Below are 40734 nucleotides of genomic sequence, written 5' to 3'. Positions count from 1 at the left end.
ATGCCTTGTTTGTACTGAGTGCATTGACCAATCTGTACCTGGCGCGGCGACGATTGCGATGCCCGACATAGGATTGGTGCGCCTGATAAACCGCAACGGCGCACAAAACGGCTAGAAAACGGCCCATGTTGAGCCGAATACTGCCTGCAAACGCTCCTTATGATGAAAAACACAAACATATTGAATCGGCCGTGCTGGTTTGCATAACTTATTCAGACGTTCCTTAAGCATTCCGCGCATCACCCATTGTCTATCTGACCTGAGATTTCGAGCCCGAGCCGCAACGGGGGCACCGGACAGGCTTCTCCGCTCGTTTGCTCGATGAACTCCAATCGGATTGGAGGGCGATCATGCTGCAGATGTGCGTAACAACGATGGGTTAGTACTAAGCGGAAGGAGAAACGAACTAATTGGGATTTCGATGTCTGCCACCAGGGGCTGGGAACAAAAAACCCAGGTGTTACCCTGGGTTTCATTGAATTTCTGGCTCCCCGGGACGGGCTCGAACCGCCGACCTAGTGATTAACAGTCACCCGCTCTACCGACTGAGCTACCGGGGAATTAGGAAACCGCGTATGTTACTGGATCGGGCGGAAGCCGGTCAATAACACGCCCTATGGGCATGCCAGGGCACCACCTCCGGATCTGGTGAGACTGACCCGCGCACGGCCGGGATTTGAAAGGATCAACGCTTTAGGGGGAGCTGCGTCGCTGGAATGACAGAAAGTATAGGTCCCGGTCAAACCACCCACGGCAATGCCATCGGGCCTGAAGATGATCCGGGTTCGTGAGCCTGATCGTATGGTCAGTTGATTTCCAAAGCCTGCGTGCAGCTGCAGTACCACCTCATCCGAGTCCAACTCCCTGTCAGAGTCGCTGTCCACAAATGCTATCCAACCGTGCTCCCATACGGCTGTGTTGGCGCAGGATATACCGTTATCGCTGGGGCACAACGTTGCGCGTGCATGCCTTTTGATCGCTTCGCTGCGCGTCAGATGAATGACTGAGAGCAGCTCGTTGACTGCGGTGGTGATTCGGGTGCCTGCCAGGAGTTGGGCAAATGCCGGGACGACGATTGTTAGCAGTATCGCCGCAACCGACAGTGTGATGATGAGTTCCAGCAAGGTGAATCCGGATGTGTGTCCGATTCGACGCGCGCGCGAGTAGCGGCAGATCTCCATTTCCGTTCCCTCCAGTCCTTGGATAAGTCAATCTTGCGGGCGCTCCTGCGCCGTGCTGGATACACTACATGTTATAGGGGTATTTGCCAATTCCCATGGGTTGGCATTCTGTCAGATCTGCGTGACTCGTCTACAATGGCAGATTCGATTTTCACCGTAAGTGATCGTCTGACAGGGGACCCCGCGTTGTGCCTGAAGAATTATTCCATCTCTCCTCGACGTTTCAGCCAGCCGGTGACCAGCCGGCCGCCATTGCGGCATTGGTGGATGGTCTGGAGCAGGGGTTGGCACACCAGACCCTGCTCGGAGTAACAGGATCCGGAAAAACCTTCACCATCGCCAATGTCATCCAGACCCTGCAGCGTCCGGCGATGGTGCTGGCACCCAACAAGACACTGGCGGCCCAACTCTATGGTGAGATGCGCGACTTCTTCCCCCGCAGCGCTGTGGAGTATTTCGTCTCCTACTACGACTATTACCAGCCGGAGGCCTATGTCCCCTCCAGCGACACCTATATCGAGAAGGACGCCTCGATCAACGAGCACATCGAGCAGATGCGGCTCTCCGCCACCAAGGCGCTGCTGGAGCGGCCCGATACCATCATCGTCGCCACTGTCTCTGCCATTTATGGGCTGGGCGATCCGAAGTCCTATCTCAGCATGGTGATGCACCTGGTCCGTGGTGATCGGGTGGATCAGCGTTTCATCCTGCGGCGCTTGGCCGAGCTGCAGTACACGCGCAACGATGTCGAACTGCGCCGCGCCACCTACCGGGTGCGGGGTGATGTGATCGACATCTTTCCGGCGGAGTCCGAGCGTGAGGCGCTGCGGATCGAACTCTTCGACGACGAGATCGAATCGCTGTCGCTCTTTGATCCCTTGACGGGAGAGGTCCAGCGCAAACTGCCGCGCTACACCATCTATCCCAAGAGTCACTACGTCACGCCGCGGCAAACCGTGCTCGATGCGGTGGAGCAGATCAAGGTCGAACTCAAGGAACGGCTCGCCCAGCTGCGCACCTTGGACAAACTCGTCGAGGCACAGCGCCTGGAACAACGCACCCGTTTCGATATCGAGATGATGCTGGAACTGGGTTATTGCACCGGCATCGAGAACTACTCGCGCTACCTTTCCGGCCGCCAGGCGGGCGAGCCACCGCCGACACTGTTCGACTACATGCCCGCCGATGCGCTGCTGATCGTCGATGAGAGTCACGTGACCATTCCGCAATTGGGGGGAATGTATCGCGGTGATCGCTCGCGTAAGGAGACCCTGGTGGAATACGGCTTCCGTCTCCCTTCGGCGCTGGACAATCGCCCGCTGCGCTTCGACGAATTCCAGGCGCGATCGCCGCAAACCATCTATGTCTCCGCCACCCCCGGCCGTTACGAATCCGAACGCTCCGACGCCGTCATCGAGCAGGTGGTGCGTCCCACGGGGCTTTTGGATCCCGCGGTGGAGATTCGTCCGGCCACGACGCAGGTGGACGATCTGCTCTCCGAGATCCACGAACGGGTGGCGCTCGGAGACCGGGTGCTGGTGACCACGCTTACCAAGCGCATGGCCGAGGATCTGACGGAGTATCTCGGCGAGCACGGTGTTCGCGTGCGCTACCTGCACTCTGATATCGAGACGGTCGAGCGGGTCGAGATCATCCGCGATCTGCGCCTCGGCGAGTTCGACGTCCTGGTGGGTATCAATCTGCTGCGCGAGGGATTGGATATGCCCGAGGTATCGCTGGTTGCGATTCTCGATGCGGACAAAGAGGGGTTTCTGCGCTCCGAGGGATCGCTCATCCAGACCATCGGCCGGGCGGCGCGCAACCTGCGCGGCAAGGCGATTCTCTACGCCGAGAAAATTACCGGTTCCATGGAGCGGGCCATCGCCGAGACCGACCGGCGCCGTCACAAGCAGGTCGCCTACAACGAGACCCACGACATCACACCGCAGACCATTCGCAAGGCCGTCGCCGATGTCATGGAAGGCGCGCGCTCGGGTGGCGGCCCGTTGTCGGCGCGTGAGTTCGCCAAGGTGGCGGAGGAAGAGGCCGGGTACGCGGCCATGGCGCCGGAGATGCTGGCGCGCAAGCTCAAGCAGTTGGAGGAGAAGATGTTTCAGCATGCCAGGGATCTGGAGTTTGAAGAGGCCGCCCGTCTGCGCGACGAGATCCACCGCATTCGCGAGCATGGCTTGATTGCAGCGCGGCTGGCGGGGTGAGTGCAGCTGAACTCGCCTCGTCTGTAAGTCAGGCGTATTCCGGCGACCTGATCTGCTTGGGGCGCTTGACGTGGGTGTCAGGTAGCCTCCGGTAACCCGGCCTGCACCTGGCTGCCCCTGTAGGAGCGACTTCAGTCGCGATGGACTGCAGCGAAAGAACCCCCGATCGTTCACGGCTAAAGCCGCCCCTACACTTGTATCTTGAAACGCACTTCCTGTATCTTTAGCGCCCTCGCAGGCGCGTAGCTCAGCTGGTTAGAGCACCACCTTGACATGGTGGGGGTCGTTGGTTCGAGTCCAATCGCGCCTACCAATTCGTGGGCACTGCCCAGGGTGGGTTGCCATCGACCCGAAGCAGTGCCCACTCAGTTTTCATGACAGAGTCTGGCTGGCCCCTCGTACAGGTCAGCGTTAAGGAGACGAACCGATGCCGCAGATCACGCTCCCCGACGGTAAACAACTCTCCTTTGACCAGCCCGTGACCGTACACGATGTGGCGGCCGCGATTGGTCCCGGATTGGCAAAAGCCGCCCTGGCCGGCAGGGTCGACGACAAGCTGGTCGATACCAGCTTCCTGATCGATCACGATGCCGCGCTCGCCATTGTCACCGAGCGCGACGAGGCGGGTGTCGAGGTGCTGCGCCACTCCTGCGCGCACCTGCTCGCCCAGGCCGTCAAGTCGCTCTTCCCCGAGGCCCAGGTCACCATCGGTCCGGTGATCGACAATGGCTTCTATTACGACTTCGCCTATTCCCGCCCCTTCACACCCGAGGATCTGGAGGCCATCGAGGCCAGGATGGAGGCTTTGGCGCAGGCCGATTTCGCCGTGCAGCGTGAGGTGATGGTGCGTGAAGAGGCCATCGATCTCTTCAAGGACATGGGGGAGGCCTACAAGGCGGAGATCATTGCCGACATACCGCCGGGGGAGCAGATCTCGCTCTATCGCCAGGATGATTTCATCGACCTGTGCCGCGGCCCGCACGTACCCAGCACCGGCAAACTCAAGGCCTTCAAGCTGATGAAGGTGGCGGGTGCCTACTGGCGGGGCAACTCCGACAACGAGATGCTGCAGCGTATTTACGGCACTTGCTGGCCCGACAAGAAACAGCTCAAGGCCTACCTCCATCGCCTGGAAGAGGCGGAGAAGCGCGATCACCGCAAGCTGGGACGCAAACTCGATCTCTTCCATATCCAGGAAGAGGCGCCGGGCATGGTCTTCTGGCACCCCAAGGGCTGGATCGTCTACCGTGCGGTCGAGCAGTATGTGCGCGACAAGATCCGTGCGCGCGGCTATCAGGAGATCCGCACCCCGCAGATCGTCGACCGCAGCCTGTGGGAGAAATCGGGTCACTGGGACAAATACCGGGCCGATATGTTCACCACCAGCTCGGAGAACCGTGATTACGCCATCAAACCCATGAATTGCCCCTGCCACGTGCAGGTCTACAACCAGGGGCTCAAAAGCTATCGCGACCTGCCGCTGCGCCTGGCGGAGTTTGGATCCTGCCATCGCAATGAGGCCAGCGGTACGCTCCACGGCCTGATGCGGGTGCGCAACTTTGTCCAGGATGATGCCCATATCTTCTGTACCGAGGACCAGATTCAGGACGAGGTCTCGAACTTCGTCGATCTGCTCTTCGAGGTCTACGCGGATTTTGGTTTCACCGATATCCAGATCCAGCTCTCGACCCGACCGGAGCAGCGGGTGGGCGCCGACGAAGTGTGGGACAAGGCCGAGAAAGCGCTGGAAGACGCCCTCCACGCCAAAGGGCTTGAATTTGAACTGCAGCCCGGCGAAGGGGCCTTCTACGGGCCCAAGATCGACTTCGCGCTGCGTGACTGCCTCGACCGGATCTGGCAATGCGGCACCATGCAGGTCGATTTCTCCATGCCCGGGCGTCTGAGCGCCAGCTATATCGACGAGCACGGGGAAAAGCGGGTGCCGGTCATGCTGCACCGGGCGATCCTCGGCTCCTTGGAGCGTTTCATCGGTATCCTGATCGAGCACCACGGCGGATTGCTGCCGGCGTGGCTTGCGCCTACCCAGGCAGCGGTGCTGAATATCACCGATCGGCAGGCCGAGACTGTGCAGGATGTGGTGCAAACCCTTGAAAATAAGGGCTTCAGAGCGGTATCCGACTTGAGAAATGAGAAAATCGGCTTTAAAATCCGCGAGCACACTCTCCAGCGTGTCCCCTACCTGCTGGTAGTCGGAGACCGGGAGGTGGAAGAATCCACCGTGGCCGTGCGCACGCGTGGCGGTGAGGATCTGGGCAGTATGTCAGTCGATGACTTCTGCAGTCGCCTCGCCGCGGATATCGCGAGCCGCGGCCTTGCTGTTTAATTATTTGGAGGACTGAGGTATCGCTGCGGAAAAAGAGGTTCGCCTGAACGAGGCAATCATCGCTCCCGAAGTGCGTCTTATCGGGGCGGAAGGGGAACAGATCGGTGTGGTGCCGATCACGCGGGCGCAGGAACTGGCCGACGAAGCCGGGTTGGACCTGGTGGAGATCGTTCCCAACGCCGAACCCCCGGTGTGCCGCGTCATGGACTACGGCAAGTACCGTTTCGAGGAGAGCAAGAAACGGCACGCCGCCAAGAAGAAGCAGAAGCAGATACAGGTCAAGGAGATCAAGTTTCGACCCGGTACGGACGAAGGTGACTATCAGATCAAGTTACGCAACCTGATTCGTTTTCTGACCGCCGGCGACAAGGCCAAGATTACGCTGCGCTTCCGCGGTCGCGAGATGGCCCACCAGGAGCTGGGTAAAAAACTTCTGGACCGTGTTGAAGCGGATCTCGGCGAGTACGGAGCGGTTGAGCAGTATCCGAAGATGGAAGGCCGTCAGATGGTGATGGTCATCGCCCCGAAGAAGAAGTAGGGCGCAGACGGCAGAGGATGCCGTGAAGTTACACCGGCCTATGCCGGTAAGATCAGCGGTCGGGCGCAAGGCATTGCCTGGATCGCTGCAACACTCGAAGTCAGGAGACCGAAAATGCCAAAGCTAAAAACCAATCGCGGTGCCGCGAAGCGCTTCAAGAAGACCGCGTCCGGCGGCTTCAAGCGTGCCCAGTCGCACCTCAACCATATCCTTACCAAGAAAAGCACCAAGCGTAAGCGCCATCTGCGTCGCACCCTACAGGTTGCTCCGCAGGATGTGGCTGCCGTTCGCAAGATGCTGCCTTACAGTTAACCGGGAGGAGTGGAGAGATGCCGAGAGCCAAACGTGGTGTAACCGCCCGTGCCAAGCACAAGAAGGTACTGGACGAAGCCAAAGGTTATTACGGTGCGCGCAGCAAGGTTTATCGCGTCGCCAAACAAGCGGTCATCAAGGCGGGGCAGTATGCCTATCGTGACCGCCGCCAGAAAAAGCGCCAGTTCCGCGCACTGTGGATTGCGCGCATCAACGCGGGTGCCCGCGAGTGCGGTATTTCGTACAGTCGTCTGATCAACGGGCTGATGAAGGCCAACGTGGAAGTGGACCGCAAGATGCTGGCCGATCTGGCGATGAACGACAAAGCGGCGTTTGCGGCGGTGGCGGAACAGGCCAAGGCCGCCCTCGCCAACTAGTGGCATGACGCGCCGGTCGCTGCATCCGGCCCGATAGGCAATAAAGCTCGTCACAGGGGGAAGGTCTTGCAGGCCTTCCCCCTGTTAGTTTGGAAAGGGGTAGCAGGTGCTGAACATTGCTGAACTGCTGGAACGTGGACGGCAGGCCGTTGCTGAGGCAGTTGATTTGGCGGGTTTGGATCAAGTCCGGGTAAGCTATCTCGGGAAGAAGGGTAGCCTCACAGAGGTGCTCAAATCACTCGGGAAGTTGAGCGCGGAAGAGCGGCCGAAACTCGGTCAGCAGGTCAACGAGGCCAAGCGAACCCTGCAGGAAGTCATCGAGGCGCGCAAGCTCGAACTGGAGCACGCTTCGTTGGGTACGCGTCTCGCGCAGGAGAGCGTGGATGTCACGCTACCCGGTCGTGGTCAGGTAAGCGGCGGATTTCACCCCGTAACCCGCACCCTGCGGCGCATAGAACAGCTCTTTGCCGAAATCGGCTTCGAGGTGTGCGAGGGACCGGAAATCGAGGATGACTACCATAACTTCGAAGCCCTTAATATTCCGGCGCATCACCCCGCGCGGGCGATGCACGACACTTTTTATTTCGATGCGACCACGCTGTTGCGCACGCATACTTCCAATGTGCAGATTCGCGTCATGGAGCAGCGCAAGCCGCCGCTGAAGATCATCGCCCCGGGGCGGGTCTATCGTTGCGATTCGGATGTGACCCACACACCCATGTTTCATCAAGTCGAGGGATTGATGGTGGACGAGGGCGTGAGCTTCGCCCATCTCAAGGGGATTCTGGCGGATTTTCTGCGTAACTTTTTTGAGAAGGATCTCGCCGTTCGTTTCCGCCCCTCCTATTTCCCCTTCACCGAGCCGTCGGCCGAAGTGGACGTGCAGTGCGTGATGTGCGGCGGAAGTGGTTGCCGCGTATGCGGACAGAGCGGCTGGCTGGAAATTCTCGGATGCGGCATGGTTCACCCCGAGGTGTTTCGCCATGTGGAGATCGACAGTGAGCGTTACACCGGATTCGCCTTCGGCATGGGTGCCGAACGCCTCGCGATGCTGCGTTACGGTGTGAACGATCTGCGCCTTTTCTTTGAGAACGATCTGCGATTCCTGGGGCAATTCCGATAACTCCGCAATGCCTTGGTGACGAATGCACGGTGGATGGTCGCGACCGCCATTGGGGATAAGTGTCTTTGAACGATGTACGGATGACAGACAGTCGACGTTATGAAATTCAGTGAACAGTGGTTACGTGAATGGGTTGATCCCGGGATTTCGACGCAGGAACTGATCAGCCGGCTGACCATGGCGGGACTGGAGGTCGACAGCGCCGAGCCTGCCGCCCCTCCGTTCAGCGGTGTAGTGGTCGGACAGGTCACGTCGGTCAATCCCCATCCGGACGCTGACAAGCTGCGCGTATGCCGGGTTAATGCCGGCAACGGGGAGACACTGGGGATAGTCTGTGGCGCTCCCAATGTTCGTGAAGGGCTGAAAGTGCCGCTGGCGACGCTGGGGGCGGTGCTGCCCAACGGCTTCAAGATCAAACGCGCCAAACTCCGCGGGGTCGAGTCCCAGGGGATGCTCTGTTCGAGCTCGGAGCTTGGTCTGGCTGAGCAGTCCGCCGGACTGATGGAGTTGCCGGCGGATGCACCGGTCGGCGAAGACTTTCGCGCCTGGCTGGATCTGGACGATACCTGCATCGAGGTCGATCTGACGCCGAATCGGGGTGATGCATTGGGGTTGGCCGGTATTGCACGGGAGGTTGGAGTGCTCACTCGGACGCCCGTAAAACCCCTGGTGATAGAGCCGGTGCCTGCGACGATCGAAGAGAGTCTTCCTGTCGAGCTGGCTGATCCTGTCGGTTGCCCGCGTTATCTGGGGCGGGTGGTCAAAGGGGTCGATCCCGCGGCTGCCACACCCTTGTGGATGAGAGAGCGGCTTCGGCGCAGCGGCGTTCGCAGTCTCGGTCCCCTGGTCGATGTCACCAACTACGTCATGTTGGAACTTGGACAACCCATGCACGCTTTCGATCTCAGCGAATTGGCAGGCGGCATCCGGGTACGTCGTGCGGAATCGGGAGAACAACTGGTTCTACTCGACGGCTCGGTACTGACGCTCGATCCGCAGGTGCTGCTGATAGCCGATCACAAAAAGGCCGTTGCGATGGCGGGCATCATGGGTGGCGAGCACAGCGGTTGCGGCGAGGCGACGACCACGGTATTGCTCGAAAGCGCGTTCTTTGCACCCGAAGCCGTGGCGGGACGTGGCAGGCGATTTGGGCTGCACACCGACGCGTCCCACCGCTTCGAGCGCGGTGTCGATCCCACGCTGCAGCGCAACGCGATGGAGCGTGCCACGCGCCTGCTGATGGAGATTGCCGGCGGCCAGGCAGGGCCGATCGTCGAGGCGGTGGAGGAATACCATCTCCCGATTCGCGCGCCGGTGACTCTGCGCCGTCAGCGTCTGGCCATGATTCTCGGCCTCGAGATACCCGATCAAGAGGTCCAGGACATACTCGAACGTCTTGGCTTTGAGCCCGCGCCCAGCGCGGAGGGTTGGGTGGTCACCACGCCGGGGTATCGGTTCGATATCGCCATCGAAGAGGATCTGATCGAGGAGGTGGGTCGCATTTACGGCTATAACGCAGTGCCGGAAATCACGCCAAAGGGACCGCTGGCGATGCGTCCGCTTCCCGAAGGTAGCGTGGATCTGACGGATCTGAAACGGGTGTTGATCGATCGCGGCTATCAGGAGGCGATCACCTACAGCTTTGTCGACCCGGTGCTGCAACGCCTGCTGGATCCCGAGATCGACCCGATCGCGCTGGCCAATCCGATATCCGCCGACATGGCGGTGATGCGTACCAGCCTGTGGCCAGGCTTGCTGCAGGCCACACTGCGCAACCTGAATCGCCAGCAGAGTCGAGTGCGCCTGTTCGAGAGTGGACTGCGTTTTCGCAACGAAAATGGCGAAGTACGGCAGCGCGAGACGTTGGCGGGGGTCATAACAGGGTCTCTGGACCCGGAACAGTGGGGCACATCGCAACGCGAAGTCGATTTCTTTGATATCAAGGGTGACGTCGAGGCACTTTTGGCATTGACGGGCGCTCAGAAGGGTTTTACTTTTAGTCCCGCGACCCGGCACCCTGCGTTGCACCCCGGGCAAAGTGCCCGAATTGAGAAGAATAATCAGGCAGTGGGTTGGGTCGGGGCCCTGCATCCTGCGGTCGAGCGCGAACTTGGCTTGGGGGGAAGGGGGTTCGTCTTCGAGTTGGACATCAGTTCCATAAGTGAAGGCACAGTACCGCAATTTACCCCGATTTCCCGCTACCCCGCTATACGGCGGGACCTGGCTGTGGTTGTGGCCGATACGGTTTCGGCCCTTGAAGTCGATCGGGTTGTGCGAGCGGTGGTAGGCGATTTGCTGACAAACCTACAGTTGTTTGACGTATATAGTGGGAAAGGTGTTGATTCGGGTAGAAAAAGTCTTGCTTTAGGCTTGACCTTACAGGACCAATCGCGCACTCTTACTGATACGGAAATCGAACAGGTTGTAGAAAACGTCCTGATCGCTCTTAACAAGGAATTTGGTGCAACACTGAGAGATTAGCCATGGCACTGACGAAAGCGGACATGGTAGAGCAACTTTTCGAGGAACTGGGCCTTAACAAGCGAGAGGCCAAGGATCTCGTCGAGATGTTTTTTGAAGAGATACGTGGTGCGCTGGAACAGGGGCGTCAAGTCAAACTTTCCGGGTTTGGCAACTTCGATTTGCGCTACAAAAATCAACGGCCGGGCAGAAACCCGAAGACTGGCGAGGAAATACCTATCTGCGCCCGTCGTGTGGTGACGTTCCGACCAGGTCAAAAACTCAAATCGCGCGTGGAAGCTTATGCTGGAGGCGAGCAACAATAGCGAACTGCCGCCGATTCCGGCCAAGCGCTATTTTACAATCGGGGAAGTCAGCGAACTGTGTGCTGTCAAGCCGCACGTGTTGCGGTATTGGGAGCAGGAGTTTCCACAGCTGAAACCCGTCAAGCGCCGTGGCAACCGGCGCTACTACCAGCATCATGATGTGATCATGATTCGCCAGATTCGCAGCTTGCTCTATGATCAGGGCTTTACCATAGGTGGTGCCCGTCAGTATCTGGATGGCAGCGAAGCGCGGGACGATAGCCACCAGGCGCAGCAGGTCATCCGCCAGGTGCGCATGGAGCTGGAAGAGATTCTCCATATCCTGAAGCGTTAATTCGGGTAACCCCGACTGATCGCGTTCTCATCGGTCTTTCATTGCGGTATCATTCCCGCCTCTCGACGGTGGTCGAGACAAGCTTCCAGTTCTCGGGGCGTAGCGCAGCCTGGTAGCGCACCTGAATGGGGTTCAGGTGGTCGGAGGTTCAAATCCTCTCGCCCCGACCAACAAAACTAAAGGCACCCTTCGTGGGTGCCTTTTTATTTGGTGAGTGCGCTCGGATTCCCGGCCCTCTGGCCTGCAGGCCAGAGGGCGTTCGGCGGGGGAAAGCGATGCTTTCCCTGTGTCCGCCTCACCCTCTCGCCCCGACCAACAAAACCAAAGGCTTACTTCCATGGGTAAGCCTTTTTTGTGCATCCCGCTATGTCCGGGTAAATTGCCGGGGTGACACGTTGCCGACGGTTGCCTTGGATTTCCGGGGGAACGCCAGCCCAGGAGGGAGCAGGGTGCCACGCGCGCCACGCTCCAGGATGCGGCATTCAGGACCGGGCAGGCGGCCGGTTGATGCGACCGCCCGGCGGCATGCCGTGAGATTTCTCCACGGTGGCGAAGCGGTGACCTCGTGCGGTTTCAATCCAGGCGAACTGCAAAGGAAGGCGAGAACCGGAGCTTCGACTAACGCTTATCGTTTTTTCTGACGCCTGGCTCTCGCCCTGGAGGATGCCTGCAACATCAGCGTCGTACCACCTCCGGCAGCAGACCACGCGGACTGAAGCGCATCACCACGAGTAGCAGGAGACCCATGAAGATCATGCGCATGTGCGAGGCGCTCTCCAGCAGATGCAGGCGTAGCGCGTTGTCCTCGGCCATGCCGCTGGTGAGTGCGCCCATCAGCCACTGACCGGCCGGTTCGGCCTCCACCCAGACGAACCAGATCAGAAAACCGCCGAGTACTGAACCCCAGTTATTGCCCGAACCACCGACGATCACCATCACCCAGATGAGGAAGGTGAAGCGCAGCGGGTTGTAGGTCCCGGGGGTGAACTGACCGTCCAGCGTCGTCAGCATGGCGCCGGCGATACCGATTACCGCGGAGCCGAGAATGAAAACCTGCAGGTGGCGGCCGGTGACGTTCTTGCCCATGGCGTTGGCGGCGTGCTCGTTGTCGCGTACGGCGCGCATCATGCGCCCCCAGGGCGAGCGCAGGGCTCTTTCGCAGAGCCATAACAGCACCAGCAAAACGATGACAAAGAGCACCGCGTAGCTGCCCTTGACGAACAACCCGGAGGCTTCGATGATGGCGGCCTGCAGGACGTCGGGCGATGCGCCCGAATTGAACCATTCGACCAGCTCGATGAACCAGGGGCTGGTCTGCAGGTCCACCTCGTAGGGCACCGGGCGGTCAAGGCCGGTGACATTCTTCACCCCACGCGTCAGCCAGTCTTCATTTTTGAGGATGGCGATGATGATTTCGGAGATGCCCAGGGTGGCAATAGCGAGATAGTCCGAACGCAGTCCCAGAGAAATGCGCCCCACCAGCCACGCGGCGCCCCCTGCGAACAGGCCACCGACCGCCCAGGCAAAGAGGATGGGGAGGCCGAGCCCGCCGAGGTAGCCGGTCTTCGATGGATCGACCGCTTCGATAGCGTCAACCGCCGGATCAAAGAAGGCCCGGATCACCAGATAGCCCACCAGCACGACACCGCCTACCGTCAGTGCGCGCAACGGACCCTTGTGCATACGCCGATGCACGAACAGCGCCGCGATAACCGTACCCGCCAGCGCCAGCAAGGTATACACCATCCCGGTACCGCCCGCCGCCCAGGCTTCCGGCACCGGCGCCTGCGACACCAGGACTCCAGCCAGTCCGCCAAGTGCGGCAAAGCCCATCACACCAGCATTGAACAGGCCCGCGTAACCCCATTGGATGTTGAGGCCGAGCGCCATGATGGCGGAGATCAGACCCAGATTAAGCAGTGTCAGGCTGACCGACCAGGACTGAAATACTCCGACACCGAGAATGAGCAGCGCCATGATGCCGAAATAGAGCACACCCCGCAGTGTCTCGCTCACAATACCCTCCCGCGGAATATCCCGGTCGGTCGCACCAGCAGCACCACGACCAGAATGATGAAGGAGACCGCGAATTTGTAATCCGTGGAGAGCAGTTGCACCAGGCCGACGGGTTGCCAGTCTGGCGGCAGGAGGTAGATCAGGAACTTCTTGTAGGCGTAGGTGATGGTGACTTCGGAAAAGGCGATGACGTACCCGCCGACGATGGCGCCGATGGGTTGACCGATCCCGCCCACGATCGCGGCCGCGAAGATCGGCAGCAACAGTTGGAAGTAGGTAAAAGGCTTGAAACTCTTGTCTAGCCCGTAGAGCACCCCCGCGATGGTGGCCAGCGCGGCGGCGATGATCCACGTCACCCGTACCACGCGCTGCGGATCGATGCCCGATAGCAGCGCGAGATCTTCATTGTCCGAGAATGCGCGCATTGCCTTGCCGGTGCGTGTGCGCTGCAGAAACCAGAACAGCGCAATGACCACGGCCACCGCCAGCACCACGGTCAGCCCCTGAGTCACTTTGATCGCCAGACCCTCATCGAGTCCTGTGAGGTTCTTGAAGCCGCGTGCGGTGATGATGAAGCGTTCGCCATCGGCGAAGCGCTGATCGTTGGGACCGATGATCAGCCGCACCAGGCCATTGAGGACAAACATGACGCCCACCGAGGCGATGACCAGGACCACGGGCGGGCTGCGGCGCTGGCGGTAGAAGCCGAACACCGAGCGGTCGATGGCGAGGCAGAGCAGCACCATGGCGAGAATACCGGCCGGCAGCGCGAGCAGCGCGGTCGGCAGCGGGCCGAGGCTGATCCCCATCGCCTGCAGCCCCCATGTCGCGAGCACCGTCACCATGGTGCCGAAGGCCATCATGTCGCCGTGGGCGAAGTTGGCGAAGCGCAGGATGCCGAAAATCAGGGTCACCCCCAGCGCGCCCAGCGCCAGTTGCGAGCCGTAGGCCACGCCCGGCACCAGCACGAAGTTCGAGAACAGCACCAGGGCGTTGAGGATGTCGGTCAGATCGGGCAAGGCTCAGCCTCCGAGGAACGAACGGCGCACTTCCGGATTGGCGAGCAGTGCCTCGCCCGTATCGGTGTAGCGGTTTTCTCCGGTCACCAGCACGAAGCCGCGGTGGGCGATGTTGAGCGCCTGACGGGCATTCTGCTCAACCATCAGAATGGCCAGACCGGTACGGGCGATATCGAGGATCTTGTCGAAAAGCTCATCCATCACGATCGGCGAGACGCCGGCGGTGGGCTCGTCGAGCATCAGCACGCTGGGCTTGGTCATCATGGCCCGCCCCACGGCGACCTGCTGGCGTTGCCCGCCGGAGAGTTCGCCGGCCGGTTGGTGGCGTTTTTCCTTGAGTATCGGGAATAGCTCGTAGACCTGCTCCAGGGTGTCGCTGAAGTCATCACGGCGCAGAAAGGCGCCCATCTCCAGGTTTTCCTCCACGGTCAGGCTGGTGAAAACGTTGTTGTTCTGCGGTACGCAGGCCATGCCTCGCCCAACGCGCTCTTGCGGGCTTAGCGCCGTTATGTCCTCACCGTCCAGCCGCACCTGGCCGGCGCGCAGCGCGAGCATGCCAAACATCGCTTTCATCGCCGTGGATTTGCCCGCGCCATTGGGGCCGACAATGACGGCGATTTCGCCACGATCCACTTCGATGGTGCACTCCCTGAGAATATCGGCGCCGCCATAACCGCCGGTCATTTTTTCACCGATCAGGTAGCTCATGATTCGCTCTCCCCGGCGGCGGCCCGGGTCGGTTTGTTCTTCAGACCGGTGCCCAGGTAGGCTTCGATGACCTGTTCGTTGGCCTTGATCTCGTCGGCCGTGCCCTCGGCCAGCACGGAGCCTTCAGCCATGCAGATCACCGGATCGCAGAGCCGCGAGATGAAATCCATGTCGTGCTCGATCATACAGAAGGTATAGCCGCGTTCGCGGTTGAGGCGCAGAATCGCATCGCCAATGGTGTTCAGCAGCGTGCGGTTTACCCCGGCGCCCACCTCGTCGAGGAACACCACCTTGGCGTCCACCATCATGGTGCGCCCCAGTTCGAGCAGCTTTTTCTGTCCTCCGGAGAGGTTGCCGGCCAACTCCTCGGCGACATGCGCGATCTGGAGAAAATCAATCACCTCGTCGGCCTTGGCGCGGACCGCCGCTTCTTCAGAGCGCACCCTGCCGGGGCGAAACCAGGCATCGAACAGGCGCTCACCGGACTGGTGGGGCGGAACCATCATCAGGTTCTCGCGCACCGTCAGGGTGGCGAATTCGTGGGCGATCTGGAAGGTGCGCAACAATCCCTTGCGAAACAGCTCGTACGGTCTGAGTCCGGTGATCTCTTCGCCGTCCAGCCAGACGCTTCCGGCGGTAGGGGAGTAGTGGCCGGCGATGACATTGAAAAGGGTGGTTTTACCGGCGCCGTTGGGACCGATCAATCCGGTAATCGACTCTTTTTCTATCTCCAGAGTGGCGCCATTGACGGCCAGCACACCACCAAAACTTTTATACACCTCATCGACGCGAATCATGGGGATGTTCCGGGGGGGCTGCATTGCAGTGAACGGCACAAACAAGAAGACCCGGCGCAGAGAACCGCGCCGGGTCGTGTGCTGGTGCCAGGCGGGGGATCAGTGCACCTTCAGCGCAGTGAACTTGCCACCCTTCACCTCCAGCTCCTTGTATGACCCGGCGGCCTCTCCGACCTCGGTGAACTCGACATTGGTGGCGCCGACATAGTCCACGTCGCCACCATCCTTGATGATCTTCAGCGCCTTGGCCAGTTCGCCGGGAAAGATCTGGGTGCCCGGCGCGTTGGCGACTTTCATGATGTTGGCCTGGATCGCCGCACGGTCGCTGGAGCCGGCGGCCTGCATGGCCAGCGCCATCAGCGCCACGGCGTCATAGGATTCGCCGCGGAAGGGCCCGCCACCGGCATCGATACCGGCTTTCTTGGCGACTTCGGCAAATTTCGCGGCGCCGGCTGAATCGCTGCCGGGCGCGGTGCCGAACGAGCCGGTCAGATCCTTACCGATGGCGTCCACCAGCGACTGGCCGATCATGCCGTCGGCGAAGACGAAGCTGTTGAAAGCGCCGGTGTCGAGGGAGGTCTGAACGATGCCTTTGCCGCCCTGGTCGAGGTAACCGAACACCACCAGGTGGTCGGCACCGGAGGCGGCCAGGGCCCCGACTTCGGCGGAGTAGTCTGCCTTGCCGTCTTCATGCGCGGCGGACATCTGCACCTTGCCTCCCAAATCCTTGAAGGCTGCGCCGAAGGATTCAGCCAATCCTTTGCCGTAGTCGTTGTTGGTGTAGGTAATGGCGATATTCTTCACGCCGCGATCCATGGCGATTTTCGCCAGCACCTGCCCTTGGCGGGCGTCGGAAGGGGCGGTGCGGAAGAAATAACCTTTGTCCTCGATGGTCGTCAGCGCCGGCGACGTGGCGGATGGGGAGATCATCACCACGCCGTTGGGAACGGCCACGTTGTTGGCTACCGCGGTGGTCACGCCGGAGCAGTCCGCCCCGTAGATAGCAGCGACCTTGTCCGCGGTTACCAGGCGCTCGGCGGCGGCGGTCGCTGCGGCGGCGTCAACGCACGTGGAATCGGCGCGTACCGGGACCAGTTTTTTACCGCCCAACAGGGCACCGGAGTCGGAGACCTCTTTCATCGCCAATTCGGCGGAAGATGCCATGTCCGGAGTCAGTGACTCGATGGGTCCGGTGAATCCGAGCAGCACTCCGATCTTGATCTCATGCCCATCGGCTTGAGCGCCGCCGCTTACCATAACGGCCAGTGCAGCTGATACGATCAGCGTCTTTTTCATTGTGAACTCCATGCAATCATCGAGAATTGTTATCGCAAATGGTTTGGCTTCAGACGGTAGGTAGCAGCCGTGCAGATCAATTCTAGTCTATGCGGCGTATCCATCCGGGTCGCAAGCCCTTTATCGATCACTATCAATCCCCGTCAGTGCGGGAGTTGTGTTTTTCCAGACTGACAGCGAGTGTATTGAAAAGCATAAACACCCTTGTTGTGGAAATCCACTGTTGCCGCGCAGACCCGCCTTACCCGTTTCGACAGGATTCCAGCAAAGTTTCGTTTGCGCGAAGTTCAGCGGCTTTGAGGAATGAGAAACCCCTTGTCATGACTCTGTTGCTCAATAGCAGGGATTTGATCGGAATGCGTTGGCGCCCTGTGCCGGTCGCGATGGTGACCGAAGTCAATGGCAGCGCTCGTGCCAGTGCCGCTGACAACTTCGCCTGCTGCTGTGGTGTTGCAATCAGCAAAAGAAGGCCGGGCTGCGGTGTGCCCGGCCAATCCTCAACAACAGTTGCTTTAAGACAGTACGAGACTATGGGGCGAAACGGCTCTTCAGGAAATGCTAGATCCTAGGCCTTTGCATTGGCAGTATGTGCTGCTATTGCGTCCATTAATGGAGGGGACAGGCAGTCGTAGGGTTCAAGGCCAAGTTCTCTCAGGCGGGCACGAATACTCTCCATCGCATCGGGTGAAGTGCCACCTTCTATCAAAGAGGAAACGAACGCTGCAAAACCTGCGGGTGCCCAACCGCTTTCACCGGATAACTCGGTGTGAATAAAATCCAGTCCATAAAAAGGGTGGCCTTCATCTTCGATACGGCCGTACATATGCGCGCCGCACTCTTTACAGGCATAGCGCTGAATCGTCTGACTGGCATCGATGATGCTGAGTTTGTCCTTGTTGGCCGTGACTGATACGTTGCCCCGCGGTACGACGGCGACCTGTGAGAACAGGGCGCCTTCGGGTTTCCAGCATTGCGTACAACCACAGACATGATTGTGTGCTGATTGTGCAGTGACTCTGACCGCCACGGGATTGCTGGAACAATTGCATTTCAAGGTGCCCCCCGAGAAACCTGGTTGGGCGGGTGCAATGCCGTTGTCAACGGCGGGATGGATGGCAATTAAGCTCATAGATATGACCTCCGTTCTGATTAATTGTCTGTTACGGTCAAAGGCTCCCGGTGATTGCTGTGGCGCCAGATTAGCCTGAACCATCGGCATGGATGCGCGCCTTGGCTCGCCTACTGCAAGGTGACCCGTGAGTGCGAAGGATATCCGCACCACCACCGTGCAGATTGGCCGCGGACCCCTGGTGCCTATCAAGGGCAAATGAAAGGCGGTGCCGGCCAGGGCTGCTTTTTTGATTTGCCCACTGTTGACCGTGCGCCTACGGCGTGACAATTGAAATTGGGACATTCCCGGCCTATCTAGGGGAAATCCCCAGTTTCGATGTGGGATCAGTTGCGCCGTCACGTGCTATCGCGGCAGCGGATTTGTGGGATCAGCGCCAGTAAACCTCGATCACGCAGCACATAGCCGCCGATCCGCAGGAGGTTCGTGAGGACTAAACCTTCTGGTACAGCCAGTCGGCGCCGAGCCGTCCGGTGATGGGTGGGTAAACCGGGTGCTCGCCGTGCCGAGATCCGTTCTCAGGCAGCTTCCAGGAGCTGAGAGGCCTGGGATTTCATGACGTCAACAATGGCGTAGATACCCACATGACGGTTGGGACTGAGGTGTTCTGCAAGTTTGAGGCCCTCGAAAAGGTGGTCGATATCGAGGTCGATAAACTCCTGGGGTGTTTTGCCTTTGCTGAGTTTGATCAGCAGTGCGACCACACCTTTGATGATGGATGTATCGCAATCCCCATAGAAATGGATCAGTGCGGGATTCGCTGAATCCCGTTGCGCGTAGACCCACACCTGACTCATGCAGGGTTTGACTTTGTTGGCCTCGACGCGCAGCGCATCGGGCATCGGCGTGAGCTTCTCGCCCAGCTCCGCCAGGTACTGGTAGCGGTGCTCCCAGTCACCCAACATCTCGAAACCGCTGATCAGATCATCGATCTGTGACATCTCTCTGTGCAATCCTTAGGGTTATCGTAGGGAATTATACGTCTCCTTTGCGCGTGTCTCCAATGGTGCGTAGGTGGGCGCAATTGATGGGTTCGTGATCGGCGAATGATACTGTGGTACGGGATGGAGAGACAGGAATGAGCACGTGGCCTCAAAAATCGTTGTGATCGGCTCCGTTGCCTGGGATGAGGTGGTTGAACTCGATAGGCCGCTGCAGTCGGGAGGGCACAACCAGGGGCGGATGCGAGGGCGTCGTATCGGTGGCGGTGCTGCCAATACCGCGCTGGCGTTGATACGGGGTGGAAACGAGGTTGTCGTTCGCAGCGCGATTGGCGGCGACTCCCAAGGGGGGGAGTTGCTGACAGCACTGTCCCGCGAAGGGATCGATGTCTGTTGGATCGACGATTCGGCGTCCGCGACGACCCGTTCATTGCTGCTTCTCGACCCCGCCGGCGGTCGGACGATTGTCAACCTGTCCCGGGCGTCACTGCCGGTTACCGCGCCCCTTGGCGAACAGAACACGGCCTGTGTCTATCTGCGCAGTACCGACACCGCGTTCGCACCGGTCTTGCGTGAATGTCTGGACCAGGCACTGGTGATTGCCCATATTCCGCCGCTGACTGCCGGTAGCCGTCCGGCGCACATTCTGGTCGGGTCCGCGGATGACCTCGATGCCGGCTTTCTGGCGGAACCTTGGCGCTCGGCCCGGGCGGTGGCGGGTGAGAAACTGCGCTGGGTCGTGGTGACGAACGGGGCGGAGGGGGCGAGTGCCTACAGTGGAGAACAGGTGCTGCGGTTGCCCGCACCCCGGGTCAGGGTGGTGGATACGACGGGGGCTGGAGACGTTTTTGCGGCGGGCCTGATTCATGCGTTGGTGCGCGATGAACCGATGGAACGGGCGTTGCGGTGCGCCGTGGAGTGGGGAGCCGCTTCCGTTCAATACCACGGAACGATCCCCCCCATCGGCTTTCCAGACATACGCAATAGCGCAGACTGGCAAGAGGTGTAAGCGGCGATAGTACGAAAGAAAAGGCCAGCTGTTTGCCGGCCTCCACTTCCGGTTGGAAAGCGTGCCGAGTCAATCGGTGCGCGGCGCGGTGTTACTGCGCAGCAGCTTGTAGGTGATGCTGTCGTGCAGGGCATTGAACGAGGCGTCGATGACGTTGGCGGAGACGCCCACCGTCGACCAGTTGTCACCATGTCCATTGGCGCTCTCGATCATCACCCGCGTGACCGCCGCTGTACCCTCGCCGGGGGTGAGAATGCGCACCTTGTAGTCGACCAGCCTGAGATCGGCCAGTGTGGGGTAGATGGGGATCAACACCTTGCGCAGTGCGGCGTCCAGTGCGTTTACCGGCCCGTTGCCTTCGGCCACCGACATGAAATGCTCGCTACCCACGTCGAGTTTCACCGTCGCCTCCGACATGGTGATCAGCTCGCTTTTTGCGTTCCAGCGCCGTTCGTCGATGACGCGGAAGCTGGTCAGACGGAAGAAATCCGGAATTCCCTCCAGCGCACGGCGGGCCAGGAGTTCGAAGCTGGCCTCGGCGCCATCGTAGGCGTAGCCGTAGTACTCCCGATGCTTGACCTCTTCAACCAATTGATTGATCTGCGGACTGTCAGCCTCAATGTCAATGCCGATCTCGCGAAAGCGCGCCAGAATATTGGAGCGCCCCGCCTGATCGGAGACGACGATGTGTCGGCGGTTGCCGACCAGCTCCGGCACGATATGTTCGTAGCACTTGGGATCCTTCTCGACCGCCGAGACGTGCAAGCCGCCCTTGTGAGCGAAGGCCGACTCGCCGACGTAGGGCGCGCTACGGGCAGGAGGTCGATTGAGCCGCTCATCGAGCACACGCGAGACATGGGTGAGGCGGGTCAGCTCGTTGTGATCGATGCCGGTGTCGAGATCGAGCTTCAGCATCAGTGACGGGATAATCGAGATCAGGTTGGTGTTGCCGCACCGCTCGCCCAACCCATTGAGGGTTCCCTGCACCTGGCGTACGCCCGCCTGAACGGCGAGCAGACTGTTGGCCACTGCATTTCCGGTGTCGTTGTGGCAGTGGATGCCCAGGTGATCGCCGGGGATGGTCTTGGCTACCTCGACGACAATGGATTCAATCTCCTTGGGCAGCGTGCCGCCGTTGGTGTCGCACATGACGATCCAGCGCGCGCCGGCATCCAGTGCCGCCTTGCAGCACCGCAGGGCAAATTGGGGATTGGATTTGTAGCCATCGAAGAAATGCTCGGCATCGAACATCACCTCGTCGACCTTGCTGGCTACATAGGCGATGCTTTCGCTGATCATGGCAACGTTTTCGTCGAGATCGATGCCCAGCGCGACGTCGGTGTGAAAGTCCCAGGTCTTGCCCACGATGGTGATAACCGGCGCCCCGGTATCGAGGAGCGCCTTTAAACCGGGGTCATCCTCGACGCCCTTGCCGGCGCGGCGTGTCATGCCGAAAGCCGCCAGGCGCGACCGGTGCAACTGGGGCGCCTCGGCGAAAAAGGCGTTGTCCGTGGGGTTGGCACCGGGCCAGCCACCTTCGATGTAGTCGAAACCCAGCCGATCCATCTCCAGCGCAATGGCGATCTTGTCGGCCGCGCTGAAATCCACACCTTGCGTCTGCGCGCCATCGCGCAGCGTGCTGTCGTAGATGTATACCCGTTTTTCGTTCATCTCTTGCCGCTTTGACTCTGGAGCAGTGTGCCTATCCACCCGCCGATGCGCAGTCGCCCTCCCATATCCCGGGCTGCATCACGCGTGTCATGGCATTAATTGACCAAATCCATGGGAAAGCCCGCAGGATGCCGGATATTCGGCACCGAGACAAGGGTGAACAGGTTGAACTCAGGGTGACTGGAACCGTCGATCAGGAAGACGATGGGCAACGACCGGCGCTCTGAATCAGCCCCCAACCATATTCGGGGTCGCGTCCGGGTGTTCCCAAATCGATAACCGATTTTTTCTGGGCTTCGATCACCGCGGCGGGTGCCATTCGCGTGATGCGCGTAGCGAGAGCGGCCGTGACAAATGGCGTGGCGTAGGAGGTTCCGGAAAAGTAGGCACCGCCACCCCTGGCGTCGGCGCTCCACACATCCACCCCGGGGGCGCTGAACACCACATAGTCGCCGTGCGTCGCGTTCCGGTAGAGGCGGGCATCGGCATCGATGGCGGTCACTGCGATCACTCCCTGCTGCGCGGCCGGGTAAACAGGTGCGCCCTTCGCCCCCCCATTGCCGGCGGCGGCCACGACTACCACGCCCGTCTGCATGACACGGTGCAGCGCCGCTTCCACCAGCAAATTGCGGGGTCCGCCGAGGCTCAGATTGATCGTGGAAACCCGTTGTTCCAACAGCCAGTCGAGTGCGTATGCAATCCGCTCCGCCGAGGTGTCCAGCGCATCGTCGCGGCCGCGAAAAACGCCCGCCACGAAGAGTTGGGCGGCAGGCACCAACCCTGCCATGGCCTCGTGCTCTCCTTGCGCGACCAAAAGGGCTGCAACCGCGGTTCCGTGGCGCGGGGGCGCAGGCTCGATACCGGACGGCAGAAACGATTTCTGGGTGATCTGTGCTCCCTGCAAGACGGGGTGTTGGTTCGTCACCGTGGTATCGATCATCCCTATGCGGATCGGTGTATTGCAGGAAACGCCCTGACCATCCCATCCCATCATGCGCAAGGCGTAGGACTTGGGGTCTGCATCCGCTTGCAGGGTAAACCGGTGATTGGCGTCGGCCCATAGATCGGGCAGCTGGCCGCGTAGCTGCAGCAACGCGTCGCTGACCGTCATGCCGACGGGCAGGCGCACGACACTGACCACCAGACCTAGGCCCTTCAGTGTGCGCCGGCGTTTTATGGAGAGACCCATACCTCTTGCGGTCTCAGCGAACTGACGGGCCTCATCAGGACTGCTGTGAATGATGACCACCTCTGCCGGCTCGATGTCGGATTTCTCTGCTTCCGGCGCGACCGGCGGCACTTGCGGTACCGGTGGCAGTGGCGAACTGAGCAGGCTGCCATAGGAGGGTTGTGGGAGGCCGCCGCTGTCTCCGTAGTATCCGGAATCGCCGGGATAGCCGCTTTCGCCCGGCCACTCGCCGCCGTACTCGGGCGCTGGGGTCGATTCCGGAGGTGGTTGCGCGGAGGCGCCCGATCCCGCCGGCGGAAGGACAATAGCAGGTCCGCTGGGCGTACCCGGCATGGGCAGCGTGAGTTTGGGAGCGGCGAGGGGCGCAGAGGCGCAAATGGTGATGTTCTTGTTGATATTGCTCAACCACTTGCCATGATTGGCCTGCTCGATACCCAGGTAATACCACTGGTTCAGTTGAATCTTGGGATCGTTAGGAATGCGCACGGTGATGGAGGCATCGCTCCAACTCAGTATCTGTGCATCGACGTGAATCCCGTGCCCGCCCAGTGCGACGCCTTTGCCCGACTGATTGCCGAAATGCTTGCCCTGGATGGTGACACTGCCCCCCTTGCTGATGCAGGTTGCGGGGGTGAAACCGCTGATGATTGGAATGGTAATCACGAAGGTGCCGAATCCGCGCGAAACGCTGGGTGACGGCAATGTTATTTGGGGGGATGTCGAAGGTGGCGCCGCAAAAGCTGCTCCCGTTGTCAGGATCAGCAGGAGAGGTGCCGAACAAAACGCAGCGCGTACGCGACGCTTTCTAATCAGTACTGGCATGGATCACCACGTCGCCGTGTTCACGGAGCCTGTCGAGCGCCTGCTGTAGCGCCTGTGGGGAGGGCTCGGGTGAATCAACCTGGATTCGATAAAGCCCGAGCGCGCCGGGACCGGCTACCACCTGGGCGTCGATGCTGTTCAGCAGCGTGCGGATCTGCAGTTCAGTGGCGCCCGGATGAAATTGGATCTGGATAACGTTGTCCTGGCCGGCTGACCCGGACAGGGGTTGGAAGCGCTCATCTTTCGGACCCATCCCGGCCAACAAGGCCGCTTGCACAATGATAATCACCGCCGCAGCAGCCACCGCCGGTTTCCACCAGGCCGAACCACGCGAGGGGCTACCGGTTTCGGTCTCACTGCGGAGTTCGCGGCGCAGGCGTTGCCAGCCCATTTCTCCCGGCGCATTGCCGGTAGGCAGGGTTTTCATGCCGCTGCGCAAAGCCTTCAACCACTCGAGCTCGGAGCGAACCTCCGGATGTTGGGTGATGTACTCATCGACCTTGCGGCACTCCGCGTCGCTTAAGGTGCCGTTGACATAGGCAGGCAGCAGATTTTCGATTTCGCGACGATTGTTGTCAGGCGTTGGCATCGGCTTTACTTCGTCTGGTTGGCGTTTGGCTATCCCTTGAGTCGTAGATTTGACGGTGCTGGTTCATCTTCCGTTCAGTTTTCCGGCAATTTACAAGCCGGTTGCGCCTAAACAGAGTTTCAGCAGTTTGCGGGCATGAAACATTCGGGTCTTGACAGTCCCCACCGGGACCCCGGCAACCTCGGCGATCTCGCCGTAGGGGAGATCTTCAACGAAAGCGAGGTGCATCACCTGGCGATGTTCGTCAGAGAGTCCGTCCAGGCAGTGTTGCAGACGCTCGGCGTCTTCCACGCCTGCCAGTGCCCGCTCAATACCGACGTCGCCATCGTCGGTCAGCTGGTCATCCAGCTCCACGACCTCGGGACCGGGTTTTTTGCGCAAACGGTCGACCACCTTGTGGTGTGCGATGCCCAGCAACCAGGTCTGCACCTTGGACCGCCCTTCGAATCGCCCAGCAGATTTCCAGACCTCCATCATCACCTCATTGATGATCTCGGCCGACAGATGCGGATCGCCCAGGCGAGCCTGGGCGTAGGCGTAGACGCGATGCTGAAACAGGTAATAGAAACGCTCGAGCGCCCGCTGGTCGCCGCGGGCGATCTTGTCGAGGAGCTCGCTGAGTTCGGGCTCGGTCGGCGGCGGCTGCATGTGCCTTCGGAAACCGGTGGTCGGATCCGCGCCCTAGGGGACGCGGATCGCCCGCAGTGGGCTTTCGCCAATTACGGTGCCCTCGGAGCCGATTGCCAGTACACGCCATAGATAGGTTCGACCCGACATCAGATGGGTACGCGCCAGGGTGGTCAGCGGTACTGCGGACTGATCGCCCGGCACCAGCAAACCCGTGGTGGGGGAGATGGACGAACCGGGACGCGGATCGATGGCGCGTGGCTCATCGACCGGAGCCGTGTCGGCCGGTAATTCAATCGGTAGACCCTGCTCAAAGAGCTCCAGCTGATAGGCGCGTACGCCGGCGATCGGTTGCCACGTAAACCGGGTGTCGTTGCCAAGCAGTGACAGATGGGGCGGCATGACCAACCCGATGGGTTCGAGCGGTGCGGGCCGCGGTTGCACGAAGTAGCGGATGACCGGGTCGGTATCGAACAGCGCCGGATCGGTCAATCGGAATCTCACCAGGTGCAGCCCGGTGCTGCTCGTGGGCAGGCGCGGGCTGAACAGCGTTTTATCACCGCCGGCTGAGAGGAATTCGCGTACCTGAGTCAAAGGCCGATAGATAGGGGTCCCGGCCGTGCTCGTTGGATCGGCAGCCTCCCAGACACCGCGGATAACGCCGGAGCCGGTGTGCGAGATGTCGGCCTTGGCGCGAAGAAACTGCTCCTCTTCGGCGATCTTCTCTATGGCGCCATCCTCGAAGCTCAGCGCCAAACGGCCGATCCCGAAGGCGGCGGCCGAGGGGCTGGTGAGGTCGATAAGAAAAACGCCTTGTACTGCTGCGAAAGGGCCGTCGCCATCTTCGAAATCTCGCACGTACTCGATGCGCGACACACCCGCCTTGAACGCCGCGAAGATGACATTGCTGGGAATGAGCAGTTGCTCGTTCAGCGTGACAGTGACAGGGACGCTAACGGCGCTGGTGGTGAGGGTTCTCGATACGATGCCCAGGGTTGACCCGTTGGGGATCCTGAAAGTCCCTGTTGTCGACTGAACGAATGGTCCGTCATTGGTGGTCGCGCTCCAGCGAATGGTGACGCTTGACGATCGACCGATCGCGGCTTTTGTTGATGCGGGCACGATGGTGACCCCACCCGAAAACGTTGCCGACGCCGCTGTACTTACAAGCAACAGGAGCACAGCAGTCGCAATGGATGCTAAATCCCTGGTTAGTTTTGTCATGATCCTCAATCCCCTAGTAGAGCGCAGACCAACCGACGTTCACTCTGAAAAAGACCTGATAGGTATCGGTCGAGAGAGTGGGGTCGATATTGTCCGTCGTGTCGGTCTTGCTCCCATCAATTGTCAGCGTTACGCCCGGCCGGTTCGTTTTAGGCGGAATCGCGGTCCAGGTGACTCCTGCCGTGACCGTTTGGGTTTCGGTATTGGCTGAGTCGTCTGAGACCTTGCTGCGGTTCACGTCCACACTCAGGTGGGTGCTCCAGCGATCCGTGGGGTTGTAGTTGAGATTGACGCCTGCAATGCGTTCCCGCGTGACCACTCCGGTGTCTTCGTATCTTAAACGCCCAACCTGAACACGAGGTGAAAGCGAGAAGGTGTCGCTGATATTGAAGGTGGCCTGGAGTTGGGTCTGGGTATCGCGGGTGTCGGGATTGAAATTGGTGACATCCTCGTATTCGATCAGGTCATGCGCTATCCCCCAGCTCCAGCGTTCGTGCAGGAAGTCTGCACCGATGCTCAAGGTATCGGTGGTGCTGTCATTCCCGCTGCCGCCGTAGCCTGCCGGCAGAACCTTGGTTTCATCCTGCTGATTGGTCAAGGTGAGTCGATAGTTCTGCTGGCCCCAGATGCCGTAGGGCTTCTCTGGGTCGTCCGACGGTAGCGGCGAGTAGTTGATCGAGGCCGATGCGATGTCCGTCTGGTCGGTGGGCAACAGACTGTTGCCATCAACGTTGGTCTCTTCCTGGGAGAGGCTGGTATCGATACGCAGCGCCGCCCAACTGAAGTTGACAAAGCCGCGGATCATATCCCGGTCTGTCGTCGGTGCCTGACCCGCCGGGGTGGTGAAAAAGGGACCGATCCTGCGATGTTCGATGTTGAAACTCAGGTCCATAGGTTGATCGTCGACGTACTTCTGTTCCCAGGGGCGGTAGGAGAAAAGCGCGGTGACGGCGTTGTCTTTTTCCGGATCGTAACCACCGTCGCCGTCGAAGTCATATTCCGAGCCGGCGTACTCGCCGCGCAGCCGGAAACGATTATTATTCCAGCCGGCGTCGGCACGGAGACTCCACGCTTTGCCACCTGTGATCGTGGGATCACCCACGACCGATGAACCGTCCGCAGGTCCCTCGCCGTCCACATAGACGGCCGACAACTCGACATAGCGTCCGTCGGCACGCACCGGGTATCCGGTCCAGACCACGCCATTGACGCGATCATCCGAATCGCCCACACCCAGGCCCTCACGGGCACCGCTGATGGGTGACGAACGCATGATGAATCCCGTCACGTTTTGCCCCTGGTCTGCCGTTGACGCCGTGGCGGATATGCCGCGGTTGTAAACACCGCTGGCGACCAGGCTGTCGGAGGGTATGGCGTGATGTCCCGCCTGGACGACCACCGGTCCCTGAGTGCTGGTGAAGAGGAAATCGCCCACCTCGCCTTTGCGCTCGGTTGCGGCTTCATCGAACATCAGCGGGATATAGGCGGTGCCGCGCCAATCTCCGTTGGCGACCCGGGCATCCAGCGCCAGCGAGCCGGTGGCGGTGTCCTTGTCGGGCAGCGAAGTGCTGTCGTCATCGGCCACCCGGCGAATAAGGCTCAGATTACCGTTTATCCCGAGCGCTGCTTCGCGAAAGGCTTTGCTCTTGCGCACCTCCACATCCCATACCGCCCGCTCGATGATGTCGCCGTCCGGTGTGTACTCCACCAGACGCAATTGGTGTGGACCAAAGCTCAATGCCTGTACCGGCTGGAATACATAGATGGGCGCGCGTTTGTTGTCGATGAATCCGGTGACGTCGATGGTATCGAGCTCGAGCGCCAGCCTTGGCAGGCTCTCTGCGGGTGCCTCGGGAGGGATATAGATTTCAAAGGGTGTGGAGGGGCCGCGGAATTGAGCACCGGACACCGGCTCCAGACGGGGCTGCCATTCACTGGCGTCGGCGCTGTTGGGTGGTGCGAGAATAAAGGCAAAGAGCGTGGCCGCAAGACCCGCCCAGGTTCTGTTTATCATGGGTTCTTCCTTCTCCCGCGTTTAGTCTTATTGGATGCCAGGTTTTTTAACGCCTAGCCTAGTCTACTACCATGCTTACCTTTCAAGCGAAGAATGCTATTACTGGAGTGAGAAAATCGTGTTTTATGATAGCGTTACTTTATAGCAGAATAAAAGATCATAATTCTGTGGAGGGCGGGGAGCGAACCCCGGGAATCGCCCGGTAGTGGGTAGTTGAAACGCTCGCCCGGCATGGGCGGAGAAGGAGAGGAGCATGTTAACGCCATTGAGCAAGTTGCTTGAGGAGAAGGGGGCTGACGTCCTTTCAGTTGCCCCGGACGCCTCTGTCGCGGATTGCGTACGCAAGATGAACACCGAGCGTATCGGGGCGCTGATTGTGATGGATGGGTCCAAGCCCGTGGGCATCTTCACGGAGCGCGATGTGATGACGCGTGTGCTCGATGCCGAGCGGGATGTGAAAACCACCAAGGTCTCCGAAGTGATGTCTCCCGATCTGGCCTGTGTAGCATCCTCAACAACCGTTGGCGAGGCGCTGCAGATCATTTCAGAGAAACGTTTTCGCCACCTGCCGGTCGTCGACGATGGTGTAGTGACCGGGATGGTATCCATTGGCGATCTCACCCACTGGCTGGTGCGTGGCCAGGAGCAGGAGATCAAGTATCTGGTGAACTACATCGCCGGCAACTATTGAGTCTCGCTCGGGGTATCCATCGATACCCCAATCTCGATTAATCGGTCATACCGGGCGGCACTCGCCTGGGACGGGTGCCGCGTTGCGTTTCGGGAGGCGACAGATTGAGCGTGGCAGATTCTCCGATTGGCAAGACGATCCTGTTGCGCCTGTTTGTTCCCTTCGCACTGGGCTATTTCCTCTCGTACCTGTTCCGGGTGGTCAATGCGGTCATCGCGCCCGACCTGACCCGGGAATTGGGCCTCAGCCCTGCCGATCTCGGCCTGCTGACCTCTGCCTATTTCCTGACCTTTGCGATGTTTCAACTACCATTGGGTGTCATGCTCGATCGCATGGGTCCGCGCCGGATCGAAGGTATTCTGTTACTGTTTGCGGGCGCCGGGGCGCTGATCTTTGCGCTTTCCGAAAGCACGCTAGGCCTGGTAATTGGACGCGGTTTGATCGGGTTTGGCGTCTCCGCGTGTCTGATGGCACCCTTCAAGGCCTTTGTCGACTGGCTGCCCGCGAATCGTTTGCCGCTGGCCAACGGGGTACAGATGGCGGCAGGCGGTTTGGGGGCGTTGAGCGCTACAGCACCAGTTCAAGTGTTGCTTCAAGTCACAGATTGGCGTGGCTTGTTTCTTTTGTTAGCGGCGTTGAGTGTGATTGTCGCGGCGGTCGTCTGGTTTGTCGTACCCGACCGCCCGGAGGAGCCCCCGAAATCGAGCCTGCGGGGGCAGATACGGGGGGTAGCCCAAGTCTTTACCAGTGCGGCATTTTGGCGTATCGCGCCATTGGCGGTGCTCGCACAGGCCAGTTTCCACTCTATCCAGAGCCTGTGGGCCGGACCCTGGTTACGTGATATCGCCGGTATGGAGCGCGGCGATGCGGCCAACGTGCTGTTTCTAATCGCAGCGGCGATGGTGGCCGGTTTTATTACATGGGGTGCGTTCACGATGCGGCTTAATCGACGGGGCATTCGCACCGCCACCGTAGCGGCCACAGGCATGAGCCTGTTTATCTGTGTTCAGATAATGTTGTTGTTCCTGCCGGTCGCGTGGACCGTGCCCCTGTGGATGCTGTTCGGCTTCATGGGGACCACTGGCATACTGAGTTATGCTGCGTTGTCGCAAGCCTTCCCAAGGGCTTTGGCGGGTCGCGTCAATACCGCGGTCAATCTGCTGGTATTCGTGGTTGCCTTCGTTGCCCAGTGGGGTATGGGAGGCGTGATCGGATTGTGGCCTGTGCGTCCGGGAGGGGGCTATGAGCCGGCCGCGTACCACGCAAGTTTCGGTATGATGATTGTTCTTCAGCTCACAATGGCGCTTTGGTATTGGTGGTCGGTGTTTCGTGAAAGGCGTGGGACGTAAGGCAGTTCGGGATTGATCATGTCACAGGCGCAAATAGATTCTTTCATTGTAGAGTGCCAGATTCCAGTGGTGGCGGGAGTGATGCGGGAACAGTTCCTGATCCGTGGACGAGTGTTCAACAGAGGTGTAGAAAAGCGTGCTGAAGTGGTGGGATTTAAAGGTTCTGCTTCGCGAGCATGAACTAGCGCCCCCGGTTGCGTACCTGTAACTCCTGCCGACCGTCCCGATGAAAAGCTGTTGGCAGTGTCAAAAAACTATTGTGCATTTCCGTGGGGGGTGGCTCTGGTTGCTCACAAGGCTGCTGAGTAGGTCGCCTCTTGGTCCGTCTCATCAAGCAGTCTTGTATTCATGTGCTTGCAAGTGCCCCGCGCGGTACCTGATATATGGTGCGGTCGAGCAGCTATCAGCATCAGCACCGATGACCGCCGGGGAATACACCGACCATCTCACGGACCTTGCCCGCGGGCACGTGGGAGCACACATTGTGAAAGAAATGGACCGAAGCAGCGCTGCCAGTCGGCGTCGGGAAATATCTTCGCGAGCGCCTCAACCAAGCTTAGGCGGGCATCGAAAACAATGAGCTACACTCCGTGTAAACCGGCCGCTTTCCACTGCTTCAGAAAGTCCAGCCAGCTGGATTTGTCCTCCTTGTGCCCCTCGCCAACGCCTAATCTACGGCTGAGCCCTTACGTGTTTAGCGCATCTCCAGGGTGTGCGCTTGCTCGGCGTTCTTGATCGAGGGCGGGGCGGCAATGATCGTGGTATCGACGGCTGTACTGAACTTCAGCAAGCAGCCACGTTTCCTCCAAAACCCTACATGCCTCGTTACCTGGAGGGCGTGAACAACATCAATATCGACGAGACCTCGTGCAAGCACTGCTATGTCTACGTAACCAATGCCACGATCTGTTGAGCAGATGGCTGCTGTGGCGCGAGGAAAATCGCACCCAGCAGGCGCAGAAAGTGTTCTTCGATTTCCTGGCGCCGGAACGCGCCGCAGAGCTTTAAGGAATCTGATGCGATATATAGTAGCCCTACTTTGACGTGTTCAAAGCCAGATTGCCCCAGGTGGAACTGGTGGTGAGCGCGCGTTGTCTGTGCCTGACGAACACTCCTTTTTACCCATTATCGGGCTTTTTTGAAGTGTCCGTGAAATCAGGGTAGAACCCGTATTTGGGATAACCCATGAATTTGATACGCGGCATGGAAGTAGGGGAAGAGCACGCTGATTTGGTGCAGCGCTTGCTGAGTGAAGAAGTGGAGAGTGAGATGAAGGGAAATTAACTGCCAGAGATCATGATGGGATTAAGCGCTTCGCCAATTCATAGTATGAAAATGCAGTTTTACTGCCCGTCATTTCGACTGGGTCAATACACTATAATCTACTCGGTCACCTGGCTGCAGGGTACCCAGAGTGACCTGTGGGGTTTGCCCATTACGACGAGAGTTTTAAAACGGCGGACATTCGGGTCACTAAAGAATAGACGCTTTGTTAGCGCCTCGAAATTGCTCATATCCTGTGCCAACACGATAAGCACGAAATCGCCCTCTCCTGTAACGTAGTAGCATTGCTGTACCAGATCCTCATCGGCTGCTTTACGGGCAAATGCAGCAATTTGATCGGAATTTTCTCGAACCAGCTCGACGATTACGATAAAGGTCATCGGTAATCCGACAGCTGCCGGATTTATCTCTATAGTATCGCGCACGATCACACTATCATCACGCATTCGCTTGATCCTGCGCTGTATAGCGGGTGCTGATAGGGCAACCTTCCCAGCCAGAGTGTCCAAAGATTGGCTTGCATCACCCTGAAGAAGATCTAGCAGTTGTCTGTCAATTCTATCGAGCTTGCACGCACGCAATTTTAAACCTCACTTGTCGTTAAACTTTTGCAATAAAATTAAACGATAACAACCAACATCACAAGAAAATAACACAGTCGATTGCTAACCTCCGTAATACGTTAAGTTTAGGTGTAAGCGGCTATGCGCGTATTACGCAACCCATTACGTCATAAGGGTTTTTCACCTCAGGCGGGTTTAGCTGAAGGGCGTTTAATTGACGACCCATCTGAGCCGCTGAACCTACTACGGCTATGCCCATGTGCTAAGCCTACCCCCTTGCTTGAGATACTTGGTCTTGCTGGTGCACTTGGGGTTGGCATGATTTATCTCAAGGATGAAAGAGAGCGGATGGGCCTGGGCAACTTTAAAGCATTGGGGGCCGCTTACGTCATCGCGCGGCAAGCATTCTCTCAAGTAGATGATCCAGATTCACCAATAGACCACGATCAGATTAAAGAGATTCTGAGAGGAACGGTATTTGCCTGCGCTAGCGCAGGAAACCACGGGCTGTCGGTGGCAGCAGGAGCCCGTGTTTTCGGTGCTAAAGCGGTCGTCTATCTTAGTCACACAGTACCGGAGGATTTCGCTGAACGCTTGCGTTGTATGGGTGCGGAAGTGGTTCGTGCTGGGAACGACTATGAAGCCAGTATGGCTGTCGCTGTTGCTGATGCCGAACGACATAAATGGATTCTACTCTCCGATTCCTCATGGCCTGGCAATGTGGAATTACCCACGCGAGTTATGGAGGGGTATCTCGTTATGGGAGCAGAGATTGTCGATCAGATATCGCTTCCCCCCCAGTATATTTTTTTGCAGGCGGGGGTAGGTGGTATGGCGGCAGCAATGACCATTCTATTCCGAAAACGATGGGGCAATGAACCGGTCATTGTCATTGTCGAGCCAGAAGCTGCACCAGCACTTATCGACAGTATCTGCAGTGGAGCACCGGTTAAGGCACGGGGGCCTCACTCTACGATGGGGCGTCTGGATTGCAAGGAACCCTCACACTTGGCCCTTGCTGAATTAGCTCGGCATGCGGATTTCTTCGTCACGGTAACAGATGAGGAGTGTGAGGCGACTGTACGGTTACTTGAAAATCATAATGTTACAACGACGCCATCCGCCGCTGCGGGTGTGGCTGCTTTACATCATTCCGGTAACTGTAGGGATGCCTTAGGTTTGACCGCACAGGCTCGGGTGCTAGCGATCATTACCGAGAAGCGGGAGGGTCGGCATAAGGACAAGTAAATTCGCTGATTATTCACTGGGTTTGAATATTAATATAAGGAGAATACTGTGTCGCGATTACAGAGTGTCGTAGATAAATTGATTGAGACCGATGTCCTTATAATCGGTAGTGAAGGAGCCGGCGCCACAGCAGCCTTGGAAGCTATTAAATATGGTGTAAAAGTTACGGTGGTCACTAAGGGAACTAATATCGGAAAGAGTGGGGCAACGGTTACCGGTGATGCCGATTTAGATGTCGATAGCAATAGTTTGTTCTATCGTTTCGGGCTCAAGGACGCGGACCCTGCTGATAGTAAGGATAAGTTTTTCGAGGACATGATCAAGGGGGGCAAGTTTCTAAACAATCAGAAGCTAGCAGAGATTCACGTGGATGAAGCGCCAGATCGTTTACAGGATTTATTGAATTGGGGAGTAAAAATTGACAGCTTGACGCAGGCATCCGGTCACTCGTATCCCCGAGGTACGATAATTCCAGGCACAAAACTGATGCCAAGGCTGCGTAAAGCTGTTTTAGCTACGGATGTACAGTTAATACCGAATTGTGTAGTTACCGATCTACTAACGAGCGGTAAGCATGTAATAGGTGCGGTCGGTATAAATGCCGCAACAGGTGAATTCATCGCGTTCAAGGCGGGTGCGGTAATTGTATGTACCGGTGGGGCTATGCGGATGTATCCATATACCACTGCTCCGGAAGAACTAACAGGCGATGGAGGGGCAATGGCTTATCGGGTTGGTGCGGAGATGGTTGAAATGGAATTTCCGATGTTTTTACCTGGGTCATTTCCATGGCCGCCAGCACTAAAGGGAGTGGATGTACCTTTTATTCTTTCGACTGCAGGTAGTGTTGGTGGACACTTGCTGAATAAAAAGGGTGATCGGTTTTTGCGTCACTGGGATCCTGAGAGGATGGAATGGACGACACGCGATATCGCTTCTGTCGCTATCATGGCTGAAATATTGGCAGGTAGGGGTAGTGAGCACGGCGGTGTGTATGTGTCCCTCAAACATCTCCCAGATAATCTGATCGACAATCTTGAAACCTGGCTGCCCCCAGAATACTACCCATACTATGGTGGTTTTAACATGAAGGACTATTTGCCCGATTTAAAGAAAGATGCGATTGAATCGGTACCCGCAAGTCATTTCTTTAATGGGGGAATACGAATAGACGGAGAATGTGCTACTAGTCTTCCCGGTTTATTTGCCTCCGGAGAGGCCACAGGTGGCGTTCATGGAGCCAACCGTCTATCCGGCAATGCTTTTACAGAGATGATCGTATTTGGACATCGTTCGGGTCGGTTTGCTGCCAACTATGCCAAGCAAGTGGGTGAAATGTCGATCGATGTTGAAGAAGTGGAAAAGAGACGCCAAGAGCTATTTGCGCCCCTAGAACGTGAGAGCGGTTTACTACAAGTCGACATTCGAAAACATATGCAGCAATTGGTTTGGGAAAAAGCTGGCGTAATTCGGGATGGAAACAGTTTACAGGAGGCGCTGAAAGAAATTATTCGAATCCGTCAGGAAGATCTACCTCAGATCCACACGATTAACAAGGACAGAATATATAATCGAGAATGGATTCAATCGTATGAATTAGGAAGCATGCTGACAATCATGGAGATGGTTTGCAGAACTAGTCTAAAAAGAGAGGAAAGCAGAGGGTCTTTATATCGTCGAGACTACCCTCAGACTGACAATATTAATTGGGCCAAGAATCAAGTGGTGAAGAAATCAGATGAGGAGATGCAAATACATAGTGAGCCATTAGTAGTGACAAAATTGGAACCCCCAAAGAAGATTATGAAATATGGACGAACCGATTGAAGAGGAGCGCTATAGTTATGAAAAAGGAATTGAAAAAAGTCACGGTTAAGGTACTTCGTTCAGGATCTGGCGGTGGCAAGGAGTCGCATTTTGATAGTTATGAGGTTCCCCTGGACGGAAAATCTACTATTTTGAACGCTTTGTACTATATCGCGGATAATATTGATCCTACTCTGGGGTACTACGGTTCATGCCGAATCGGAAAATGTGGGGCGGCGTGTTCGATAATGGTCAACGGTAAAAATCTACGATCATGCGCTACGTTATTAGAGGGAGACGTAGAGCTTAAGCCCCTTTCTGCATTTGAAGTTATAAAAGATCTTGTAGTCGATGATTTCCGCAAAAAAACTAGTAGTTGATCTGTTGCGAGGCAGTGTTCGTAGGCGGAGCTAGGCTTTTTATGAGAGAAGAGATAACCAGTTCCATAAGGGCGCGAGCGCAAGATCTCCAGCAGGAACTGGTAAATATGCGAAGGAAACTGCATAGCCACCCGGAGTTAGGGTTTGAAGAAACGCAAACGGCAAAATTAATATGTAAAAAATTAGATCAACTTGGTGTGAAGTACCAGTCAGGAGTAGCGGGTACCGGAATAGTAGGAGTAATAGAAGGCTGCGATTCGGGCCCAACGGTGGGTTTGCGCGCAGATATGGATGCGTTACCGATCAGCGAAGAAAGTCGAAAGCCTTACATATCAAAAATCTCGGGGGTGATGCACGCTTGTGGGCACGACGCGCACGTCGCATGTTTGCTGGGCGCGATAGAGGTGCTTGTGGAATTGAGAAAAAGTATTCGGGGGTGTATCAAATTTATCTTTCAACCAGCAGAGGAGATTGATCTTGGTGCCAAAGCAATCATTGCAGCTGGAGGATTGAAGTATCCGAAACCGGATGCGTTCTTTGCACTTCACTGTAATCCCGATATTCCTGTCGGCTACGTGGGACTGAGGTCGGGCATAGTAATGGCGTCTATCGATAATATACGCATAGAGGTAACGGGTCTCGGCGGACATGGCGCGATGCCGCAAAAATGCGTCGATTCCATTGTGGCGGCCTCCGCACTGGTAATGAACTTACAGACAGTGACGAGCAGAGCCATTGACCCGTTGAAGCCAGTGGTGATGACTGTCGGTACGTTCAGGGCTGGAACTGCAAGCAATATAATTGCAGAAAAAGCAGAATTGACAGGGTCGATACGATGTCTTGATTCTGAGGTCCAGCAGCTACTGCCAAACATAATACAAAATATTTGTGACAAAACAGCACTAACTTTTGGAGCTGATGTTGAATTGGACTACGAAAATCGGGTGCCTGTGCTTGTTAATTCAAAAAGTATGACAGATATCGTTAGACGATCAACCTTGGCGGTGCTGGGTGAGGATAAAGTATTAGATATTGCTGCATCAATGGGCGGGGATGATTTCGCATTCATTTTGAAAGAAGTACCTGGAACCTATTTTCACCTGGGAGTGGGCTCTTCAGAAAAAACGCGCATGGCGCTGCATAACAGTCAATTCGATATTGATGAAAGTTGCTTGTCCATCGGTGCAGCTGTTTTAGCCAGCTCCGCCATGCTTGCGTTGGAAGAGCTGCAACAGCAAGGGTGATCGAGTCGAAAAGGTGTCTGCAGCCTAAATTATCTGCATGAGAAGGGATGGGTCAGATGTCTAAACAAGCATGGTTTCCCATGGATGAATACGAACAGAGAGTTAATAAGGCAAGGAAATTAATGGCTCGGGAGGGAGTCGACTTACTTTTTATTACGGGTGACCGTAACTACAACTACTTTAGCGGTCACCGACCGGTAATGACTTTGGAAGGTACTGTAGCAAGACCGAACTATTTTTTGCTTTCACGGGAAGGAACGGCCCACCTGATGGTCCACAAGTTTGTGGTCGGAGATGCATCTTCGACGACATGGATAGAGAATATCAGCACATACACTGATATACGGGAAGCCCCTATCCAGGATCTGGTAAAAATAGTTCGAAGTATGAAATCTAAGGGTAAAAGAATTGGTGTTGAGTTGGGTCAAGAGCAGAGAATCGGGATGCCTCTAAGTGAATTCACAAGACTCACGGAGGAGTTGGCAGACTACGAGTTTATCGATGTGGCGCCGTTGCTATGGGAGTTACGGATAATAAAGTCTAGACGAGAAATAGAGTGTATTCGGCAGGCCATGGATATTACTGCAAGGGGGTACATAGAGGGGTTTGAGAAAGTATCGAAAGGGATGACAGAAAAAGAGGTAGCCCGTGAGTTGACAAAGGTAATGATCGAACGAGGCGCCGAATATTTTTGGATCATGATTACCTCCGGGCCTGCCAATTACACACGCATAAGCGGTAAACCGACGGATAGGCAGATTCAGGACGGGGATATGGTTTGGGTGGATATGGGTGCAATGGTAAACGACTATTGGGCGGATTATTCCAGAGCAGGTGTTGTCGGTGGACCCACCACCAACCAAGTGAAATACCAGAAGATTATTATTGATACAACAGCAAAAGGTATAGCTGCCGTAAGATCAGGAGTTAAAGGGTCCCATATCGTAGATGTTTGCGAAGAAGCACTGAGAAGTAACGGTGTGGAGATTACGTTTTCTGCAGGACGGATTGGCCATGGTATAGGAATGCTGTTTACAGAGCCCCCGAGTTTGGCTCGTTGGGATCCTGTGGTTTTACAAGAAAACATGGTTGTCAGTGTCGAGCCAGGGTTAGTGAGAGAGGACGGTATTTACCATGTAGAAGAGAATATATTGGTTACTGAAAAAGGGTCAGAAATTCTCTCCTGCGCCCCTAGAGAATTATGGGTATTGGGTTGAGCGAGCCGTCAGATAGTGACTAAGATCATGAAAATATTTGGATTAGATAAAATAGACAAAATAGTATCAATGATCGAGGAATTCGTAGTAAGTGCATGCATGATAATGATGGCCGCTGCTCTCCTGGTTACGCTCGTATTTCGTCTATTGAACATTACAATAGTGGGCGGCGAGGAGGTAGCAGAGTTTGCGATAATATGGATGACATTCTTAGGTTTAGCGCTTTGTGCACGCAGAGGAATTAACATTTCAATGTCTTTTTTTCTGGACAAGATGCCTGCTAATACAAAAAATATAATGACTATACTGATATGTCTGATTACAGGAATATGTTGTCTGTATTTAGCGGTGTTGGGAATCCAGTTGACCTCCGCAGTATTTACCAGAGGGCAGATTACTCCCGCTCTTAGAATACCTATAGGGTATTTTTATATGGCCGCACCAATAGGATTTACTTTGTCCGGGATCTATTACTTGGCAAACGTAGCTAAAGGCATGAAAACAAAGAAAATGATGGTGAATATGAGATCTGGTGAAAACGAGTAAGACACCATAAATATTTTCTGATCCTGAAGATAGTAGTGATAGCGCGAATTGGTGAGATGCGCAATCGATTGCGTCATATGTGAAGAGCTGCAATGAAGGTGGCGCGCTGGGGTGAAACGTCCGAAAGCTACAAATAGTAGACTACTGTGTGAAATACAGCACTTCTCAATTCAAAGCAACGCACAATGTGTCCTGGAAGGTTTGCATTATATAAAAACTCATTGGATCAAAAGCACGGTGATAAAATAAATAAAAACTGGATGGTACGCAAGAATCTTATGTTCAGAAAGAATATTACAGAATCGACTAAATATTGTAGAAACAGTATTAGAAGCATATCAGCAGATATCTATAACGGAGTCACGCCTGCATGACACTATTTTTGGTAGTAGCTCTAGTCTTGTTGCTGGTATTGGGCTTCCCAATGTTTATTGTGATGCTGTTACCGAGTCTAATGGCGTTACCAATTTACTATGGGCATATTCCTGACTTTACTTTAGTTCAACGGGCAATTTCGGGGGTTGTTCCGTTTCCGCTAGTAGCTATTCCGCTTTTCATATTTGCTGCAGACATTTCTATGAAAGGACAAATGTCTAAACGTCTTATTAACTTAGCAGAAAAACTAGTAGGACATAAAACGGGCGGTTTTGCACAAACGACAGTGCTGTCGTCAATAATATTTGGTGCGGTATCAGGATCCACACAGGCAACAGTAGCGGCGATCGGTTCGAATATTTACCCCACGATGCTGGAAAGAGGATATAAACGATCCTTCACAATGGCTTTAGTCATCAATTCAAGTAATGTTGCACAGCTTATACCGCCAAGCATATTTATGATCGTATATGGCGTAATAACCGGGACCTCGATTGCAGCACTTTTCATCGCGGGTCTTATTCCAGGTATTACACTCGGTTTGGGCTATATGATGTACTCTTGGTGGTGGGCAAAAAAATATAAAATACCCCGTACCGAGAGAGCCACTGTAAAGGAAATAGGAAAAGCGGCTAAAGAAGCTTTGGGCCCATTAGGGTTTATACTAATAATAATCGGTGGTATTTACGGAGGCATCTTTACTCCTACCGAAGCAGCAGCCGCAGCTGTCGCATATAGTATGTTTCTTGAACTGATAATTTACAGAGCGCTTAGAATTAGAGATATAGGACGAATAGCACTAGGATCCAGTGTAACCATGGCAATGCTACTTATACTGGTTGGAGGATCCGAAGCGTTTATATGGCTCCTAACGGTGGCACGGGTGCCGCATGAGGTTACAACCTTACTTCATAACATAAACCCATCACCGATATTATTTCTTCTGATAATTAATGTAGTATTTTTTCTGGTTCTGATGGTTTTTAATCCAATATCAGCAATGATCGTATTGACGCCCTTGCTTATGCCTATGGCGCAACACCTCGGAATAGACCCTGTTCACCTCGGCATACTGATTACGCTTAATGCTGCTATCGGATCAGCAACTCCGCCATTTGGTGTGGACATATTTACAGCTTGTGCGATATTTCGCCAACCGTATCACGTGGTAATATCAGGCGTTACACCCTTCATCGCAATTGGAGTAGGTGTGTTGGTTTTCTTGACATTCACAGAAGACCTAGTGCTTTTCTTACCGCGCCTACTTGCAAGTTATTAACCCGAATCGCCCCGGGTATCGTGGAGGGTCGTTGGTTTAAGTCAGGCTGCCATCTTGGCCAGATTATTGAGTTGCCGGTAGTAGTTTGCCTCAGCTTTAGTAGGTAGAGATATATTCCAAGGGCTCCATCAGCCTCTGGTGGTTGAACCATAATACCCATTGACCGTATCCCCGTAATCCGAGCCATGCAAGATGTGGGGTTTCCATGTATTTTGACTCCAAGGAGGTCCAGTATGAAACGCAAGCGCTGCTCGGAAGAAAAGATCATTTTGATCCTCAAAGAGCACTAGGCCGGGGCATCAGTGCCTGATCTGGCCCGCCGGCACAGCGTGGTCGAGAGAAATGGACCCCTAAAATTGGACAGCGCGATAAGTGCGTCCTCAGTTCAAGCCGCCAGCCTGGCAGCGGTTTCGTAGTACACGCTGTCCGGCGTACGCCGGTCAAGCGATTGATGCCGCCTTTCCGAATTATAGAAAGCGAAGTACCGCCC

The 40734-nt window shown here is 56.7% G+C and carries 34 protein-coding genes and 3 tRNA genes; 21 read left to right on the top strand and 16 right to left on the bottom strand.

The genetic code is table 11. The features are described from left to right. Window positions 1–484: 484 nt before the first annotated feature. Window positions 485–560 (bottom strand) — tRNA-Asn (locus DWQ09_00650). Window positions 561–614: 54 nt separating this feature from the next. Further along, window positions 615–1181 (bottom strand): prepilin-type N-terminal cleavage/methylation domain-containing protein, encoded by a 567-nt coding sequence (locus DWQ09_00645; GenBank protein KAA3630432.1) that lies wholly within the window; start codon window positions 1179–1181, stop codon window positions 615–617. A gap of 188 nt (window positions 1182–1369) precedes the next feature. On the opposite strand from DWQ09_00645, the gene DWQ09_00640 reads away from it, so the two are divergent. The 11 genes from DWQ09_00640 (at window position 1370) to DWQ09_00590 (ending at window position 11381) form a co-directional block, all read left to right on the top strand. Further along, window positions 1370–3397, top strand: coding sequence for an excinuclease ABC subunit UvrB (locus DWQ09_00640; GenBank protein ID KAA3630429.1), 2028 nt, complete (start codon window positions 1370–1372; stop codon window positions 3395–3397). Between the two features lie 236 nt (window positions 3398–3633). Then, a tRNA-Val gene (locus DWQ09_00635) sits at window positions 3634–3710 on the top strand. A 114-nt stretch (window positions 3711–3824) separates the two neighbouring features. Then, the gene (locus tag DWQ09_00630; protein ID KAA3630428.1) at window positions 3825–5741 is read left to right on the top strand and encodes a threonine--tRNA ligase; all 1917 of its coding nucleotides are present in this window, start codon (window positions 3825–3827) and stop codon (window positions 5739–5741) included. A 19-nt stretch (window positions 5742–5760) separates the two neighbouring features. After that, window positions 5761–6279 carry a translation initiation factor IF-3 gene (locus tag DWQ09_00625; GenBank protein KAA3630427.1) on the top strand — a complete coding sequence of 173 codons (519 nt, stop codon included), beginning with the start codon at window positions 5761–5763 and terminating at the stop codon, window positions 6277–6279. A gap of 114 nt (window positions 6280–6393) precedes the next feature. After that, window positions 6394–6591 carry a 50S ribosomal protein L35 gene (locus DWQ09_00620; GenBank protein ID KAA3630426.1) on the top strand — a complete coding sequence of 66 codons (198 nt, stop codon included), beginning with the start codon at window positions 6394–6396 and terminating at the stop codon, window positions 6589–6591. Window positions 6592–6608: 17 nt separating this feature from the next. Beyond that, window positions 6609–6968 (top strand): 50S ribosomal protein L20, encoded by a 360-nt coding sequence (locus DWQ09_00615; GenBank protein KAA3630425.1) that lies wholly within the window; start codon window positions 6609–6611, stop codon window positions 6966–6968. 106 nt (window positions 6969–7074) lie between these two features. Then, window positions 7075–8091, top strand: coding sequence for a phenylalanine--tRNA ligase subunit alpha (locus DWQ09_00610; GenBank protein ID KAA3630424.1), 1017 nt, complete (start codon window positions 7075–7077; stop codon window positions 8089–8091). A gap of 99 nt (window positions 8092–8190) precedes the next feature. Then, a complete protein-coding gene (locus tag DWQ09_00605; protein KAA3630423.1) occupies window positions 8191–10572 on the top strand; it encodes a phenylalanine--tRNA ligase subunit beta in 2382 nt (793 codons plus the stop codon). Window positions 10573–10574: 2 nt separating this feature from the next. Beyond that, window positions 10575–10877, top strand: coding sequence for an integration host factor subunit alpha (ihfA, locus tag DWQ09_00600; GenBank protein KAA3630422.1), 303 nt, complete (start codon window positions 10575–10577; stop codon window positions 10875–10877). After that, the gene (locus tag DWQ09_00595) at window positions 10855–11211 is read left to right on the top strand and encodes a MerR family transcriptional regulator (GenBank protein ID KAA3630421.1); all 357 of its coding nucleotides are present in this window, start codon (window positions 10855–10857) and stop codon (window positions 11209–11211) included. Before ihfA ends, DWQ09_00595 begins: the two co-directional genes overlap by 23 nt. A 93-nt stretch (window positions 11212–11304) precedes the next feature. Continuing rightward, window positions 11305–11381 (top strand) — tRNA-Pro (locus DWQ09_00590). Window positions 11382–11886: 505 nt separating this feature from the next. On the opposite strand, the gene DWQ09_00585 is transcribed toward DWQ09_00590, so the two are convergent. The 7 genes from DWQ09_00585 to DWQ09_00555 form a co-directional block, all read right to left on the bottom strand. After that, window positions 11887–13188: a branched-chain amino acid ABC transporter permease gene (locus tag DWQ09_00585; protein KAA3630431.1), complete on the bottom strand. Its 1302-nt coding sequence runs from the start codon at window positions 13186–13188 to the stop codon at window positions 11887–11889. Between the two features lie 35 nt (window positions 13189–13223). Continuing rightward, complete coding sequence (locus DWQ09_00580) at window positions 13224–14237, bottom strand: branched-chain amino acid ABC transporter permease (GenBank protein ID KAA3630430.1); 1014 nt, start codon at window positions 14235–14237, stop codon at window positions 13224–13226. 12 nt (window positions 14238–14249) lie between these two features. After that, the gene (locus DWQ09_00575; protein ID KAA3630420.1) at window positions 14250–14954 is read right to left on the bottom strand and encodes an ABC transporter ATP-binding protein; all 705 of its coding nucleotides are present in this window, start codon (window positions 14952–14954) and stop codon (window positions 14250–14252) included. Continuing rightward, window positions 14951–15751: an ABC transporter ATP-binding protein gene (locus DWQ09_00570; protein ID KAA3630419.1), complete on the bottom strand. Its 801-nt coding sequence runs from the start codon at window positions 15749–15751 to the stop codon at window positions 14951–14953. The genes DWQ09_00575 and DWQ09_00570 overlap by 4 nt, the downstream gene beginning before the upstream one ends. 99 nt (window positions 15752–15850) lie before the next feature. Beyond that, entirely contained in the window at window positions 15851–17047 is a 1197-nt protein-coding gene (locus tag DWQ09_00565; protein ID KAA3630418.1) for a branched-chain amino acid ABC transporter substrate-binding protein, read from the bottom strand. A 565-nt stretch (window positions 17048–17612) separates the two neighbouring features. Continuing rightward, on the bottom strand, window positions 17613–18176 hold the full coding sequence (gfa, locus tag DWQ09_00560; protein ID KAA3630417.1) for an S-(hydroxymethyl)glutathione synthase: 564 nt from the start codon (window positions 18174–18176) through the stop codon (window positions 17613–17615). A gap of 518 nt (window positions 18177–18694) precedes the next feature. Continuing rightward, the gene (locus tag DWQ09_00555; protein KAA3630416.1) at window positions 18695–19117 is read right to left on the bottom strand and encodes a SufE family protein; all 423 of its coding nucleotides are present in this window, start codon (window positions 19115–19117) and stop codon (window positions 18695–18697) included. A 145-nt stretch (window positions 19118–19262) separates the two neighbouring features. On the opposite strand from DWQ09_00555, the gene DWQ09_00550 reads away from it, so the two are divergent. After that, window positions 19263–20126: a carbohydrate kinase gene (locus DWQ09_00550; GenBank protein ID KAA3630415.1), complete on the top strand. Its 864-nt coding sequence runs from the start codon at window positions 19263–19265 to the stop codon at window positions 20124–20126. A 69-nt stretch (window positions 20127–20195) separates the two neighbouring features. On the opposite strand, the gene DWQ09_00545 is transcribed toward DWQ09_00550, so the two are convergent. The 6 genes from DWQ09_00545 to DWQ09_00520 form a co-directional block, all read right to left on the bottom strand. Beyond that, window positions 20196–21797 (bottom strand): citramalate synthase, encoded by a 1602-nt coding sequence (locus tag DWQ09_00545; GenBank protein KAA3630414.1) that lies wholly within the window; start codon window positions 21795–21797, stop codon window positions 20196–20198. 193 nt (window positions 21798–21990) lie between these two features. Next, the gene (locus tag DWQ09_00540; GenBank protein ID KAA3630413.1) at window positions 21991–23808 is read right to left on the bottom strand and encodes a hypothetical protein; all 1818 of its coding nucleotides are present in this window, start codon (window positions 23806–23808) and stop codon (window positions 21991–21993) included. Continuing rightward, the gene (locus DWQ09_00535) at window positions 23792–24397 is read right to left on the bottom strand and encodes a hypothetical protein (protein ID KAA3630412.1); all 606 of its coding nucleotides are present in this window, start codon (window positions 24395–24397) and stop codon (window positions 23792–23794) included. The genes DWQ09_00540 and DWQ09_00535 overlap by 17 nt, the downstream gene beginning before the upstream one ends. Window positions 24398–24487: 90 nt before the next feature. Then, a complete protein-coding gene (locus DWQ09_00530; GenBank protein ID KAA3630411.1) occupies window positions 24488–25045 on the bottom strand; it encodes an RNA polymerase in 558 nt (185 codons plus the stop codon). Window positions 25046–25078: 33 nt separating this feature from the next. Next, window positions 25079–26206: a hypothetical protein gene (locus DWQ09_00525; protein ID KAA3630410.1), complete on the bottom strand. Its 1128-nt coding sequence runs from the start codon at window positions 26204–26206 to the stop codon at window positions 25079–25081. A 55-nt stretch (window positions 26207–26261) separates the two neighbouring features. Beyond that, window positions 26262–28262, bottom strand: a complete 2001-nt coding sequence (locus DWQ09_00520) for a hypothetical protein (protein ID KAA3630409.1) — start codon at window positions 28260–28262, stop codon at window positions 26262–26264. A 253-nt stretch (window positions 28263–28515) separates the two neighbouring features. Between DWQ09_00520 and DWQ09_00515 the strand changes: the two genes are divergently transcribed. Together DWQ09_00515 and DWQ09_00510 are read left to right on the top strand one after the other, a co-directional pair. Further along, window positions 28516–28953 carry a CBS domain-containing protein gene (locus tag DWQ09_00515; protein KAA3630408.1) on the top strand — a complete coding sequence of 146 codons (438 nt, stop codon included), beginning with the start codon at window positions 28516–28518 and terminating at the stop codon, window positions 28951–28953. Between the two features lie 104 nt (window positions 28954–29057). After that, window positions 29058–30302, top strand: a complete 1245-nt coding sequence (locus tag DWQ09_00510) for an MFS transporter (protein ID KAA3630407.1) — start codon at window positions 29058–29060, stop codon at window positions 30300–30302. Window positions 30303–31684: 1382 nt separating this feature from the next. Here DWQ09_00510 and DWQ09_00505 read toward each other — a convergent pair. After that, window positions 31685–32167, bottom strand: a complete 483-nt coding sequence (locus DWQ09_00505) for an Lrp/AsnC family transcriptional regulator (protein ID KAA3630406.1) — start codon at window positions 32165–32167, stop codon at window positions 31685–31687. A gap of 123 nt (window positions 32168–32290) precedes the next feature. Here DWQ09_00505 and DWQ09_00500 point away from each other — a divergent pair, with 123 nt between their 5' ends. The 7 genes from DWQ09_00500 to DWQ09_00470 all read left to right on the top strand — a co-directional run bounded on the left by DWQ09_00500 (window position 32291) and on the right by DWQ09_00470 (window position 40244). Then, window positions 32291–33397, top strand: a complete 1107-nt coding sequence (locus DWQ09_00500; protein KAA3630405.1) for a pyridoxal-phosphate dependent enzyme — start codon at window positions 32291–32293, stop codon at window positions 33395–33397. Between the two features lie 48 nt (window positions 33398–33445). Then, window positions 33446–35224 (top strand): FAD-binding protein, encoded by a 1779-nt coding sequence (locus DWQ09_00495; protein KAA3630404.1) that lies wholly within the window; start codon window positions 33446–33448, stop codon window positions 35222–35224. A gap of 17 nt (window positions 35225–35241) precedes the next feature. Beyond that, entirely contained in the window at window positions 35242–35583 is a 342-nt protein-coding gene (locus DWQ09_00490) for a hypothetical protein (protein ID KAA3630403.1), read from the top strand. A 41-nt stretch (window positions 35584–35624) separates the two neighbouring features. Continuing rightward, entirely contained in the window at window positions 35625–36827 is a 1203-nt protein-coding gene (locus DWQ09_00485; protein ID KAA3630402.1) for an amidohydrolase, read from the top strand. Between the two features lie 47 nt (window positions 36828–36874). Next, entirely contained in the window at window positions 36875–38044 is a 1170-nt protein-coding gene (locus DWQ09_00480; protein KAA3630401.1) for an aminopeptidase P family protein, read from the top strand. Between the two features lie 15 nt (window positions 38045–38059). Next, window positions 38060–38590, top strand: coding sequence for a TRAP transporter small permease (locus DWQ09_00475; protein ID KAA3630400.1), 531 nt, complete (start codon window positions 38060–38062; stop codon window positions 38588–38590). 370 nt (window positions 38591–38960) lie between these two features. Further along, entirely contained in the window at window positions 38961–40244 is a 1284-nt protein-coding gene (locus DWQ09_00470) for a TRAP transporter large permease (GenBank protein ID KAA3630399.1), read from the top strand. Window positions 40245–40734 lie beyond the last annotated feature (490 nt).

Source organism: Pseudomonadota bacterium (assembly GCA_008501635.1).
Classification (GTDB): Bacteria; Pseudomonadota; Gammaproteobacteria; order QQUJ01; family QQUJ01; genus QQUJ01.
The sequence above is the reverse complement of the archived record's forward strand: the minus strand, read 5'-3'. Positions and strand labels throughout refer to the sequence as shown.

What these genes read in the sequence shown, in the direction of transcription:
- DWQ09_00645 (KAA3630432.1), bottom strand. Translation starts at nt 1,181, where the DNA reads ATGGAGATCTGCCGCTACTCGCGCGCGCGTCGAATCGGACACACATCC.
- DWQ09_00630 (KAA3630428.1), top strand. Translation starts at nt 3,825, where the DNA reads ATGCCGCAGATCACGCTCCCCGACGGTAAACAACTCTCCTTTGACCAG.
- DWQ09_00620 (KAA3630426.1), top strand. Translation starts at nt 6,394, where the DNA reads ATGCCAAAGCTAAAAACCAATCGCGGTGCCGCGAAGCGCTTCAAGAAG.
- DWQ09_00615 (KAA3630425.1), top strand. Translation starts at nt 6,609, where the DNA reads ATGCCGAGAGCCAAACGTGGTGTAACCGCCCGTGCCAAGCACAAGAAG.
- DWQ09_00605 (KAA3630423.1), top strand. Translation starts at nt 8,191, where the DNA reads ATGAAATTCAGTGAACAGTGGTTACGTGAATGGGTTGATCCCGGGATT.
- ihfA (KAA3630422.1), top strand. Translation starts at nt 10,575, where the DNA reads ATGGCACTGACGAAAGCGGACATGGTAGAGCAACTTTTCGAGGAACTG.
- DWQ09_00595 (KAA3630421.1), top strand. Translation starts at nt 10,855, where the DNA reads ATGCTGGAGGCGAGCAACAATAGCGAACTGCCGCCGATTCCGGCCAAG.
- DWQ09_00585 (KAA3630431.1), bottom strand. Translation starts at nt 13,188, where the DNA reads ATGGCGCTGCTCATTCTCGGTGTCGGAGTATTTCAGTCCTGGTCGGTC.
- DWQ09_00575 (KAA3630420.1), bottom strand. Translation starts at nt 14,954, where the DNA reads ATGAGCTACCTGATCGGTGAAAAAATGACCGGCGGTTATGGCGGCGCC.
- DWQ09_00570 (KAA3630419.1), bottom strand. Translation starts at nt 15,751, where the DNA reads ATGATTCGCGTCGATGAGGTGTATAAAAGTTTTGGTGGTGTGCTGGCC.
- DWQ09_00565 (KAA3630418.1), bottom strand. Translation starts at nt 17,047, where the DNA reads ATGAAAAAGACGCTGATCGTATCAGCTGCACTGGCCGTTATGGTAAGC.
- gfa (KAA3630417.1), bottom strand. Translation starts at nt 18,176, where the DNA reads ATGAGCTTAATTGCCATCCATCCCGCCGTTGACAACGGCATTGCACCC.
- DWQ09_00555 (KAA3630416.1), bottom strand. Translation starts at nt 19,117, where the DNA reads ATGTCACAGATCGATGATCTGATCAGCGGTTTCGAGATGTTGGGTGAC.
- DWQ09_00545 (KAA3630414.1), bottom strand. Translation starts at nt 21,797, where the DNA reads ATGAACGAAAAACGGGTATACATCTACGACAGCACGCTGCGCGATGGC.
- DWQ09_00540 (KAA3630413.1), bottom strand. Translation starts at nt 23,808, where the DNA reads ATGCCAGTACTGATTAGAAAGCGTCGCGTACGCGCTGCGTTTTGTTCG.
- DWQ09_00535 (KAA3630412.1), bottom strand. Translation starts at nt 24,397, where the DNA reads ATGCCAACGCCTGACAACAATCGTCGCGAAATCGAAAATCTGCTGCCT.
- DWQ09_00530 (KAA3630411.1), bottom strand. Translation starts at nt 25,045, where the DNA reads ATGCAGCCGCCGCCGACCGAGCCCGAACTCAGCGAGCTCCTCGACAAG.
- DWQ09_00520 (KAA3630409.1), bottom strand. Translation starts at nt 28,262, where the DNA reads ATGATAAACAGAACCTGGGCGGGTCTTGCGGCCACGCTCTTTGCCTTT.
- DWQ09_00515 (KAA3630408.1), top strand. Translation starts at nt 28,516, where the DNA reads ATGTTAACGCCATTGAGCAAGTTGCTTGAGGAGAAGGGGGCTGACGTC.
- DWQ09_00500 (KAA3630405.1), top strand. Translation starts at nt 32,291, where the DNA reads ATGCGCGTATTACGCAACCCATTACGTCATAAGGGTTTTTCACCTCAG.
- DWQ09_00490 (KAA3630403.1), top strand. Translation starts at nt 35,242, where the DNA reads ATGAAAAAGGAATTGAAAAAAGTCACGGTTAAGGTACTTCGTTCAGGA.
- DWQ09_00485 (KAA3630402.1), top strand. Translation starts at nt 35,625, where the DNA reads ATGAGAGAAGAGATAACCAGTTCCATAAGGGCGCGAGCGCAAGATCTC.
- DWQ09_00480 (KAA3630401.1), top strand. Translation starts at nt 36,875, where the DNA reads ATGGGTCAGATGTCTAAACAAGCATGGTTTCCCATGGATGAATACGAA.
- DWQ09_00470 (KAA3630399.1), top strand. Translation starts at nt 38,961, where the DNA reads ATGACACTATTTTTGGTAGTAGCTCTAGTCTTGTTGCTGGTATTGGGC.